This window comes from Arthrobacter sp. Y3222053, from assembly GCF_059092805.1.
This window is the reverse complement of the sequence record NZ_JBNHIA010000005.1, coordinates 113,106-169,609: the sequence shown is the minus strand read 5'-3', so window position 1 is coordinate 169,609 and position 56,504 is coordinate 113,106. Positions and strand designations below refer to the sequence as shown.

Sequence of the window (56,504 nt, the reverse complement as noted above, 5' to 3'; positions counted from 1 at the left end):
GTACGTGCTGCAGGTGGCTGGCGAAGAGCCGCACAAGGGCCAGCACTCGGTACGGATCAGCGTGGAAAGCGAGGACCTGGCCCGCAACCGGCGCCCCGCCGTCGTCATCGCCACCGAAAAGATGGACGACAACCCCAACTGGCGGCTGATGGACTCCGGCGAGGTGCTCCGCGTGCACAGCGGCCTGGACATGGAGCGCAGCTTTCCGCTGCCGCCGCAGCCAAGCCATCCGCTGACCCTGGCGGATCTCGATGAACACGCCGCCCAGTCGCAGCAGCCGCTCAAGGCCTCCGGCTGAATCCTCCGCCCGCCGCCCGGGCGGCGGCCTCAAACACCAGCCAGGCCTGCAGCTGCGTGGAGAGCCCGACGGCGGTGCCCGGCGGTTGCGCCGCGTCGGTGTCCCGGCCGGCGTGCCGGGCGAACACCGGCCGCCCGTCGAGGCTGCCCCGCCCCGCCCACAGGGCGTCCGCGGTAGCGTGGAGCAAATCGGCGGCCGCGGTCCGCGGGCCGTCCGGCAACCGCGGATCCACGGCAGCGGCGGCCAGGTAACGGGCCAGGATGCCGGTGAAGAGGCCCCCGTCGCCGCCGTCATGGCTGCGCAGCACGCCCTCCGGCCCGGCCAGGTGCACGGCCACCGCCTCCACCAGCCCGGCGGCCGCGGCGAGGTTCGCGGATCCGCCAAGCTCCAGCAGCGCCCCGAGCACCGGCCCCTGGTTGTAGCTGTAGACCGCGCGGTCCAGCGTGGGCTTTGAGCCGCGCATCCGGATCCCGTCCAGGAACAGGCCGGACTCCGGGTCCTGCAGCGTGCCCTGCAGCCAGTCCACCAGCTCCTGCGCCCGGCCGCGCTCGCCGAGGCGGGCGAAGTGCAGGGCGGCGGGACCGGTGGCCGCGGTGTTCTTGTAGTTGCGGTCCCGGTTCCACCAGAGCCCGCCGCCGAGCTCCGGCGTATGCGCCGACACCAGTGCGGCGGTCAGCTGCCGAGGCGTTCCGGCGCCCCCGCCGAGCGCGCCCATCCGGTGGGTGGCCAGGGCCAGCCAGGCCATGTCGTCATAAAAGCTGTTGGTCCAGCGCAGGCCGTTGCGGACGGCGATGCCGCGCGCCAGCCGCCGGGACATCCGCAGCGCGGCGGCCGCTTCACGGGCCCGCCCCGCGGCCTGCAGCCGCTCGGACCGGTCCAGCAGCGCCTCCAGATAGTGGGCCTGCCACCAGTAGTGCCAGGGCCCGGCCGGAACCAGGCGCCGGAGCCCGGCCGCCGGCGGCGCGGGAGCCTGCACCCGGGCCAGGTGGGTGCCCGGCAGGCCGAGCGCCCGGCCGCCGAAGGTACGCACGACGGCGTCGGCCGCCGCCTCCGCCCGGGCGGCGGGAGCGGCATCGGGTACGGCTGCGGGATCCACCATGGCCCCAGCCTAACCAGCCGCCGCAGGACAGGCCGCGGAACGTCATGGAAGAGCAGGCACGGCCGGCGCTGCTGCATCTGTGGTGCAGACCACAGTAGGCTCGGAGTCCAGGCACCCATCTGCAGGAGGAATCAGTGGACATTTCCGGTACATCGGCCCTCGTCACCGGCGGCGCGTCAGGACTGGGCCGGGCCACGGCCCGCAGGCTCTACGACGCCGGCGCGACCGTCATCCTGGTGGACCTGCCCTCCTCCGGAGGGCTGGCCTACGCCGCGGAGCTGGGCGACAACGCGCACTTCGTGCCCGGGGACGTGACCGATCCGGAGCAGGTGCAGTCGGCGGTGGAGGCAGCCATGGCGGCCGGGCCGCTGCGGATCGCCGTGAACTGCGCAGGCATCGCCACCCCGGGCAAGGTGCTCGGCAAGGACGGAGTGCTGCCCCTGGCGGACTTCGCCCGGGTCATCAACGTAAACCTGATCGGCACGTTCAACGTCATCCGGCTGGCCGCGGCCGCCATGGCGGAGACCGAACCGGTCGAAGCCCAGGGCACCGCGGAGCGCGGCGTCATCATCAACACCGCATCGGTGGCGGCGTTCGACGGGCAGATCGGCCAGCCCGCCTATGCGGCGTCCAAGGGCGGGGTGGCGGCCATGACGCTGCCGATCGCCCGCGAACTGGCCCGGCACCTGATCCGCGTGGTGACCATCGCCCCCGGCATCTTCGAGACGCCGATGATGGCCGGGCTGCCGCAGGCCGCCCAGGACTCGCTTGCCGCCCAGGTTCCGCACCCCTCGCGGCTCGGGCGGCCCGGGGAGTACGCGCAGCTGGTGGAGCACATCGTGGCAAACCAGATGCTCAACGGCGAAACCATCCGCCTGGACGGGGCCATCCGGATGGGCCCGCGCTGACCTGACGGCGCGCCGGCGAACCGCCGCCGGAGCCGACGGCGGCTCCGGCGGCCTCGGCCGGCGTCAGGCGGCGGCGGGCCGGTACCGGGCGAGCGGGTTGGCCAGCCGGCCGGAGAACTGCAGGCCGCCGGAGGGATCGGAGATGTCCAGCATCTGCTGGTTGTCCCGCAGCTGCAGCCGGTTCAGGCAGGAGCGCGCGAAATCGGCGGCAAACAGGTCATGCGCGGCGAACCGCTCCGCCAGCTCCGGGTGCTCGCGCTGGTACTCCAGGACGACGTCGGCGACCGCACTCCAGAACCCATCCGCGTCCAGCAGCCCTTCCTCGGCCAGGATCGCGGCGAGGAAGCGCAGGAAGCAGTCGAACACGTCCGTGAAGAGGGAAAGCACCTTCTCCTCCTCCGGAATCTCGATCCGGATCCGGCGGGCCGCCTCGGGCAGGGGCACCGCATCGCCCATCACGATGACCTCCTCGCCGATGTCCTTCATGAACACCCGCTCCGGGACGCCGTTCCGCAGGGCGAGGATCACGTTCTCGCCGTGCGGCATGAAGGCGAGGTCGTAGGCGTAGAAGCAGTGCAGCAGCGGCACGAGGTAGGCCCGCAGAAAGCTGCCCAGCCAGCGCCGGGCGGGCAGCCCGGAGCGGCGGATGAGGGCGGCGGCCAGTGGCTGCCCGTTCCGGTCCACGTGCAGCAGCGACGCCATGGTAGCCAGCTGCTCGCCGTCGCGCAGCCGCGGCAGCGGGCTCTCCCGCCACAGCGCGGCGAGCATCTTGCGGTATGCCGAGCCCTTCGGGGCCGCGGCCTGCAGGTGCCGGTTCGTGTACCCGACGGCGGCCACCTCGCGCAGCACCTCGAAGCCGGTTTCGCGCAGCACCGCGTCCCCTGCGGCGAGGTCGGCCACCCACTGGTTGATGGCAGGCGTCGAGCGCATGTACTCGGAGGACAGCCCGCGCATGAAGCCCATGTTCACCACGGACAGGGCGGTCTTCACGTAGCAGGCGGCGGGGCGGTCCCGGTTGAAGAAGGTGCGGATGGACTGCTGCGCCTGGTAGCTGTCCGGGCCGGTGCCCAGCGGCACGATGTGGCCCTCGGCAATGTCGGCCGCGAACGTGACCGTGAGCTTGTGCTCCCACTGCCACGGGTGCACCGGGATCAGCACATATGCCTGCGGGTCCAGGCCCCGGGCCGCCAGCCGTGACTCGAAGTGCGCCAGCAGCTCCGGGCCGAGCTCCGCGGCCAGGTGGCGGCGGTAGGTCAGCGTGTCCACCGCGTTGAACTCGGTGCGGTCCGCCCGCCCGGCGATCCAGGCCAGGTGCACCGGGGCGCCGGCTTCGGGTGCGTAGGCGAGGAAGTCGCCGCGGCCGAAGCCGTGCCGGCCGTTGTTCGCGACGAAGCAGGGGTGGCCTTCGCTCATGGCCTGCTCCACGGCCTGGAAATCGGCGGCCGGGTCCGTGCCGCCGGTGACGCCGGCGGCCAGCTCGGCGCTGCCGGGCCGGTCCGGGGACTGCTTGAAGGCGTGCGAAGCGAGGGTGGCGCTAAGCTCCTCGAGGTACACCGGCAGCATCTTGTCCCGGATGCCCAGCGTGGCGGCGAACTCCGTGATGAAGTCCAGCGCGTCCGGCGGCAGGTCCTGCCCGCCGCGGATCCGCCGGATGCTGCCGGCGTCGACGCTCCAGTGCTCCAGGTCCAGGATCCGGGCCCGGAAGTGGTACTCGACCGCGCCGTCGTCGGACACCAGCCGGTAGCCGCGCAGGCCGCCGGCGCCGCCCAACGCCGGTGCGGTGCCCTCGCCGTCGGGAACCGGGGCGAGGATCCGCTCGTGCGAGAACTCGGCGATCGCCTTGCGCACCAGGTGCCGGTTCGCGGACGCCCAGCGCGGGGCGTCCAGATGGTCAGGGGAGGGCAGCGGTCCGGGCGTGCCGGCGGGTCCGGCGGCGGCAGCCGACGGCGCGGCGGGAACGTCGGCGGGCGCGGCGGCGGGAGCGGCCGGGGCCGGGCCGGGTGCGCTGGTGTGGGTCAGGCTCATGCGGAAACTCCTTGGAGCGCGGCGGTGAACTGCGCGCGGGTGCAGAAACTCAGCCGGGCGGTCTTCTCCGGCAGCCGGATGTCGCCGGCCGGGCGGAAACCGTACCGCTCGTTGAGGGTGTGGATTTTGGTGTTGCGGACGTCCGGCTCCACCACGATGCGTTCCACCGCGGGGTCCGCGAAGAGGAACTGCATCACTGCGGCGAACACGGCGGAGGTGTAGCCGGGGCGCGGGGTGTCCGGCGGCCCGACCAGCAGGTGCATGCCGCGGTCTCCGGGGGCGACGTCGTAGTGGGCGGCGAGCGGCGAGGCGGCGGGCGCGTAGCTTTCCATCAGGAAGGCCGGTTCCCCGTCCTCCAGGCCCAGGAACGCGTCATGGTCCGGGTTGGCGGCGATGCCCGCATATTCGGCTTCGACGTCGGCCGGCGAGGCCTCCTGCATCATCCAGTAGCGGGCGTAGGGCCGGGTGACCCAGGAATGCAGCAGCGCGGCGTCGGCGGGCGGGTCCACCGGCCGGAACTCGAACCTCATGCGCCCGCTCCGATCCGTGCCGCCGGCGTGCCTGCCGCTGGGCCGGTGCGGGGCCTCCCGGGCCCGTCAGCACCGGGGGCCGGGGCGCCGAATTCCTGGAACGTGGTGGCAGCCTCCACCGGGTAGTACTCGAAGCCGAGGATCTCGCGCAGGATGGTCGAGTTCCGGTACGCGGCCATGCCCAGGTCGGGGGTGACGAAGCCGTGGGTGTGCAGCTCGGCGTTCTGCACGAACAGTTCGCCCGGCTCCACGCCGATCCCGTAGCTGCGCGAGACGTCGAACCGTCCGGCGGCGTCGCGCCGGATCCGGTGGCTGATGCCGGCCAGGAACTCCGGTTCCCGGTAGGCGTAGCCGGTGGCCAGCACCACGGCCTCGCTGTCCAGGGCGAAGCCGCTGCCCTGCTCGCCGTGCCGCAGCCGCAGCCGGTGGGTGCCGGCGTCGGGGTCCCAGGCGGCTGATTCCAGTTCGACGCCGGTCAGCAGCCGGGTGCGCGGCGAACCGGTGACGCTCAGTTCGTAGAGCGTGTCGTAGATCTGGTTGATCAGGTCGGAGTCGATGCCCTTGTAGAGGTTCTTCTGCTCGGCGACCAGGGCGTCCCGGGTGGCCGCCGGCAGGGCGTGGAAGTAGTCCACGTAGTCCGGGCTGGTCATCTCCAGGGTCAGCTTGGTGTACTCCAGGGGGAAGAACCGGCCGGAGCGGGTCACCCAGTTCAGCTCGGCGTCCGGGGCGCGGTTCTGCAGTAGGTCCAGGTACACCTCGGCGGCGCTCTGCCCGCTGCCGACGACGGTCACCGACCCGGCGGTGAGCAGTTCCGGACGGTGGGCCAGGTAGTCGGCGTTGTGCAGGGCGGTGCCGCCGGCCTGCGGAAGGTGCCGGGCGCCGTCGGGCAGCCAGGGAGCGGTGCCGGTGCCGAGCACCAGCCGGCGGGCCCGGTAGGTTTCGGTGCCCCGCGGTCCTTCGGCGGTGACCGTGTAGAGGCCTCCGCCGTGGGTGACGGCGGTGACGCGGGTGCCGAACCGGACGCCGGGCAGCTGCTCGGCGACCCAGCGGCAGTAGGCGTTGAATTCGGCGCGCAGCGGATAGAAGTTCTCACGGATGTAGAACCGGTAGATCCGCCCGGTCTCCTTGAGGAAGTTCAGGAAGGAATAGCGGGAGGTGGGGTCGGCGAGGGTGACCAGGTCGGCGAGGAACGGCACCTGCAGGTGGGCCGAGGGGAGCATCATGCCCGGATGCCAGTCGAAGCCGGGCCGCTCGTCCAGGAACACGGCGTCCAGGGCGGCGATCGGTTCGCTCAGCGCGGCCAGGCCCAGGTTGAAGGGTCCGACGCCGATGCCGAGCAGGTCGTGGACCCGCTCCGGTTCCGCGCCGCGGTGCCGTGCGGAGGCGGTGTCCGGTGTGGAGGCTGCGGGGGGAAGCGAGGAGTTCATGCGGCCGCTCCGTTCGGGAGGGTGCCGAGGGCACGGATGCGGTCCAGGATGGCCCGGACGTCGGCCGCCGTGGCTTCGGCGTTGAGCAGGGTGAGCTTGAGCCAGTGCCGGCCGTCCACCCGGGTGCCGGCCACCACGGCCGAGCCCTCGGCGGCCAGCGCGCGACGGATCCGCAGCGCGGCGGCGTCGGCGGCGTCCTCGCTGCCGCCGGGCGGCCGGAAGCGGAACACCACGGTGCTCAGCTGCACGGGGGCGGCCAGCTCGAAGTCCGGATCGGCCTCGATCAGCGCGCCTGCGGTCTCGGCGAGGTCGACGGCGGCGTCCAGCAGCTCCCCGACGCCGTCCGGGCCCAGCGTGCGCAGGGTGAGCCAGAGTTTCAGTGCGTCGAAGCGGCGGGTGGTCTGGATGCTCTTGTCGACCTGGTTGGGAATCTCCTCGGCGGCGGCGCTCGCGGGGTTGAGGTAGTCGGCGTAATAGGTGACGTGCCCCAGGGACGCGGCGCTGCGCACCAGCAGGGCGCTGGAGGAGACGGGCTGGAAGAAGGTCTTGTGGTAGTCGACGGTCACCGAGTCCGCCGCTTCGATGCCGGCCAGCCGGCTGCGGTGGCGGCGGCTGGTCATCAGCCCGCCGCCGTAGGCCGCGTCCACGTGCAGCCAGGCTCCGTGGCGCGCGGCGGCGTCGGCGCAGGCGGCCAGCGGATCGATACTGCCGAAATCGGTGGTGCCGGCCGTGGCGACCACGGCCATCGGGATCTCGCCGCGCGCCGCGCTCGCGGCCAGGGCCTGCTCCAGTGCGGCCGGGTCCATCCGGCGGTGCCGGTCGGTGGGAACGGTGATGACGGCGTCGTACCCCAGGCCGAGCAGGGCGGCGGACTTCTGGACGCTGAAGTGGCTGGCTTCGGAGGCGAAGATCCGCAGCTGGCCCAGCAGCGCCGGCAGCCGGTCCCGGTCCCGGCCCGGCTCGCGGCGCAGGCCGGCGACGGCGTGGTTGCGGGCAATGAGCAGGCCCTGCAGGTTGGAGGTGCTGCCGCCGCTGGTGAAGACGCCGTCGGCATCGGGACCCAGGCCCAGCCGGTCCGCGGTCCACCGGATCAGCCGCCGCTCCATCAGGGTGGCGCCCGCGGACTGGTCCCAGGTGTCCAGCGAGGAGTTCACGGCGGAGAGCACGGCCTCGCCGACCAGCGCCGGAATCACCACCGGGCAGTTCAGGTGCGCGGCGTAGCGGGGATGGTGGAACCAGACGGCGTCGCGCAGGTACAGCTCATCCATTTCCTCCAGCACCGCTTCGGTGTCCGGCAGCGGCGTGTCCAGGTCCACGGCCTCCACCGCCGGGGCCAGCTCGGCAGGGCGGACGCCGGTGAAGGGGTGTTCCACGGCGGCGACCCGGGCAGCGGTGTGCGTGACGGCGGCGGTGACCTCGCTGCGGTAGCGCTCCGCCGTGCGGCCGGTGAGCAGCTGGTCGACGGCGCCGGGCGTGCGGTCTGCGGCGGCGGGCGCGGCGGCAGCCGCATCGCGGGAAAGGACCGGATGCGCCGTGGGCGTCGGGCGTCGGTCCGCCTCGAGGGCCGGTTCGGGTTTCTGCAACAGCGTCACGAGGGACCCCTGTTCTGTGTGTTGCGTTGTCATAACGAAGGCAACCCTTACTTAGGACATCCTTTACGGCAAACTTTTGTGACGTAATCCCGCTGACGTGGGGAAATATTCAGCGGATTCGACTGGCAGGTCTTCCGCTGCGCAGCCGCCCGGGCATAATGACGCGCGAGCGGGGCAGGCATTCCGGGGCCCGTTCCGCCCGCTGCAGCGGCTTCCGCCCGGCTGATCCAACTGGTGCCGGGCGTCAAGGATCAGTAGGCTTACTATTAGGTCGCCGGTTCACCGGCGGCAGTCTTCGACGGAAAGGCAGAGCATGAGCGAGCAGAGCATTCCCGATCCCGAGCTGGGCGACAACCCGGTCCTGGCCAACGACGTCGCCGATGTTGCGACTCCGGACGAGCTGACCGTGGTCTCCGAAGAGGACCTGCTGGAGGAAAGCGAACTGACCGACGCCGAGGACCTCAGCTACCCCGGAGCGGCCGAGGACAACCCGGAGAACTGGCAGGACGACCCGCTGATCAAGGAGGAGCCGCTGCTGAACGAGCCCGGCGTCGAATCCGACCAGACCCTCCGCGACGACACCGCCGAGGAGCGCTTCTACGAGGGAGACAGCCAGATCCCGCCCGGCACGCCCACCATCGGCGAAGCCGCGGATGACGTCGACTTCGACGATCCAACGGTGGCGGACGAGGACGACGCCAGCGATGATCCCCTCAACCGCGGCGGCGACTCCCTGGCGGAGTTCGACGCCGAGGACACCGAACGCGGCATCTGAGCCCAGCCTGCTCCGGAGGCAGCCGTGAAAGCAGTGTCCTGCTCCGCCTACGGCGGCCCCCGAGCAGCTGACCTACGGTGACCGGCCCGAGCGCAAGCTCGGGCCGGCAAGCGTTCCCTGAACGCCCGTGTCCTAGGGTTGTCGGGTGCCTTCCTTCCGTGCCCAGCTTGAAATCCTTGCCCTGCATCCGGGACAGCGGCCCGAAGCGGTGATGGACACCGCCGTCGCCGTCCTGGGCAGCCTGCACCTGGTCGAGGCGAACCAGCTGGACATCGCGGCCGGCATCCCCCGGATCACCCTGCGCTTCCTCGTGGACCCGGCCGACTGGGAGGCGGAGAGCCGGCAGGCCACCCGTGCGGCGCTGTCGATGCGGCACGCGGTGGCGGAGGTGGCCGACGTCGGCCGGCTGCGGATCCTGCGCCGCCGGCGCGGGCGGTGGGAGCCGGTCTAGGCGTGCCGCCGGCGCGGCAGATCAGACCTCGAAACGGCCGCCGGACTGTCCGGCGGAAACGCCGAGAGGTTCAGCCCGCTGCGGTACTCCACCTCGCGCCGGGTCAGCGGATCGGTGAAGCGGATGGAGCGGGCCAGCAGCTGCAGCGGATTCGCGTAGTCGTCCGGAGCCTCATCCAGCAGGTCCGGATAGAACCGGTCATTCAGGATGCCGATGCCCAGAGAGGCCATGTGCACCCGCAGCTGGTGCGTCTTGCCGGTGTGCGGCAGCAGCCGGTACCGGCCCAGCCCCGCCCGCTGCTCCAGCAGCTCGATCCGGGTCTCGGCGTTCGGCTCGCCCTCGACCTCCCGGGCCAGCAGATACGTGCGCGACTTCTCCATCCGCGAGCGCAGTGTCAGCGGCAGCTCCAGATCGCCGCGGACGGGAGCGATGGCTTCGTATTCCTTCTCCACGCGCCGCTTCTCGAACAGGACCTGGTACTTCCCGCGGGTGGCCGGATTCACGGCGAAGAGCAGGACGCCGGCGGTCATCCGGTCCAGCCGGTGGATCGGCACCAGGTCCGGCAGGTCCAGCTGCACCCGCAGCCGAACCAGGGCGGACTCCGCCACGTACATGCCGCCGGGGGTGGTCGGCAGGAAGTGCGGCTTGTCCACCACCAGCAGGTCCTCGTCACGGTGCAGGATGTTCAGCTCCACCGGCAGCCGGGTTTCGGCGGGCAGTTCCCGGTAGTACCAGATGAACGTGTGCTCGCTCAGGGGAGTGGTGCGGTCCAGCGGAACGCCGCCCAGCCCGACGACCTCCCCGCGGTCGAAGCGGTCGACGATGCCGTCCGGATCTACGTGGCCGAAGCGGTCCAGGACGTACTCCATGGCGGTGGCCCAGGGGCCCTCGGCGGGCAGCCGCAGGCGGGTGGCGTTGACCCCGTTGCGGACGGGCAGCGGGGATTGCATCACGGTTCAAGGATAGCCGCGGGCGGACCGACGGTCGGCGCGGAGGCGGCTCCTGCAGCAGGCCGGAAGCGGGCGGGGCGGCGGCGGTACTCTGGAACCGGTGTTCGACGCACGGCCCCGGCGCAGCTGCCCCGGCCCGCGGCACCTGAACCAGACGTGAACGGAACCGCCTTGCCCTCTCCTGCCCCGAACCCGGCACCTGCCCTGCAGCCTGCCCCGGCCCGCCAGACCGTCCTCGGTACCCTGCGCTCACCGCGGCTGCTGAAGACGGAGGTCCTGGCCGGGCTCGTGGTGGCGCTGGCGCTGATCCCGGAGGCCATCGCCTTCTCGGTGATCGCCGGCGTCGACCCGCGGATGGGCCTGTTCGCCTCCTTCACGATGGCGGTGACCATCGCCATCGTGGGTGGGCGTCCGGCCATGATCTCCGCCGCCACCGGCGCCGTCGCCCTGGTCATTGCCCCGGTGGTCGCCCAAAACGGCGTCGAGTACCTCATTCCCACCGTCATCCTGGCCGGGATCATCCAGATCCTGCTGGCCGCCGTCGGCGTCGCGAAGCTGATGCGCTTCATTCCCCGCTCGGTGATGGTCGGCTTCGTCAACGCCCTGGCCATCCTGGTGTTCTCCTCGCAGCTGCCCGAACTGATCGGCGTGCCCTGGCTGGTCTACCCGGTGGTGGCCGTCGGGCTGCTGATCGTGTTCCTGCTGCCGCGGTTGACGACGGCGGTGCCCGCCCCGCTGGTCGCGATCGTGGTGCTGACCGTCGCCGCCGTCCTGGCCGGCTGGAACCTGCCGACCGTGGGGGACAAGGGTGAGCTGCCGGACTCGCTGCCGGCCCTGCTGTTCCCGGACGTGCCGCTGACGCTCGAGACGCTGCAGATCATCGCCCCCTACGCGCTGGCCATGGCGTTCGTGGGCCTGCTCGAATCGCTGCTGACCGCCAAGCTGGTGGACGACATCACCGATACCCGCTCCTCCAAGCCTCGTGAGGCTGCCGGGCAGGGCATCGCCAACATCGTCACCGGGTTCTTTGGCGGCATGGGCGGCTGCGCCGTCGTCGGGCAGACCATGATGAACGTCAAGGCCTCCGGTGCCCGCACCCGCATCTCCACCTTCCTCGCCGGCGTGTTCCTGCTGATCCTGGTGGTGGTGCTGGGGGACATCGTGGCGCTGATTCCGATGGCCGCGCTGGTGGCCGTGATGATCTTCGTCGCGTACGCCGCGTTCGACTGGCACAGCATCCGCCCCGACACCCTGAAGCGGATGCCAAAGTCGGAGACCGCTGTCATGGTGACCACCGTGATCGTCACCGTGGTCAGCCACAACCTGGCGATCGGCGTCGGGGTGGGCGTGCTGGCCGCCATGGTGCTGTTTGCCCGCCGGGTGGCGCATTTCGTCACCGTGCAGCGCGCGGTGGCCGACGACGGTGCGTCGGTCACCTACGCGGTCACCGGCGAGCTGTTCTTCGCTTCCTCGAACGACCTCTACACGCAGTTCGAGTACGCGGCGGATCCGGCGCAGGTGCGGATCGACCTGAGCGGCGCGCATGTCTGGGACGCCTCCACCGTGGCGGCGCTGGACTCAATCACCGAGAAGTATCGGACCCGCGGCAAGACCGTGACGATCACCGGCCTGAACGCCGCGAGCGCCAGCATGCAGGAACGCATGGGCGGCCGGCTGCCCTAGCCGCAGGAGCGCGGCGGCCGCGGCGCCTGCATGACACAGTGTGACGGAAACCATCCGTCAATTAGGGCATAAAAATATGCGCTAATCGGTTCGGGTGTGCTCTGATGATTAGGTCATCCTTCCTTAGGGAAGCCTAACTCCGTGCCCGATAGGATTTCCGTTGCCTGTCTCCCGACCCCCACAGCGCATCTCCCGCCGCAGCCTCCTCGGCGGCGCCGGTCTCGGCCTGGCCGCCCTGGCCCTGGGCGCCTGCTCATCCCGCGAGACTGTCGGCACCGGAGCCGCCGCGGCCGGTTCCGGCGGCTTCACCGTCACCGACATGCGCGGCGTGCAGGTTCACTTCGACGCCCCGGTGCAGCGGATCGCCACCACGGTCATTCCCTCGCCGTCCATGCTGGCCGCCGTCGACGGCGGCTACGACAAGATCGTCGGCATCAACGAATCCACCCTGCAGGCCAACCAGCAGGGCCTGTTCGGCGAGATGTTCCCCGAGTCGAAGACGACCACCACCATCTCCCCGTCCAGCTTCACCCCCAACATCGAGACCATCACCACGCTGGAGCCCGACGTCGTGTTCCAGTGGGCGGACCAGGGCGACGGGCTGGTCGAGCCGCTGGAGAACGCCGGCTTCAAGACCGTCTGCCTGCTCTACGGCACGCAGGAATACCTCGAGACCTGGGTGTCCCTGTTCTCCACCATCCTCGGCAAGCCCGAGCGCGGCACCGAGATCGTGGACTGGATGCACGCCGACATCGCCCGGCTGCAGGAGGAGCTCGACGGCGTCGCTCCCGTCCGCGTGGTCCACCTGGGCCAGTCCGGGGACGGCTACTCCGCGTCCAACAAGACCTCCTACATGCACTACTGGATGGAGCTGGCCGGCGGGCGGAACATGGCCGCAGACAACCTCTCCGCCGAGAACGTGGTCAGCGCGGAACAGCTCATCGAGTGGGATCCCGAAATCATCACCCTCGGCGGCTTCGACGCCCGCACACCCGCAGAGGTGTACGCCGACGCTGCCCTGGCCTCCGTCTCCGCGGTGAGGAACCGCCGGGTCTACAAGGCGCCGTTGGGCGGCTACCGCTGGGAGGTGCCCTGCGCCGAGTCGCCGCTGATGTGGCAGTGGGCCGCCGAGCTGTACCACCCCGAGCGCACCGGGCACACGCTGCGCGCGGCCATGAAGGAGAAGATCCGCTACCTCTACGGCTACGACGTCTCCGAGAAGCAGATCGACGCCGCGCTGCGCCTGGACATGAACGGCGACGGCGTTGGCTACGACGTCTTCCGCGGCTGAGGTGGGCGTGCTGAAAACCGGGCAGGACACCGGTCCGGTGCCCGACACCACGGCCGGCCGGCAGCGCAGCCACCGGCTGCCGATCCTGCTCTGCGTGCTCATCCTGCTCGCGGTGGCGCTGGTATCCATGGCGGCCGGGCGGTACTGGGTGCCGCCCAACGAGATCCTGCGCATCCTGGCGAACGAGGCCACCGCCCTGTTCGGCGGCGAGGGCCTGATCCGCCGCACCTGGACCGACCAGGAAGCCACCGTGGTGCTGGATGTCCGGCTGCCGCGGGTGCTGCTGGCCTTCCTGGTCGGCGGGGCGCTGTCCCTCGGCGGTGCCTGCCTGCAGGCCCTGTTCCGCAACCCGCTGGTCAGCCCGGACATCATCGGCGTCACCGCCGGCGCCTCGTTCGGAGGGGTGCTGGTGCTGACCCTGGGCCTGTCCGGCGGCTGGATGGTCGGCGGGGCGTTCGGCTTCGGCCTCGCCGCGCTCGCCGTGGTGCTGGCTTTGGGATGCATGGGCGGACGCAGCAACCCGATGCTCATGATCGTCCTCGGCGGCATCGTGGTGGCCGCGTTCTTCAACGCCCTGGTCTCCTTCATGACCTACCTGGCCGACCCCTACTCCGAGCTGCCCTCGATCGTGCACTGGCTGCTCGGCTCCATCGCCGCCGCCGGCTACGACAAGGTCCTCACCGCCCTGGTGCCGGTTGCCGTCGGCGCGGCCGTCGTGCTCGCCCTGCGCTGGCGGCTGAACGTCCTCTCGCTGGGCGACGACGACGCCGCGGCTCTGGGCGTGAACCCGCACCGTTCCCGGGTGGTGCTGCTGTGCGCGGTGGCGCTGATGACCGCCGGCACCGTGGCCGTGGCCGGCGCCGTCGGCTGGGTGGGCCTGGTGGTGCCGCACCTGGCCCGGCTCTGGGTGGGTCCGGACCACCGGGTGCTGCTGCCGGCGTCCGCGCTGCTCGGCGGCGCGTACCTGATGCTGATCGACACGCTCAGCCGCTCCCTGTCCAGCAGCGAACTGCCGCTGGGCATCCTTACCGCCATCATCGGCGCCCCGGTCTTCGTGGCCCTGCTGGCGCGTTCCCAGAAGAAAGGCGAGATGTCATGACCGCACTCTCCGCAACGGATCCGGCCGCCGTCGACGGCGCTGAGGCCCCCGCTTCGGGCGCGGACCGGCGCCGCCTCCCCAAGCCGGGAACGGCACCGCACCCGCTCGGCGCACCCGCCCGGCCGGCGGCGTCGTCCGCCGGTGAGCCGCTGATGCGGGTCACCGGCCTGGGGCACCGCTACTCGCGGCTGCGGCCCTGGCTGTTCCGCGACCTCGCATTCGAGCTGCACCGCGGCGAGATCCTCTCCATCCTCGGACCCAACGCCCGCGGCAAGACCACGCTGCTCAAGTGCCTGGCCGGGCTGCTGGCTCCGCGCGAGGGCAGCATCGACTGCGCCCCGGGCATCGGCTACGTGCCGCAGGACCACGGCGCCGGCCCGGCCTTCACCGTCGCCGAGATGGTGCTGATGGGCCGCACCCGGCACCTGCGCGCCTATCAGAGCCCGCGCCGCGAGGACCACGACGCCGCCGACGCCGCCATGCAGCGGGTGGGCGTGGCCGATTGGGCGCACCGCGACTACTCCGAGCTTTCCGGCGGGCAGCGCCAGCTGGTGCTGATCGCCCGGGCGGTGGCCTCCGGCTGTGAGCTGCTCATCCTGGACGAGCCGGCCTCGGCCCTGGACCTGCACAACCAGTCCCGGGTGCTCGGCGTCCTCGCCGGCCTGGCCGCGGACGGCATGGGCATCATCATGACCACCCACCATCCCGACCACGCGCTGCACGTGAGCCGCAACGCGCTGCTGTTCGTGGGCAGCGACGACACCCGCTGGGGCCCCACCGAGGACCTGCTCACCGGACCGGCCCTGTCCGAGGTGTACGGGCTGCCGATCTGCACCCCGACCGTCGGCACCGTCTCCGGGGACCGCGTCATCGCGGTGCCGGACTTCGGCCCGTCCTGCCGGGCCTGCCCCGTGCCCGAGGCGGTCGGCGCCCCGGGTGCGGAACTGCCCCTGCACATCTCTTCCCGAAAGGACCACCCGTGATTATCCGCCTGATCGGCGGCACGCCGATGCGCGGCCAGAACGACCCCACCTGGCGCGGCGCCATCGAAGACGTCGACGCGTACGACCTGGACAATGACGCCGCCCGCGCCCGCATCCTCTCGGCCTCCGGGCTGATCATCGGCGGCGGCGTCGACCACCTGCTGCTGGGCCGGTACCAGGCCGAGCTGACGGACTTCGTGCGCCGCGGCGGCCGGGTCCTGGTCAACGGCCAGGTGGTGCGGCCGTTTATCGACGGGCTGGCCGCCTGGCGGAAGCTGGAGTTCCGCGGCGCGCAGGACGTGCGCCCGCATGCCGTGACCCCGCATCCGGTGTGGGACGGCGTGGACTACAAGGACCTGCACTACCGCACCGGCGTGCCGGGGGTGCACAGCTACGAGCGGCTGGAGGAGATCGGCGTCGCCGGCTTCTACGGCCGCGGCTACCATCTGGACCTTCCCGACGGCGCTTCCGTGATCACCGGCATCGGCCAGTACCGGCTGCCGCTGGACTACGCGTATCCGCTGGGCGCCGGTGAGGTGCTGGTGCACGGCGGCAACGACCTGGAGAGCTTCAGCGACGAGAAGTACACGATCGGACGGATCGGCCCGAACCTGGTGGCCTGGCTGGCAGGCGGCACCGGCGGCCGGGCTGCGGCAGCGCCGGCGTCGGACACCGACGTCCCGTCCGACGCAGCTCCGGTCGACGCCGCGGGCCGGACGGCCGCCGCCGTGCCCGGGACCAGCGGGGACGCGCCGCGGATCGGGCTGCTGCACTGCGGCACCTTCACCGCGCTGCGTACCCTGGCCGATCCCGCCCTGGCGCCGTACCGGATCGAATCGGTGTACCTGCCCGAGGCGGACCCGGCTGCGCTGGCCGATCTGGACGCGGTCATCGTGGGGGACCGGCTGCACCAGGGGCAGCTGGCCCGCTTTGCCCCCGCCCTCCGGGAGACGCTGCAGGACCCGGCGAAGACCGTCGTCGTGCTCGGTGAGAACAAGGTCGAGGACTGGCTGCCCGGGGTGGGCTACACCTTCCGGCCGACCGTGTTCTGGACCTGGCGCACCGGGGAGGACAACGGCACCCGGCTGCGGCTGCCCGAGGACCCGATGTGGCAGTTCCTCACCCCGCGGGCGGTGGCCTGGCACCATCACGGCGTGCTGCACCCGCGCCCGGGCGCCCGGCAGCTGGTGGTCATGGAGGAGGACGGCGCCGAGCTCGGCGCGCTGCTGTACGTGGACGAGGTGAACCAGCCCGCCCGCCTGCTGGTGACCACCATGGACCCGGTCTACCACCACGGGTCGGGCTTCATGCCCGGCGCCTCCCAGCTGCTCTACTCGCTGCTGCGCTGGGTCACGGCCACGCACCGGACGGCGCGGGTTACGGCTCCGGCGTAACGCCGGCGCCGCTGCCGGTTCGGGACGCCGCTGCCGCCGCGCAGTGGCAGCGGATTCCCCAGCCGGCAGCGGAAGCGGCAGGGGCCCGACGGCGCGGGGCAGCTAGAGGGTCAGCCCCATGCCGAGGGACTCCGGCGCCGTTTCAGTGAAGCCGTGGCGGGCATAGAGGCGGCGGCCCGGGGCGTCGGCCATCAGGGTCACCCAGGCTCCGGCGGGTGCTTCCCGGCGGATGGTGTCCAGCAGATGGGTCAGCACGCGGTCGCCGAGGCCCCGGCGCTGGTGGCCGGGCAGCACGGCCATGTCCACCACGTGGAAGTACCAGCCGCCGTCGCCGATCACCCGGCCCATCGCCACCGGTTCGCCGGTCGCCTCGTCCACGACGTGGCAGGCGGCCCATCCGCCGGGCAGGCCGGCTTCGGCCTGTTCGCGCTTCTTCGGGGACAGGCCCGACTCGGCGCGCAGACGCAGATAGGCATCCACGGGCGGAGGACCGGGAACCAGGCGGTAGGAATTCGGGGCGGAGGTGCTCACGCCTCCGATTCTTTCACCACCGGCGGTTCCTCCCGCAGTCCGCGGCGAGCCGCCCGCCGTACGTAGAGGGCCACGCCCCAGTCCAGGACGTTGACCGCCAGGATTACCGGGGCGCCGTAGATGAGAGCGATAAAGGACACCACGGCGATGGTGCCCAGCAGCCCGAACATGGCGGTCTCGTCGGGGCCCAGCGGGATGTCCGGCATGCCCAGCAGCAGCGCGACGTAGATCAGCACCATGGCCAGGACCAGCAGGCACACGATGGCGTTGAGCACCAGCCGCACCCGGTGAATGCCGCGCACCAGCACATCGGCGCGCAGGCTGGACCCGGCGGGAGCCGGGGCGGGAACGGGGGTCATAGAGACATTGTGCCGTGTTCCCGGCCCCGCCCGGTCACCCGAACAGCAGCTTGGCCGCCAGGGCGAGCATCACGACGCCGATCAGCAGGTCCAGCACCTGCCAGGTGCGCGGGCGGCTCAGCGCCCCGGACAGGGCCCGGGCTCCGTAGCCGAGCCCGGAAAACCACAGGATGCTGCCCGCCACCGCCCCGGCGGCGAAGATCCACCGCGCGTCCGGACCGTACTGATTGGCGATGCTGCCCAGCAGGACCACCGTGTCCAGATACACGTGCGGATTCAGGAAGGTCAGGGCCAGGGTGGTCGCGATGACCGAGCCGCGGGAGCGCGGCTCCTGCGCCGTGAGCGCGGCGGGCTTCAGCGCGGAGATCAGCGACCGGAGCCCGAACCAGGCCAGGTAGGCCGCACCGCCCCAGCGCAGGAGGTCGAGAGCCAGCGGGAACGCGGAGACCAGCGCGCCGATGCCGGCGGTGCCGCCCAGGATCAGCACCGCGTCGCTCACCGCGCAGAGCACGACGACGGCGCCGACGTGCTCACGGCGGATGCCCTGGCGCAGCACGAAGGCGTTCTGCGCGCCGATGGCCACGATCAGTCCCAGACCGGTCAGCAGGCCCGTGCTCCAGATGCTCCACATGCCTTCGACGCTAGGCCCGGAACGGGCCGCAGACAAACGAATGAATCTCAGGATGCATTAGATTTCCTTCATGAACTTCGAGCACCTGCGCGCCCTGGCCGCCGTCGTCGACGAGGGCACCTTCGAAGCCGCCGCCGATCTGCTGCATATCAGTCCGTCCGCGGTCAGCCAGCGCATCAAGGCGTTGGAGAAGTCGACGGGGCAGGTGGTGGTGCGACGGACGGTGCCCTGCACACCCACCGGGGCGGGCGGGGCGCTGCTGCGCCTGGCACGGCAGGTGCAGCTGCTGGAAGCCGAAGCCCGGGATGCCCTGGGCGCGGGCTTTGCCCGGACCGCCACCCCGGTCGCGGTCAACGCCGATTCGCTGGCCACCTGGTTCCTCCCGGTGCTGCAGGAAGCCGCCGGGTGGGCCGGCACCACGCTGGACCTGCATGTGGAGGACCAGGATCACAGCGCCCGGCTGCTGCGGCAGGGCGACGTCCTCGGCGCGGTCACTGCGGACCCCAGACCGGTCAACGGCTGCCATGCCGTCCGGCTGGGGGCGATGCGCTATGTCCCCGCCGCCGCACCGGCTCTCCGCGACCGGTACGCTGCGGGCGGCGTCGTGGACTGGGACGCCATGCCGATGGTGCAGTTCAACACCAAGGACGACCTGCAGCGGCGGTTCCTTGCCTCACGCGATGCGGGCAGGCGTCCTCCGACGCACATGGTGCCGTCCTCCGAGGCGTTTGTCGCCGCGGTGCGCGCGGGGCTGGGCTGGGGCATGGTGCCGGAACTGCAGGTCGGCTCCGACTTCGACGACGGCCGCCTGGTGCTGCTGGATGATCAGGCCCAATCCGACGTCGTCCTGTACTGGCAGTCCTGGGCCCTGCAATCCGAGCGGCTGGACCGGCTGACGGCGGCGGTGCGGCGGGCGGCCCGGGCGCTGCGGGGCAACGCGCCTGAGGCCTCCTGATGAACGAGGCGGTGCGGAACGCCTACGCTGTACGGGCGGTTGAGTACACCGAGGTCCTTGGGAGCATGGACGCGGTCCATGCCGAGGACCGCCGGCTGGTGGCGGACTGGGCGGGAAGGGTCAGCGGGCCGCTCGTGGATGCGGGCTGCGGTCCCGGCCACTGGACACGTTTCCTGGTGGACCTGGGCGCCGACGTCGCAGGCGTGGACCAGGTGCCCGAGTTCATCGAGCAGGCCCGGACGCGGTTCCCCGGCGTCCGGTTCCACGAAGGCAGCCTCGAGGCGCTTCCCGTGGAGGACGCCTCCCTGGGCGGCATCCTCGCCTGGTACTCGCTCATTCACTTCCGCCCCGACACTCTCCACGTACCGCTGAGGGAATGTGCCCGGGTGCTCAAACCCGGCGGGACGCTCCTCACGGGGTTTTTCGACGGCCCGACTGTGGAACCGTTCGACCATGCCGTCTTCACCGCCTTCCGTTGGCCAGTCCAGGAGCTGGCGGCGGAGCTGAGCCGCGCCGGGTTCGAGGTGGTCGAGACTCACCGGCGCACCGACGTCGGGCAGCGCCCGCACGCCGCGATTCTCGCCCGGCGGAAGGGTTCGGAAAGACCGCGCACCGCGCCGCCGCTACGCTGAGCGGATGACGGTGCTCGCAGGCCGTCACCTTGGACTGGGAACCGGCTGTGCAGGACGGCTTTGCGTTCCGTGCGGTGCGGGCACGGCCAGCCACCAGGCCAGCACCGCCACCGGCAGGAGAACCCCAAGCCCGGTGAACAGCTCCAGCGCGGCAGGGCCCTGCTCCAGGACCACGCCGGTGAACGTCAGCGTGATGGTTACCGACGAGAACAGGAACACCGGCACCATCACGGCGGCCAGGCCGTAGCCGACGGCGCGCGCCCTGCCGGTCCGCCGTCGGGCCGAGACATAGACCACCGGCAGCAGCAGCGCCGCCCACACCCAGTGGTGGAACCAGGAGATCGGCGAGATCGCCAGCATCACGACGGCGTTCGCGCAAATTGCCGCGAGCCTGTCACCGGCCTCGTCCGCGCGCCGGATCGCCAGGTAGCCCAGCACGATGACGGCCAGCGACGCCGCCAGCCACAACGGCCGCTGCAGCGCCTCCCCGGCGCCCAGATGCGCGACCAGCGAATTCAGCGACACGTTGTACATGTTCGTGGTGTCGCCGACCCGCTCCGCGTCGAACAGTGCACTGGTCCAGAACGCGGCGGCCTGCTGCGGGGCGGCGGCGAAACCGGCGGCGACCGTGGCGGCGAAGGTGAGCCCCATGACCACGATGGGCCGCCAGTCCCGGCGCGCCAGGAAAATCAGCCCGAACGCCAGCGGCGTGAGCTTCAGCCCGGCCGCCAGGCCGATCAGCACCCCGCGCGGCACCCGGGTGGCCGGGCGCAGCAGGTCGGCGAGCACCAGCAGCATCAGCGTGGGATTGACCTGCCCGAAGCCGAGCCCTTCCCGCCACGGACCGAGCACACCGATCAGGAGCACGGCGACGACGACGGCGCCCGCGCGCCCGGCGGGCCTGTCCAGGACGCCGGCCAGCCGGGCCGGCAGAAGCCCGGCGTTTCGGCGCAGGTATCCCACCACCACGGCGGCCACCGCAACCAGGCAGATGAGTGACGTTGCGGTGACCAGGGCCAGCCCGGAGGCCTCGGGCAGAAAGGCGAACGGCACGAAGATCAGCGCGGCGAAGGGCGGATAGGTGAACGGCAGGCCGCGGGTGTCGGTTTCGATCAGGCTCGGGTCATACAGCTGGTGGCCGTTCAGCCCGAGCAGGGCGAGCACGCCCTCGCGGTAGACGCGGAAGTCCAGTCCGTGGATCTGCGCCGCGACGACGACCAGCGCGAGGGCCGCCGGGAGCCCCACGGCCAGCCAGATCAGGGCGGCACGGGGCAGGGTGGAGATCCGGGGCAGGTTCCTGGGCATGGCCTCCAGTCTACGGAGCGGGGCGGTGGTTGCTGACCGGCTCGTCAGGCGCGCAGCGGCTGGCAGTGCGGGCAGTAGTAGAGATCGCGCAGGGACAGCTCGTCGTCACCGAGCAGTTCGTGGGCGACCTTGGTGCCGCAGCGCAGGCAGCCGCGCTTTTCCCGGTTGTACACCCACAGCTGGTCCCGGCCCATCGCCCCGGTGGTGATCCGGCGGGACCGGTTCTTGTTCGCCTCCAGCAGCCGCTTGGACAGCTCCACGATCCGCGGCAGGTCCGGCACCTGCCCGACCGGGGTGAGCGGATGCACGCCGGCCAGGAAACACAGCTCGCACCGGTAGACGTTGCCCAGCCCGGCCATGATCCGCTGATCCAGCAGGGCCAGCCCGATCGGCCGCTCCGGTTCAGCCCGCAGCCGGCGCAGCGCCTCCGCGGCGTCCCAGTCCGCGCCCAGCAGGTCCGGGCCGAGATAGCCGACGGCGTCGGCCTCCTCCCGGCGCGGCAGCACCCGCAGGAACCCGAGCTCGAAGCCGACCGCCTGCACGTCGCCGGCCTCCAGCACGCAGCGGGCCTTGAATGCCGGACGCCGCCACTTTTCGCCCGTCCGGTAGAGGTGCCAGAGGCCCTCCATCTTCAGATGGGAGTGCAGGATCCAGCCGTCCTCACCGCCGACGCGGATCAGCAGGTGCTTGCCGCGGGACACCACGTCGTCGACCGTCTGCCCGGTGAAGTCGGTGGTGGCGAACTTCGGCACCCTGATATCGCAGCGGGTCAGGGCGCGCCCGGCCAGGGCGGCGTTCAAATCCTTGGCCGCCCGCCAGACGGTATCTCCCTCAGGCACGGTACCGCAGCCCCCTCGGCGTGGTGTAGAAGCCGGCCGCGGTCAGCGCCTGCGCCACCGGGGTGTCGAGGATGTCGGCACCGTTGACCTTTTCCACCGCCATCTTCTCCGCGGCTCCGCGGCGGATGATGCCGACCAGCGCCTGCGCGCAGAGCTCCAGCTCCGCCGGATCCTCGGTGAAGGTCAGCAGCGTCTTGCCGCCGCGCTCCACGTACAGGGCCAGCGCGCCGTCGAGCAGCACCACCAGCGCCCCGGCCTTGCGGCCGGGCCGGTGCCCGGAATCGGTCGCCGGCCAGGGCAGCGCCGCACCGTAGGGGTTCGCCGGGTCGGTGGCGGCCAAGGCGACGGCCTTCGGCTCGGTGCGGTGCAGGTCGGCGTCGTGGGAGAAGGACCGCAGCCGGTCCACCGTCGCCGGGACGGCGAACTGGGCGGCGCCCAGCTGCTCGATGAAGTAGCCGCGCCGGCACCGGCCCTGTTCCTCCAGCCGGGCGAGGACCTTGTACAGCAGCGCGAACCCGCCGGGGGTGCCCTCGCTGGCCACGGACCCGCGGGTGACCACCCCGTACCGGTCCAGCAGCAGTTCCGCGGTGGCATGCGCGTGCAGGGTGGTGTCGGTTTCCGGGGCAGGCAGCACGCTCCAGCGGCCCGCGGCCAGGGCAGGGGAGGTACGGGCCGCCGGGCCCTGGCCGTTCATGGCCAGGCGCATGGAGCTGCCGGTCAGGGACTTTCCGGGGGCGCGGCCCAGCCGGTTCAGCCGGGCCGTACGGGCGCGCGGCGGCCCTGAACGCTGCTTGTGGGCGGTCTTGCCGCCGGCGAGCAGCGACCGGACCGGGGTGAACGTGTCGTTGCTGATCCGCCCGGCCCAGGTCAGTTCCCAGAGCGCGGTGACGACGTCGGCGTCGGGCACATTCTGCCCCGCCGCGGCGAGGGCCTCGCCGAGCTGGCGGAAGAAGTACGCCCCGCCGCCGTCGAGCACTTCGAGCAGCTGCTGCTGCAGGTCCGACGGCGTGAACTCCGGATCGGAGGACAGCGTCAGCGGCGCGTTTTCGGCCAGGTGCAGGCTGATCCAGCCGTCGTTGCCCGGAAGGGAGCCGCTGCCGGACCACAGGATCTCGCCGGTGGCGGTCAGCTCGTCGAGCATGGCCGGCGCGTAGTCGCGGATCCGGGTGCCCAGGATCAGCGGCTCCCAGGCGGAGGCCGGAATCGGCACGCCGGAGAGCTGGTCCACCACCGTCACCACGCCGTCCAGGCCGCGCAGGTTGGAGCCCACGTTCTGCCAGGCGGGCAGGAACCGGCCGTAGGTGGCCGGGTCCACCGGCTCCACCTCGCTGCGCAGCGCCGCCAGGGAACGCCGCCGCAGCCGGCGCAGCACTTCAACGTCGCACCATTCGGTGCCCTGCGCCGGGATGGTGACGACGGCGCTGCCGCCGTCGGTGCCCTCGGCCGGGGACAGCAGCTGCGCCTCGGCGGGCCGGAACTCGCCTTCCACCACGCGGCCCTCGTCGGCCAGCCGCTGCAGGGTGGCGGTGACGACGGCGACGCCGAGTCCCAGCCGTGCGGCGGCCTCCGCTGCCGTGAAAGGGCCGTGGGTGCGGGCGTAGCGGCCGATCAGGTCTCCCAGCGGATCCGCGACCGGTTCGATGAAGGCCAGCGGCACGCCCATCGGCAGCGGCACGCCGAGTGCGTCGCGGAGCCGGGCGGCGTCTTCGATGGCCGCGTACCGGGTCTTGCCGGCCACGCCGACCTTCAGCGCCCGGTTGGCGCGGACCAGCTGCTCGAGCAGCTCCTCGGCGTAACCGGCGTCGGCCTGCGCGCTGTCCGCAGCCTCTTCCGCCGCCTCCGCCGGCGGCTGCAGCCGGGCGGCGGTCTCGGCCACGGACAGCGGGCCGAGCAGCCGGAGCAGGTCCGCCACGCCCTCCAGGCCGCGGGCCCGCCGGTCCGTGGCCAGGCGCTGCAGCTCGCGCTCGGTCTGCGCGATGATGCCGGCGTCGAGCAGTTCGCGCAGCTCGGCCCGGCCCAGCAGTTCGTTCAGCAGGGTCGGGTCCAGCGACAGGGCCGCAGCCCGGCGCTCGGCCAGCGGGGAATCGCCTTCGTACAGGAACGCGCCGACGTAGCCGAAGAGCAGGGAGCGGGCGAACGGGGAGGGCTGCTGGGTGGTGGTCTCCACCAGGCGCAGCTCGCGGCGTTCAATCGCGGCGGCGAGGCCCTTCAGCGCGGGCAGGTCGTAGACGTCCTGCAGGCACTCCCGCACGGTCTCCAGAATGATGGGGAAGGTCGGGTACTTGCGTGCCACGTCCAGCAGCTGGGCCGAACGCTGCCGCTGCTGCCACAGCGGGGTGCGCTTGCCCGGGTTCTGCCGCGGCAGCAGCAGGGCACGGGCGGCGCACTCCCGGAACCGGGAGGCGAACAGCGCGGAGCCGCCCACCTCGGCGGTGACAATGCCCTCCAGCTCCTCCGGATCGAACAGGAACAGCTCGGCGCCGGGCGGTTCGTCCTCCATGAGCGGCACCCGCAGCACGATCCCGTCGTCGGAGGCCATGGCCGAGCCGTCGAGGCCGTACCGCTGGTGCAGCCGGGCACCCACCGCCAGCGCCCAGGGCGCGTGCACGGGCATGCCGAACGGGCTGTGCAGCACGATCCGCCAGTCGCCCAGCTCGTCGTGGAAACGCTCCACCACCAGGGTCCGGTCGGTGGGCACCACGCCGGTGGCCTGCTCCTGCTCGCGCAGATAGGTCAGCAGGTTGCCGATCGCCCACTCGTCCAGCCCGACGGCGGCGAGCCGCTCCCGGGCGGAATCCTTTGCGGCCCCGGCCAGCTCACGGACGAAGCCGCCCAGGGCCCGGCCCAGTTCCACCGGACGGCCCTGCGAATCGCCGCGCCAGAACGGCAGCTTGCCGGGCTGGCCGAAGGCGGGGGAGACCAGCACCCGGTCATGGGTGATGTCCTCGATCCGCCAGCTGGTCGCCCCGAGCGCGAACACGTCGCCCACCCGGGACTCGTAGACCATCTCCTCGTCGAGCTCGCCGACCCGGCGGCTGTTCTTGCCCTCCGATTCGCCGACCAGATAGACGCCGAACAGTCCGCGGTCCGGGATGGTGCCGCCGCTGGTGACCGCCAGCCGCTGGGCACCGGGCCGGCCGGTGATGGTGCCGGCCTCGCGGTCCCAGATGATCCGCGGGCGCAGCTCGGCGAACTCATCGGAGGGGTAGCGGCCGGCCAGCAGATCCAGCACCGCGTCGTAGGCCGAGCGCGGCAGGGCGGCGAACGGCGCCGCCCGGCGCACGACGTCGAACCATTCCTCCACATCAATCGCGCCCAGGGCGGTGGCGGCGACGGTCTGCTGGGCAAGGATGTCCAGCGGATTCGCCGGAATGGCCAGCGGCTCGATCTGCCCGGCGAGCATCCGTTCCGTGGTGACGGCGGTGTTCAGCAGGTCGCCGCGATGCTTGGGAAACAGCACGCCCTGCGAGGTCTCGCCGACCTGGTGCCCGGCCCGGCCCACCCGCTGCAGGCCGCTGGCCACCGAGGGCGGGGACTCGACCTGGATGACCAGGTCCACCGCGCCCATGTCGATGCCCAGCTCCAGGGAACTGGTGGCCACCACGCAGCGCAGCCGGCCGGACTTCAGGTCGTCTTCGATCATGGCCCGCTGGTCCTTGGACACCGAACCGTGATGGGCGCGGGCCAGCAACGGGCCCTCATCGTCCGCGGCGGCGGCGACGTCGGCCGGCGGCCGGGCACGGACGCTGACGCCGGCCTGCGCCATCAGCTGCGCCGGGGGCCGGGCGGTCGGCGGCGCAGCGCGCCCCGGACCGGCGTCGGACCCGGCGGCCCCGTTCCCGCCGTCGCCGTCTGCGCTGTCCAGTCCGGCGGCCAGCTGCTCGGCGGTCAGCTGCGCCATCTCCAGCCGCAGCGCGTGGATTTCGTTCAGCCGCGCGGTGAGCCGCTCGGCCAGCCGCCGGGAGTTGGCGAACACGATGGTGGAGCGGTTGGCCTCGATCAGGTCAACGATCCGCTCCTCGACGTGCGGCCAGATGCTCGCCTGCGGCGCGTAGCCGCCGTCGAGCGTGTCGTCGGTGGCCGGCGCCCCGGCCAGGTCGGACATGTCCTCCACCGGCACGGTGACGGTGATGTCCCAGGACTTGGCCGACGCCGGAGCCACCACCTGCACGGGCGCGTTGCCGCCCAGGAACCGGGCCACGGTCTCGTGCGGTTCCACGGTGGCGGAGAGCCCGATGCGCTGCACCGGCTTCTCCAGCATCGCGTCGAGCCGGGCCAGGGTCAGCGCCAGGTGCGCGCCGCGCTTGGTGCCGGCGACGGCGTGCACCTCGTCCACGATGACGGTGTCGACGTCGGCGAGGGTTTCCCGTGCCCGGGAGGTGAGCATCAGGAACAGCGACTCGGGCGTGGTAATCAGGATGTCCGGCGGCCTGGTCAGCAGGGCCCGCCGCTCCGCCTGCGGGGTATCGCCGGACCGCACGCCCACCGTGATGGACGGGGCGGGCAGGCCCAGGCGCTTGGCGGTCTGGGTGATGCCGATCAGCGGGGAGCGCAGGTTCCGCTCCACATCCACGCCGAGGGCCTTCAGCGGGGAAATGTAGAGCACCTTGGTGCCGCGCTTCGGCTCGGCGGCCTTTCCACGCCGGGCACTGCCCTTGCCGCCTGCCGTGCCGGCGGCCGCCGGGAGGTCGACGTCGAGCTCACCCTGCCCGGGAGCGGCGGGGGAGGCACCGCTGCCGCCGGCCGCGGCGTCCTTGATGAAACTGTCCAGGGCCCACAGGAACGCGGCGAGGGTCTTGCCGGACCCCGTGGGGGCAATGACCAGGGCGTTGGAGCCGTTGGAGATGGCGTCCCAGGCGCCCTCCTGTGCGGCCGTCGGCGCGGTGAAGGCACCCTCGAACCACTCCCGCGTGGCGGGGGTGAACTTCTGCAGGACCGAGGCAGCCGGACTCATGCCCCCATTGTTCCGCACCCCGGTGACAATTCCGGCTCCTTCCGCCGCCTTCGGCTCAGGGCGTACGACGCCGGCGGGCCGAACCCGCCGGCGTCCTACGGACACCTGCCGGCGCAGGTCAGCGCTGCTGCAGCACCCCGACGGAGAGCAGCTCGATCTCCTCGTTGCCGCAGCCAAGGGAGGGATGCTCCACCCGCAGCGAGGCGGTGTCATCCGGCGGGTACACCAGCAGGGCGGCCGTGCCTGCGGCGGCGCACTCATCGCCGTAGTTCTGTGCCCGGGTCTCGCGCAGCTCCGCCGCCGCCTGTTGGCCCGGTTCGAGGACCAGGGGCACGGCCTCGGCGTCCGCGCGGGCCGCCGGTGCGCCGACCTGGCTGCCCGCCGCGTCCACATAGGAGACGCCGGGGTAGCCGCCGGTGGCGCAGGCGGTGGAGGAGTCGTTGGTCAGCACCAGGGTGCGGTACACGCTGCCTGCTGCGCCGCCGCCGGGCTCGGTTTCCACCGTGGCCGAGAGCAGGTCCGCGGTGCAGCGGGGCATGGCGGCGGTGGTGTCGCCGCCCGGGGAGGCCGCGGAGGCTGCGGGTGCGGAGGCGGCGGCCGAGTCTTCAGCGGAGGGGGAGGCCGTGCCCGAGGCAGCGGTCGAGGCCCCTGCGTTCGGGCTGTCGCCTCCGTTGCCGCCGCAGGAGGACAGCGCCAGCAGGGCGGTCAGGGCCAGGAGTGGAACGGCTGTGGAGCGAGTGGTGCGCGATGTCATACCTGTCACAGTCGTCCGTTGCGTGCTCCGCGTCAATTCGCGTCGGAGCCTGGCCCGGGGCGCGGCCCCGGGCCGGGCCCCAGGCGGCCCGCCGCCGGTTCCGACCCGCCGTCGGCGGGCCGGAACGTTGGCAGCGGGGCGGCGCTTCAGCAGCAGGTGGCCGAACCCCGGCAAGGCACAGGGCTCAGCGGGCCGCCCGGCGGCGGTTGGCCAGGCTGAGCGCCAGCCCTGCGAGGCCCGCTACGAGGCCGGCGGCCCCGGCGCCCAGGCCGATCCAGCCGGCGGTCTCCGCCCGCTCAATCTCGTCGTCGTCATCATCCTGCGCGGCGGCGGCGGAGGAGCCGTGTCCGTGGTCGTCGTCGTCATCATCCGCTTCGGAGACCACCAGCGACGGCGCCGGGTAGTCCAGCTCGGAGGCGTCGCGGCCCTCGCCCGGGACCTCGGCCCAGTCGCTCTCACCCTCGGCGCAGCTCTGCAGCACGGGGAACGCGAGCGTGGAGCCCTCCGCGTCCGGCAGGGTGACGTCCAGCATGAGGACGTCGCGCACGCCGTCGGCCACCGGTTCCTTGGCGGTGAAGACCACCTGCGCGGTGCGCTCGGTGACCGAGGAACCGTTGGGCAGGGTGCGCGGCTCGGCCAGCTCCTCGGTGACCTTTTCGATGTCCCAGCCGGGGTGGGCGGTGGGCACCGCGTCGGTCAGCTCATCGGGCAGCGTGACCGTGACCGTGGTCGTCGGCGAACCGGAGCAGCCGTGCGAAAAGTCGAACGCCAGCCGGGACGAGGAGCCGGCGGCGGTGGAGTCGGGGGAGACATGGACGTGCGCCGACGCCGGGCCCAGGCCCAGGGCCAGGAGCCCGGCGGTGCCGGCGGCGGCGAGCAGGGGGGGGTGCGGAACTTGTGCATGGTTTCGACTCTACCGGCGGGCACGGACCCGCCCCGAACCTACTCGTGGTGGTACGGCCGCCCGGCCGCGATCTCCTGCGCCCGGTACACCTGCTCAGCCAGGATCAGCCGCACCAGCTGATGCGGGAACACCAGCGGGGACAGCGACCAGACGAAGTCCGCGCGGTCATGGACGGACTGGTCCACGCCGTAGGCACCGCCGATCACCAGGGTGACGTTCCGGGAGTTGTCCAGCGGCCGGCGCAGGGTCTGCGCGAGCTGGGGGGAGGTGATCGCCTTGCCCCGCTCGTCGAGCAGGACCACGTAGTCGGAGCCCGTCTTGGCGAGCAGCCGCTCCGATTCCTCCCTGCGGGCGGCGTCGCCCTCGCGGGCGGAATGGGGGATCGGCACCCAGGTGAGGTCGAAGGGCTTCTTCAGCCGCTTTTCGTAGCGGCGGATCCCGTCCACCACCCAGTCCTCGTGCTTGCGGCCGACCATCAATACGCGCAGTGCCATGCCCTTATTCAATACCGCCGGGCGGTCCGGCCGGAAACGCGCCCGCAGCGGCTAGACTCCACGCCCATACGCTGTTCGAACCCGGGAGGAAGCATGGCCGAGCACAAACGAGCACTGGTCCTGGGCGGAGGCGGGGTGGCCGGCATTGCCTGGGAGCTGGGCGTCCTGCATGGACTGGCAGACGCCGGGGTCGACCTGGGCGCCGCGGACCTGGTGGTGGGCACCTCCGCCGGTTCCGTCGTCGGCGCCGCACTGCGCTTTGGCCAGGCCGAGGCCGCCTACCAGGCGCAGATCGCCGAGGACACTCCGCCGGCGCAGTACCGGGAGCCCACGGCGTTCAGCGGAGAGGCCTTCCTGAACGCCCTCGCCGCAGCCGGAGCCCAGGGCGGGGGGGAGCAGGCGGCCCGGGCCAGGATCGGCCAGCTGGCACTGGGCGCCTCGACGCAGCTGTCCGAAGAGCAGTGGGTGGGGCAGATCTCCGCGCTCGTGCCGGCTGCCGCGTGGCCGGAGCGCCCGTTGGCGGTCACCACGGTGGACGCCGGAACCGGGGAGTTCCGGGTCTTCGGGGCCGACGACGGCGTGTCCCTGCAGCGCGCCGTCGCCGCCAGCTGCGCGGTGCCCACGGTCTGGCCGCCGGTGGACGTGGACGGGAACCGGTACATGGACGGCGGCATCCGTTCCGCCACCAATGCCGACGTCGCCGAGGGCTATGACTCGGTGCTGGTGCTCTCCTGCGGGCTGGAGGCGCCGAGCAGTCCCTTCGGGCCCTCGCTGCCGCAGGCGCTGGAGAAACTGGGCCGGCACAGCCGCGTCGTGCTCATCGAGGCGGATGCCGCAGCGCTTCAGGCCTTCGGCAGCAATATGCTGCTGCAGTCCACGCGCCGTCCCTCAGCCGAGGCGGGCCGGCGGCAGGCGGAGCAGCGGCTGGCCGAGGTGCGGGAGCTGTGGGGCAGCTGACGGCGGCCCGGGAGGCGGAAGGTCAGCGCCCGTCGTCGCCGACCTTGCCCTGCAGGTCCCGGTCCAGGTCCGCCCCGGGTTCGACCACGATGCCGTCTTCGCGCTGGGGCACCTGGGATCCCTGTTCCTCCGCTTCGCGTTTCTGGATCACGTTGAGAAGTTCCTCCAGCTCATCGCTCATGGCCGCAAGGCGGGCACTGCTGGTCTCCTGAGCCAGCCCCAGCACGAGCTGGGTCTGCCGGGCGCGAAGCTGGTCGAGGGTCGGGGGCGTTTCGTTGGTGGCCATGGTTCATCTTACAAAGCCTGCTGACGACGCCGGTGCTGCGGGTGTCCGGGCCCGCCGGGAGCGATTACTAAGTTTGCTTATATACAAAGTCATCAGCTAGCTTCATATTCAATCCCGGCGTCGTCCAGCAGTGGGCGGCAGGGGCCGGGCTGTCCCAAGCGGAGGTGAATGTATGTTCTTCCACAAGCAGGAACTCCAGTTCAAAGCGACTCCTGACAAGCCGGATGCTGTCTACGCCCGCAAGCTCCAGGAGGTCCTCGGCGGCCAGTACGGTGAAATCACCGTAGCGATGCAGTACGGCTTCCAGTCCTGGAATTCGCATCTTCCCGGCAAGTACCGGGACCTGCTCTACGGCATCGCGGCAGAGGAAATGGGCCACGTGGAAATGCTGGCCATCATGATCGCCCAGCTGCTGGAGAAGGCGCCCCTGGGGATCACCGAAGACGCCGTCCAGTCCGATCCGACCATCGCGGCCGTCGTGGGCGGGATGGATGTTCAGCACGCCATCGTGGCCGGCGCCGGCGCCCGCCCGGTGGACTCCAACGGCAACCCCTGGACCGCAGCGTACGTGACTGCCAGCGGCAACCTGCTGGCCGACTTCACCTCGAACGCGAATGCGGAAATGCAGGGCCGGCTCGCCGTCGCCCGGCTGTACCACATGACCGACGACAAGGGCGTGCGCGATATGCTCTCGTTCCTGCTGGCACGCGACACCATGCACCAGAACCAGTGGACCGCCGCGGCCCGCGAGCTGCAGGAAGAGGGCTACGAGCTGCTGCCGGTGCCGAGCAACTTCCCGATCAAGAAGGAAGAGCGCGAAGTGTCCTACCAGTACCTGAACTTCTCCAACGGTCCGGCTGCGGCCGAGGGCAGCTGGGCTTCCGGCCCCACCCCGGACGGCAAGGGCGAGTTCAGTTACCACGACGGGCCGACCACCACGGCGCCGATGCCGGACGTTACCCGTCCTGACGCCCGCTACTACGGCACCACGGATATCCCCAACACCGTGGAAAAGATCGCCGGTACGGTTCAGGACAAGCTGAACAAGGAGTAACACGGTTACTGAGCTGCCCGGACGTTTCCCCCAGCGTCCGGGCAGCTCCCTGTTAACCCGGCTGATCGCCCCGGCCGGCCCTGGCTGATTCCGCTGCGGTTTCCTGCGCCAAACCCCCGACGCCGCCCTTTTCGCTTCCCGCCCGGGCCGCTAGGCTGTGCCGAACCGGGTGAAGGGGGATCACGTGATCGGCAGGGCGAAGCAGGGCCGGACGCCGCCCGGCGGCACGGAGGACATGGCCGTCCGCCTCCGGCTGGCCCAGGGCTCGCTGCGCCTGGCCCGCGAGGAGCTGAGCGGCCGGATCGAGGCCGCCGCCGCGATGGTGGAGCACTGCCGGGCCACCGCGGAGGCCTACGGCCACCGGAGCCGGGCACTGCAGGAAGCCATGCGGAACGGGCCGCCGTCGGACAACGCCCAGGCCCTGCAGGAGACGGCGGAGCGGATGAGCCGTCAGGCCGGGGCGGTGCAGACGGAGGCGGACCGGCGGCTGCAGGCCCTGCTCGAGCACCGGCGCCGCCTGGACGAGGCCCTGGACAAGCTGGGACACTCCGCCGCACGCCTGGAGCTGGCCGAGCGTGAAGCTGCCGGGCGGGACAAGCTTCGCGGGCTGGGCCGGGGCGGGGCCGGGCTGGGCACCATGTCCGGCGGCGGCGCCGGCGCCGTCCTGGACGAGGAGCTGCGCGAGGCCCAGCGGCTGGCCCACCAGGCGAAGGCCCTGGCCGAACTGAGGCAGGACCGCCTGTGAGCGCCGTCGACCCCCGCACCCCGGCGTTCACCCCGGTTTCCTTCCGTGCCCCCTTCGACCCGCCGCGCCGGTTCCCCCGCAGGATCGGCCGGAAACCGTTCTGGGCGTTGATCATCGCCGTGCTGATCCTGCTGGGCACCGGGCGGCCCGGCATTGTGCTGCTGGTGATCGCGGCGGCGGCCACGGCAGCGTTCTGGTGGTGGCTGCGCCGGCAGGCGGAGGCGGCTGCCGCGGGCCTGACCGGGTATCTGCGCAGCTTCTATCCGGACGCGCCCGGCGTGGACCGGGCGGGGCTGCTGGAACTGCTGGACCGCGGCCGCCTCATCCGTTCCGCGGACGACGGCACCGAGATCGCCCTGCGCCTCGCCCGCCCCGCGGCCTCCGGCGGGCGGCGCCCCGTCATCATGGCCAGGTACCGTCCTGCCGGGTTCGGGCTGCCCGAGTTCGACGACGCGCTGCGCACCCTGGGCAGCGACCCGCAGGTGGCACGGGCCATCGAGCTGCTGCGGAAGCAGCCCCGGGCCTGACCCGGAAACGCAGCGGCGGGATTGCTCCGAGCTGAGCGGGGGCTGCCCCGGTGCTGTCTGCCTCAGCGCTGCCCGGCCAGACGGTAGCCTCGGATGCATGGCCGAAATCCCGCTCCCCGCCGTTGAACCGGAGCTGCGCACTGCAACGGTTCGCGGCCCGGAGGTGCGGCGGCTGAAGCGGGCCGGCACCGGCCTTCGCCGCATCCGGTGGGCGATGCTGCTGCTCTGGGGCATGTTGCTGCCCCTGCTGCCCATGCTGCTGCTCGAGCCGCTGCTTCCAGGGGCGGTGATGGAGGTGATCGGGTACCTGCTGGTGATCTGCCTGCTGGGGCCGTTCGGGCTGTGGCCTCTGGAACACGCCCTGGAACGGCGCGCGTTCCGGGCCCGCATGAAGGTCTTCCCGCAGGTGGAAAAGGCCCTGACCGCCCTCCGGGCCGGATGGGGCATCGAATGGGTGGTGGGCGGCGGGCGCGGCTCCCGGGAGCGGCTGATCTCCCGGGGGACCTGGAAACAGAAATACGAATGGGCCCTCGACTACAGCGGCGACCAGCTGACCATCACCGAGCTGGCTCCGCACGAGCATGAAAACGACGACGACGATGAGAGCGGGCAGCAGGACTGACGATGGATGCGAACCACCAACCGATCCTCCGGTCCACGGTCGTGACCGATCCGGCGGCCGGGCAGCTGTGGCGGGCCCGCCGGGTCGGCGGGGTGATACGGGCAGCGGAACCCGTGCTGTTCGGGCTGCCGGTGCTCGGCCTGGCCCTGAGCGTCTACGGCCATCGGCTCGGCTTTCCCGGGCACCTCACGGGCCCGCTCTGGGCCGGCATCGCCGCGGTGATCGCCGTCGCCATGGCGGTCTCGCACTGGGGGGACAAGCGGGAACAGAAGGCGCGGACCCAGCTCTACCTTCGGCTGCGGAGCGCAGTGGCGGATTTCGGCGACGAGCTGATCGAATGGCAGCTGAGCCGGCGGGGACCGGAGTGGCTCATCTCCACCGCGCGCCGCAGCACCGGGCGCTGGGCCCTGACCTACGGGCCGGCGGAGCTGACGCTGGCGGAGGTCCCGGACCCGGACGACGCGTCCGGGACGGGCCGCTGAGCCCCGGCGCGCTACTCGCCTGCGGCCTCGCGGGACGTGATGCCGAAGCGGGTGGACTGCAGCTCCGTGAAGTTGCCGACGCTCGCCCGCACGGTGCATTCCGGGGAGATCTGGAGCGCGGTGACCGTCAGGCCGGTGCCGTCCACCGCCAGCGCCCCACCGCAGCCGTCGGCGAAGCGCACGCCCTGCTCGCCGCCGGCAACCGCGGTCAGGGTTCCTGACGGCGTCCCCGTTGCGGGGCTGATGTAGAGCGGGTTCAGTTCATCCGCTCCGCCGGCCCACACCGGTACCAGGGTGATCTTCAGCGGGCTCGGCGTCACCACCCGGGCCGGGGTGCGCACCTCCACGTCCATCAGGCGCTGGACGGGGTAGGCGGTGCCGACCACCGCGGGATCCTGCACGGCGGCCGTCGTCGCCTCGTCGCCGGCGCGCAGCCAGGCGTCGAGGGCCTGCTGATCGCCGGGGGCGGCGGTGACCGCGGCGGTCACCTGGGCGGAGCCGCCGGCCGGGATCTGCAGGCCGGACACGCTCCAGCCGCACTCGACGTCGACGCCGGTGAGGGAACCCTGGTTGCGCTTCACCGAGGCGCCCTCCCAGGTGACGGCGGGGCAGGCATCGCCCTCGGCCAGCCCCGGGACCACCTCCAGGAAGTCACCGGACAGCGGCGCCTTCTGGGCGGAGTACGCCACCGTCAGGCGGATCTGTCCGGACTCCGGTTCAAAGGACGCGCTGCGGGAGATCGTCAGCCCGGTGGGAAGGGCCTGGCCCTGCAGCTGGGAGGACAGCTGCTGGTCGGCAGCCGCGCTGTCCTCCCGGGGATCGGCGGGGGAGAGCACCATGAACCCCACGACCATCGCCACGAGAAGGGCGACGGCGGTCCCGGCCAGGAGCAGGGCCTTGCGGGTGCGCCAAAACGGGACCGCCTCCTGCTCCGCGGCCGCGGAGCGGGCCTCGGGGCGGGGCCGTTCCTCCCGGCGCGGCATCGGCCGGGCGATCGTGGCGCTTCCCGCCTCGCCGAGCGAGGGCAGCTCGGCCGGCTCTCCGGTCGGGGCGGGGGCGGCGAAGGCCGTCAGGTCGTCATCGGTGTACGCGCCGCGCACCACCGTGGCCGGGCGTTCAACCTCGTCGAATTCCTCGGGGGCGTCCCCGCGCTCCAGCGGGGCGTGGTCAGCGAGGCGGGCCGCCAGGCGGCGGAGCTTCGCCCCGGCCTCGGCGGCCGCAGGCCTGCCCGCGGGATCCTTGGACAGCAGCCGGTCAAGGGTCTCCCACAGCTCATCGTCCACCGGAAGCCGGGGCGGGCGGGAGGAAACGTGGCGGTACGCGATGGTGAAGTCGGTTCCAGGCCCGGCGAAGGGCGTCCGCCCGGCCAGCAGCTCGTACAGCAGCACCCCGGTGGAGTAGACATCGCCGGCGGGCCCGGACCGGCCCTGGGTGATGAGTTCGGGCGGCATGTACTGGGGCGTACCGATGAGTCCGGTGGTCTGGCGGATCCGTTCCCCCACCACGTCCGCGATGCCGAAGTCGGAGACCCGCACATCCTCCGGGCCGCAGTCGGGCCAGCGGCGGGCCAGGAGCACGTTGTCGGGTTTGATGTCGCGGTGGGTCACGCCGCGGGAGTGGGCGAAGGCCAGCGCATCGAAGATCTCGGCCGCCATGGCCAGGGCGGCGGCGGGGCGCAGCGGCCCGGCCTCCTTCAGCGCGTCGCGCAGCGAGCCGCCCTCGATGTAGTCCATGACGATCGCCAGCCGGGAGCCCTCGACCACCATGTCGCGCACCGGAACGATGCGCGGGTCCTGCAGGCCCAGCAGCACCGACCGCTCGCGCACGAAGCGTTCCACCAGCGAGGGGTCGTCGGCGTGTTCGGGGCGCAGCACCTTGGCGGCCAGCGTGCCGCCGTCGGCGGTGGTGATGGTCCAGACCTCGCCGACGGCGCCGGAGCCCACCCGCTCACCGAACCGGTAGGACGCGCCGAGCGCCTGGCCCGTCTGTGCGAACTGCATACCGTCTTCTCCAACGCTGTCGAGTGAAACTTCCGTGGCCGGCCGGCCGGTTCCCATTCTTCCCTGCCGCTGCGATTATGCCCCGCAGATTACCGCCGGGCGCGGATCACCCGGCCGGGCTGATCGATTGGATGAGGGCCAGCTGGCCGCCCACGCTGATGTAGCCGCGCCCCGTGGTCAGGGCCACCGGTGCCCTGCGGGGGAGCATGGCGCCGAGCAGTTCTCCGTCGTAGTCCACGTCCGGCTGCAGCAGCACGCCCAAGCGGGACTTGCGCAGCGTCTTGGTCCAGTGGCTGTAGAGCCCGCGCAGGTCGGCCGCCCGGCCGGCGGCGATGACGCACAGCCCCGGCTGGCCGGAGGCGACGACGCCGGCGATGGACTGGTCGGAGTCCTCGAACCGCTCGGCGTCGTCGATCAGCAGGAAGACGGGTCCGCGTTCGAGCCGCAGCGAGGCGAGCAGGGCGGGGACTTCATCGGTTCCCACCGCCACCCGGTCCAGCGCGGCGAGGGCCAGGGGCGAGCGGCGGTCGCAGATGCCCCAGACCTGGGCGGGCCCCTGCTCCGTGGGGGCCCCGTGCAGGGCGGCCGCCAGGGCCAGCAGCAGGGTCGACTTTCCGGAGCGGGCCGGGCCGGCGATGAGGGCGTGTTCGCCCTCGTAGATCTCCAGGAACGCGGGGGCGAAGTCGGCCTCCCGCAGCCCGACCGGGACCAGCCACGGTTCGCCGGCCAGCTGCGGTTCCGCGCCGAGCTCCGGCAGCGTGAGCTGGGCGGGCAGCAGCCGGATCGCCGGGGCCTTGCCGGGCACCTCGGCCCAGCCCTGCCGGATCTGGTCCACGGCGGCGGCCAGCCCGACGGCGGGGGTGGCCACGTGCATCTGCAGCGCGTTGCGCGGATCGACGCAGCGGCCTGGCAGGGCCGCCGGGATCTGCTTGCCGCGGATGCCCAGGGAGGAATAGTCGTAGGCGTCGGCCAGCCGGAAGAGCCAGCGCTGCAGGGTCACTTCGTTCATCGCCGTGGGGATCGCCTTGGCGCGGGTGGTGGACACCGCGAAGGACAGGCCCAGCGCCGGGCCGTCGGCGTAGGCCCGGAACAGCAGGTCCATCAGCTGCTGCCCCTCGAAGTCCTGGAACTCGTCCCGCAGCGACGCGAGCCCGTCCAGCAGCACGACGGCGCGGCGGTGGTTTCCGGGCTGGGCCCTGCGGCTTTCCAGCTCCGTGTGCAGGTAGCGCAGGAAGCGGGCCTGCTGCTCCTTCGCCCCGGCGCCGGTGCCCACGTAGGCCACGGTGTGCGGCAGCCGTTCCAACGGTTCGAGGCCGCGGGAGCCCATGTCCAGGATCAGCAGGTCCAGGTCCGCCGGGTCGTACTCGCGGGCGAGGGTCAGCGCGATGGAGGCCAGCGTCGTCGTCGTGCCGGAGCCGGCGACGCCCATCAGCATCAGGTTGCCCTCGGCCATATCCCAGCCGGCGGGGGACTGGCGCTGCAGCTCCGGTTCGTCGCGCAGGGTGACCAGGACGGTGGAGTCCGCGACGCCGCCCACCACGGGCAGCGGCGACGCTGGCTCGACGGCGGACTCGGCGGCGCCGGTGGAATCGGTGTCCTCGGGAGCGGCGTCGAAACCCTCCAGCTCAACGCGTTCGCCCAGCGCCTCCGGCCAGACCTGCCGCGGCGGCGCGTAGCCGGCGTCGGCGTTGGCGGCCACCACGGCGTCGATCAGCAGGTCCAGGTCGTTCTCGTCCGACGCCGCGGAGGACGGGGGCGCGGCGGCCGGCGCGGGAACGCCGAACTGCTGGATCTCCCGGACCTCGACGGCGGGTCCGCTGCCCTGCTGGGCCTGCCCGGTGACGAGGGCGGTCTGCACGGGGGTGATGTCGTCCTGGCCGAGCTTCACGTAGGCCCGGCCCATCTGCGCGCGGCCGATCGCCGAGGCCGCCGGCACGCCGATGACGTTGTTGGAGTCCTCGCGGCTCTGCACGCGCAGTGCAACCCGCAGGTTGGTGTTGGCCAGGATGTCGTCGTTCACCACGCCGGCCGGGCGCTGGGTGGCGAGGATCATGTGCACGCCCAGGGTACGGCCGACGGCACCCACGCTGACCAGCGCGGTCAGCACGTCCGGGAAGTCCTTGGCCAGCATGGCGAACTCGTCGATCACCAGCAGCAGCCGGGGCATGGGCTCGGCCGGGTTGGTGGCGAGGTAGGCGTTCAGGTTGTCGATGCCCTCGCCGGCTTCGGCGAAGACCCGCTGGCGGCGCTCCATCTCCGCCTCCAGCGCCTGCAGCGCCCGGTCCGCCAGCTGCTCGTCCAGGTTGGAGATGGTGCCGATGGTGTGGGGGAGGCGCTCGCAGGCCTTGAACGCGGCGCCGCCCTTGAAGTCGATGAGGATGAAGTTCAGCCGGGTCGGGTCGTTGCGGGCCGCCAGGCCGGCCACCAGGGAACGGAGGAACTCGGACTTGCCGGAGCCGGTGGTGCCGCCGACCAGCCCGTGCGGGCCGTCCTTGACCAGGTCCAGGGTCAGGTCCCCGTTCTCTCCGGTGCCGATCGGGGTGGAGATGCCGGTGGGTGCCTGCCACAGCCGGCGGATGGCCGCGGCGTCGGGCCGGTCGTAGCCGAGCAGGGTGGGCAGCCGCACGAGCGAGGGAAGCGAGGCTCCGGGCACGCTCAGCTCCGGGTCGTCGAAGTGGGCCAGATGCATCGCGCAGCGCAGGGCGTCTTCCCGGGCCAGCCCGGCCAGGATGACGTCGTCCACGCGGGTGAGGTCTTCAGGCTGCTCCACCGTGGCAGCGGCATCCTCGCCCACCCGGATGATTGTGGTGCAGGAGGCGGGCAGCTGTTCCTCCGAGGTGGCGATGACGATGCCCGCCACCCGGGATTCCTGCCGCTGCCGGGCACTCGAGCCGGCGTCGGTGCGGCCCATGCCGAGCAGGGCACGGGCCGGTGCGTCCCGGCCTTCGGTGAGCACCTCGGAGTCCAGCACCACGAGCAGGGCCGGGGTGGGCAGTTCCTGCACCGTGTCCTTCAGCGCCCGCAGCATGGACAGGCTCGTTTCCCGATGCGCGGACATCCACCGCTGCCCGGTGCTGCTGCCGGCCTGGCGGGTATGCGGGAGCCAGGACGCCCACTCCCATTCGTCGGCGCGCCCGGGGTCGCAGAACACGCCGACCGTCAGGTCCGCCGGGCCGACGTGGACGGCGGCCTGGGCGAGCAGCGACCGGGCGAGGGCCAGGGCGCCTTCGCGCGGCCCCACCATGCCCACCACCCCGGCGTTGGTGAGGTCCACGAGGACCGGTGCGGCGAGCAGCCGGGCGGCGGCGAGGGTGTCCTTCACTTCCTGGTCCAGCCGCGGGCCGGCCGCCCGGTCCACCTCGGGTCTCCAGGGGACGTCGCCGGTGCCGGCATGCAGGGCCAGGAAGTCGTCGGAGTCCGCGCGGCGCTGCCAGAGCGACGTCGCGGGCAGCGCCGCCCGGCGGACGACGGTGGCCGGATCGGGGATCATCTGGTGGCGGCGCGCCGTCTCGGTTTCGGCTGCGGCTCGGATCTGCTGCTCAAACTCGTCGAGCGCACCGGAGAAGCGCTCGTCCTCCTCCTGCAGTCCCTTGGTGTGGCGGCGCTTCTGTTCGAACCACATGCCCACCGCCATGACCGGGCTGAGCATCGCGAACATGGCGAAGCGGAGGTCCCGCAGGATCATCACCATCGCCACCGCCATCACCAGGGGTGCCAGCACGGTGATGTAGCTGAACTTGTTGGCCGGCGGCACGTCCTTGCGGCTGGGCGGAACCAGGGGCTCTCCGGCGGGGGCCTTGCCGGGGCGGGGCGGGCGGTTGAACGGGGCCGTCGCCGCGGGGGTGAGGTTGTGCAGGCTGCCCGGCGCCGGGGCCGGTGACTCGTCGAGAGACCGGCGGACCAGGAGTACGGTCCCGCCGGCGGTGATGGTGGCAGTGTCGGTGATCAGCACGCCGTCGTCCCCTGCCGGGGCGCCGTTGACCAGGGTGCCGTTGGTGGAGCCGCTGTCCAGCACCCGCAGCCCGTCCTCCTCCCGGCGCAGCCGGCAGTGCTCCCAGGAGGCGCTCTCCGTGGGAAGGGTGAGGTCGGCGTGGGGGGAGCGGCCAATGAGCATTTCCCGTCCGCGCGGAACCTCCGCCACGGCCCCGGTCTGCTGGCCGCCGGCGAGCGTGACGCTCCAGTCGCGGATCCGCTTCGGCGCGGGCCAGGGCGAGCGGGCGATCCTGCTGCCTTCCAGCAGGACCAGCTCGGAGACCGGGGTGGACCCGCGCACTTCGGCTTCGTCCACGAACACGGCCTCGTCCGCCGCCAGGCGCGGCCCGCCGGCCGCTTCCACCAGATCCGAGAGCGTGGTGGCTTCGGCGGCCCGGGCCACCTCGCACTCGAAGCGGGCCTCGTCGAGCTCGATCAGCAGGCGCACCGGGTTGTCCTTCCGTGTTGAAGCAGGAAACCGGCCCGCCAGGGGCGGGCCGGTCAACGGGTCAGGGAGCGTCCGTCGCCGCTATCCAGACCAGCCGCGGTGCGGCCGCATCTGCCGGACGAAGGCCGAGATCCTGGGCTGAAGCATAAACCGGGACGGCGGCCGCGGTGAGCGCGTCGGGCCGGGTGAAGTCCAGGGCGGGCCCGGCCAGGCCTTCGCCGGGACCGAGCGCCAGGGTGCGCAGGGCCTCGCCGACCTCGGCCGGATCGCCGCTGCCGGCCAGGGCCGCAGCCCGCACCAGGGCGACGACGGCGTCGTGGCTGGCGGCGTCCGCGGCCCAGGCTTCCGCCGAGAACGGGCCGTCACCGGCGAGGTTCCGGACCTCCTGGTTGCCGGCGGCCAGCCGGACGGCTGAGAGGAAGGCGGACATGCCGCGTCCCTGGGCATCCTGCTGGAGGGCGACGGCGTCCCCGCCCGCGGGAGCCAGTGTCACCAACTGTCCGGAGACGGTGCCGTCCAGCTCCGCCAGGGCGGCGGTGAAGGCCGGGGTGGCGGCGCCTTCGGGAAGGATCATCGGTGCGGAGACGTCGCGGGCCTGCAGCGCCTGGACCAGGCGGGCCAGCCGCTGCGGCGTCGCGGCGGAGACCACCACGGCGTCCGCGGGGTCGGCCACCATCATGACGGCGGCGTCGGCCGGGGCATCCGGTGCCGCGGGCAGCGGCTGGTTGCCGGTGCGCACGGCGGCCTCCTGGGCGAGGGCGGTCACGTCCTCGAACTCGGCGAGGTTCAGTGTCTGCGCGAACTGGACCGACGGCGGGACCTGGCCCTCGTCGCCGACGAACAGGATCCGCTCCTTGCCTGCGAGGGCGGTGAGCAGGGCCTGCTCGGTGGAGGCGGCGGAAGCGCGCGTGCTCCACGTGGCGGGGCCGGGCTCTGCCGCGGAGGCGTACGGCAGGATGGCCGGCAGGCCGAGTTCCTCGGCGGTCTTGGCCGCCGCCTGGGCCTGGGGCCCGGTGCCGGCCACGATGATGCCGGAGACGCCCTGGTTGGCCAGGTCGCGGACGGCTTCGCGTGCGCCGTCCTCCGTGCCGCGGTCGTTGCGGGTTTCGAGGGTGACGGGGGCGCCGCCCTGGGTGAAGCGCTGGGCGGCCACCACGGCCCCCTGCGCCGCCCGGTTGTACTCCGAGCCGGGTTCCCCGGACTGCCCGAATGTCAGGACGACGCCGAGCGAGAGGTCCTCGGGAGCGCCGTCGGCCTGGAGCGATACGGGAACCGTTGCCGCCACGGGGTCCGGCCGCGGGGCCTCCTCGGGACGGTTCAGGAAGACCAGGGCGGCGACGGCGGCGACGATGACGGCCGCCGCGACTGCGACCAGGGTGGTGATGCGTGCCCGGGAGCTCATTCGCCGCCGCCGATCGTCAGGGTGTACAGCGTCTGCGACGTCGCACCGGCCGGTATCTCAAAGGCGAACGCCGGCAGCTCGTCGACGGCCGTGAGCGAGGCCTTGAACTGTGCCTGCCGCAGCAGCAGGCCGTTGACGTTCTGGGACCGGATGTTGGCGTACCCTTCGGCGTTCTGCGAAGCCAGGGCCAGCTGGTAGTCAGCGGTTTCGGCCTTCGCGGCGTTGGTGGTCATGGAGCCGAGCAGGCCGGATCCGTTCACGGAGCGGTCGCCCAGGTCCAGCATCACCTTGTTGAGGCTGGAGGACAGCAGGGCGCTGGCGCCTTCGACGTCGCGGGTGGAGCCGGAGGTGCCGGCCGCGATCCGCTCCAGGGAGCGTTGCGTGCTTTCCGCCAGCGCGCCGGCGAGGGCGCCGCTCTGCTCCTCAAGGTCCTTCCGCTGCTCGTCGACCGTGCCCTTGGCGTCGGTGACGACGCCGTCGGAGGTGGTCTTCAGGCCCGAGATGGACCGGTTGAAGGCGCTGACGACCTGGTCGGTGCTGTTGTCGCCGATCTCCGAAACCTGGCGGATCTGCTGGTTGACGACCACGGACACCGCTTCCTTCGCCTGTTCGGACGTTTCCGCGATCTCCTTGTCGAGCGTCTCCACCAGCTCCGTCTGGTCCTTCTGCAGCTGGGCCAGGGTGGCGGTCACGGTGTTGGAGGAGGCGACCGCCTCCTCGAGCGCCGTCTTCAGCTCGTCCAGGGCGGTCCGGCTGCCCTGGACGTCATCCTTCGCGGCTGCGTCCAGCAGCGCCACCGCGCCCCGGACGTCGTCCAGAGTGATGTTCTCAATGCCGCTGATCTCGGTCTCGAGGTCCTCGAACGCCTGGGCGATCGCCGCATCCGGGTTGGTGGTGTCCATGGCCGCGAGAACGGCGTCCCAGCTGGCAGCCTGGGCCTCAAGGCGCACATCCAGAGGCTCGTCGAACCCCCACGGCGGGGCCAGCGGCGCGGTCGGGTTGCCGTCCTCGTCCATGGGCTCGCAGGGATCGGCGGTCAGGTAGGAGCGGAGCTCTTCGGCGTCCTCGGCGGAAAGCCGCCCGTCACGGGGATCCTCGCCGTCGGCCACGTCGCAAAGCTCAGCAGCCAGCTCGCTGATCTGTTCGGTCATGGAACGGTCCCACAACGGACCGTCCACGATTTCCTGCCGCGCAGCCCCGGCCACTTCCTCAACGCCGAGCAGCTGCTGGCGCAGGCCGTCAATGCTGTCCCGGGCATCCTGGGCGGCAGTACGGGTGCTGGCTACCGAAGCTTCAAGCGACTCGGTGACAGTCGTGATGGAGTCTTCAACGCCGTCGAGCGCCGTTTCGTACTCCAGATCGGGGTCGGCGTCGAGGATGGCCGTGACCTCTGCCAGGAGATCGTTCAGCGCGTCATTGGTCACCTGGTGCCCGGCTGCGGCACGCTCAAGCTGCAGCCCTTCCAGGCCGTCCACGAGAACCTGGCCCTGGGCCAGCAGATCCAGCATGGTGCCGGTCAGGATGACTCCCGAGGCGGAGATGGAACAGGCCAGGGAGGGCGTGGGCTTCTTGACGCCCTGCTCCACCTGATCCACCAGTTCCTGGGCGCAGGCCTCTAGGGTGGGCTTCTCCGGGCCGATTGCCGCCTGGAGTTCGGCGGCCACCAGGTCGCGGCAGCCCGCGCTGACCTTCGCGTACGCGTCCAGCTGGGAGGCCATGGTGAGGACGCTGCCGTAGACGGTGCCTGCCTGTTCGGGCTTGGCCACTTCGGCGGCGCAGCCGCTGCCGTCAATCTGCGCGGTGGGAATCGTGGCCGAGGTGTCGCCCAGCATGGAGTCGACGGCGGCCACCGTCTGCTGCAGCTGGGACAGGGCGGTGGATTCGGTCGCCTCCGTGGCGGCCTGCAGATCCGTGCCGAGGACCTGCAGCTGCTCCTTCAGGGCGGACATGGTCGTCGCCAGCGACTCGGAGTTGTCGCGCAGCTCGGCGGCGGTCTGGACGCCCAGGGTCTGGGAGGTGACCTCCAGGTTGCGCCGCACCTCGGTGATCATGGACCCGGCGCGGGTGAGCACGGTGTTGACGTCGGAGACCAGCGAGATGGTGCGCTGCTGCAGCTCCATTTCGGAGCCCGCGCCGGTGGAGAAGGCGCTGGAGACCACGCCCTCCGCGCTCAGGTCCGTGGTGAGGCCCGGCTGGACCGCGAGGTCAAAGGCCGGGACCTGGAAGTCCTCGACGTCGGCCACAAGGCGCAGGGTGGTGCTGGCGCCGGTGCGTGGCGGAGCGAGCACTGCGGCCCACTGCACGACGGCGGCGCCTTCCTCCGTGCGGCTCAGGACGCCGTTGGTGCCGGCCGCGCCGTCGGCGGATCCGGGGGTGATGTCATCGGCCTGGACGCCCTCGAGCCTGGTCGACGCGGCCACCGTCAGCGGCGCGCCGACAAGGGCGGTTTCGGAGCGGGCCTGCCCGGCGGCGTCGTACTGGATGACCTGCGGCTTGACCGTCAGGTTCTCCAGGGTCACGTTGATTTCCACCGGGCCGGTGTGGCCGGCAAGGTCGTTGAGGTCGGTGCCGGATTTCTCGCCGGCGCGGTACTGCAGGCTCACCCGCACGGGCAGTTCACCCACGACGTCCGCGGTGTCGTACACCGTGTCCTCGGCGGAGGAGGCGCCGTCGGCCGCCACCGAGATGGTGGTTCCCTCGATGGTTTCGACGCCGGCCGCGGGGGAGAGGTCCACCCTGACGTTCTGGAAGACCTTGACGGGATTGGATACCGGTTCCGGCTCCGGGTCCTGGGTGCACGACGTCGTCGCGATCAGTCCCGCGGCGACGAGCACGGCGGCCAGCCGCCGCCCCCATGGCGTGCCCCGTTCCGGATTTTTGCAGCGGCTGGTAAGTGTTCCTGGCATGAGCGTCCCCCTCGCGTCCGATGCCCTGAGCATCATAGGGATCATAGGGGGTGGGTGGGCGAATGGACGAATCTTTCCCGATCGGTTTTTGTGCCGCAGATGACGGCCGCACCTATCCACAGTTGCTTTTTGTGACTGTTGGCTTTAGCGACGGCAGTTGGTAAGGTGCCTTTCGTTCGGTCGCCGACCGTCCGTGTTCGGCGGATTAGTCGTAACCAATAGATGGGGGATTCTTATGTCGCGCGTGTTGTCTACTGAGCAGGCCAAGACTGCAATTAACCAGGTGCAGTCGATCATCAACGGCGGTTTCACGGATCAGATCTCGGCGCTGGACGCGCAGGGCAAGATCCTTTCGGATCCGAACGTGTGGGACGGCCCGCTGGCGGCACAGTTCCGCGGCTCGACCTGGCCCGAGACCAAGGCGGCGCTGGACAAGGCCCGTGAAGAGCTGGAGCAGCTGCGCGGCCAGCTGCAGCAGATCTCGCAGAACATCTTCTCCGCGGGCGGCGGCGCCTAGGCCTGCGATTTCCCGGTGCAGGGGCCGGGCTGCCGCGCCGTCTCGGCGTCTGCGGCCGCCCGGCCGCCTGCATCTTCCTGTACCGGCTGCTCTGTCCGCCGGACATACTGACCAACGGCCCGCAGCCGCAGGTCCTTTCACACCGCGCCCGTTTAACGCTTTTCGTTGAGCGGGCCCGGTGCTGTTCATCTTCTTTCCGGACGGCCGTCCAGCAGCCGCCCGTTTCCTGTCTGCAGTTCTTAGATCAGTTTTCAGTGGGGGGCACTGATTATGAGCGAAGCCATTGGCGATTATGTTGTGACACCGTTGCTGCCGGAGGATCCGGATGGCCGGTATACCTACGGTGTGGCTGCGGATATGAAGTCCGCTTTCGAGTCGGCGGCCGCCCGGGTCGAAGAAGCTGCCAGGACGCGGCAGGGGTACGTGTCAGCGGCACGGGAGGACTTCACCGGCGCATTTTCCGAGATCTTCCAGGCCAACGGAACCACGGCGGCACAGGATGCGACGGCGCTCGCCGATGCGCTGCGCCTGGTCGGCGAGTATGTCCGGAGGATGAGCGAGGCCGGCCGCGAGGAGGACGAGCGGCGCGAGAAGGCCAACGAGTGGGTTCGGTGGCGGGACAGCCGCAACGCGTTTCAGGAACATGTGCTCGACCCCCTGCTTAACAATGATCGTCCCCGGCCGAATATGAGTCCGGGGCAGGCACCGAACTTTGACGCCATCGCCGCGGCCCTAGGGTCCCGGCGCACACCTGAGCCCGGCACCGGCGGTGGCGGCGGTGGCGGCGGTACGTCGTCGGCGCGGCCGTCAAACCTTCGGACCTTCGCGGCCAACTCGCGGGCATTGGATTCCAGCCTGGCAACGACGCCGGGGACCCTCCGAAGCCATCTGCAGTCTTTTGCAGCGCAGTGCTACTGGGGTCACATCAACGCCTCAGGGGTGGTCCGGGCGTATGACGACTATCTGCAGGCGAATGAGGATGACGCGCTGTGGGCGGTGACGGTGGCGGATGCCTTCGCTGCTGCCGGTGGTGAGGGGAATGTGTCGACGGTGTCCGATGCGGCGTTGGCTGAGGCGCTGGCTGCGGCGGGGGTGAGCGCGACCCGGGCTGCGCTGGAGATTGATCCGCCGACGGCGTGGGGCGCGAAGCCGACGACGGGGTATGCGAATGATCCGGTGAACACGGCCACGGGCAACTTCATTGAGCCGGAAACCGATCTGGGGTTTGCCGGGGTCGCGTCGAACCTGGTGCTGTCGCGGATGTATAACTCGCTGGCGGTGACGGGCCAGGACGCGGATGAAGTTTCGGCGGCGCCGGGGGTGTTTGGTCCGGGTTGGTCCTCGGTGCTGGATCAGCGCCTGGTGTTCAGTGATGGAGGTTGCCGGTGGGTGATGGCCGACGGTCGGGCGGTGGACTTCCCGCGCGAGGGTGAGGGCTGGGGCCGGGCGGTGGAGGAGAACTACTGGCTCTCCCGCGAGCCGGCCGGCACGCCCTCCCTGACGGAGCTGGCGTCGGTTCCTGCCGGGACCAGCCACCTCATGGTGGTCCGGGACAACAAGGGTTCCTGGTGGGCCTACAGCCTCACCGGGGCCTGGCTGGGCGCCGGTTCCGGGCCCGGCCGCACCGTCTCCGTCGACCGTCCTGCTTCCACTACGGCGGATCAGGATGCCGCCGACGCCGGTCACATGGTGTCGCGGTTGTGGCATGTGCGGGGCCGGTTCCTGGAGGTGGAGTACGTGGGCGGCCGGGTGGCCGTGGTGCGGGCTTCGGATGGGCGCCGGGTGGAGTACGGGTATGACGACGCCGGCCGCCTGACCGAGGTGTCCACGGCGGCGGGGACCCGCCGGTACCGGATCAACGGGGACGGGCTGGTCGACGCCGTGTTCTCCGCGGCCGGGGTGCTGGAGGCGGAGAACACGTATGACGCGCAGGGCCGGGTGGTGCTGCAGGTGACCCAGCATGGGCGGCGGACCCGGTTCGCCTACCTGCCCGGCCGGGTGACCGTGGTTTCGGACGAGGACGGCACCCGCTCGAATTCCTGGATCGCGGACGCCCGCGGCCGGCTGGTCGGGGTCCGGGACTCGCATGATGAGCGGCAGTCCATGGCCTATGACCGGCACGGGAACCTGGTCTCCTTCACCGAACGCGACGGGTCGGTCACCGTCCACGCCTATGACGAGCGGGGCCGCCGGATTCGGACGGTGACGCCGGAGGGCGCGGACTTCACCTACGGGTGGGACGATCACGACCGGATCACCACCCTGGTCACCGACACCGGGTCGGTCATCACCTACGAGTACGCGGACGAGGTCACCCGCGACCCGTCCGTCGTCACCGACGCCCTGGGTGGGCGGACCGAACTGGTGTGGGAGCAGGGCCTGCTGGTGCAGGTCACCGACCCTGCCGGGGTCACCATCGGCTTCACGTACGACCAGTTTGGTGATCTGATCGCGACCACCAGCGCGGCCGGGGACACCGCGGTCATCGTCCGCGATGCGGCGGGCCGGCCGGTGGAAGCGACCACCCCCTCGGGAGCTCTGACCCGGTACGGGTACAACCCGGCCGGGCTGCTGTCCCGGCGGGAGGACCCGGACGGGGCGGTCTGGGCCTTCGAGCACGACGACGCCGGCCGGCTCACCGCCGTCACCGCACCGGACGGGGGCCGCACCGCACTCGAGTACGCGGCTAACGGGGAACTGGTGCGCACCATCGACCCGCTCGGCCGGTCCGTGGAACGGGTCTTTGACGACCTGGGCAACGTGGCCGCGGCGGTCCTGCCCGACGGCACCCGCTGGGGCTTCACCCACGACTCCCTGTCCCGGCTGACCCGGATCACCGACCCGGCCGGGAACGACTGGATCCGCGAGTACGACACGGTCGGGAACCTGACCGCCGTCATCGACCCGACCGGGGTCCGCGCCGATGCCGCCACGGACCGGAAGACCGGCACCGCGACCCTGCGGGACGCGTTCGCGTCCACCACCTACACCTTCGACGAGTACGGGCGCCCCACCCGGGTCCAGTCCGAAGACGGCACCGCCGAACTGATCACCTACGATGCCGCCGGCAACCCGGTCGAACTGCTCGACGGGGAAGGCGGGCTCACCGTCCTGGCCCGCGATGTTGCCGGCAGGATCACCTCCATCACCTCCCCCACCGGGGCGCTCACCCGCTACGAATACGACAACTGCGGCCGGCCCTTCCGGACCATCGACCCGTTGGGGGCGGTCACCGAACTGGCCTACGACGCCGACCAGCGCGTCATCGCCCGGACACTGCCCACCGGGGAAACCGAGACGTTCACCTACGACGGGGCCGGCCGGCTGACCGGTCGCCGCACCCCCGGCCAGGGCGTGGCCCGGTACGGGTATGACAAGGTCGGGCGGCTGACCTTCGCCCAGGACACCTGGTACGGCACCCGCCGCTTCAAATACAACACCGCCGGGGAACTCATCGAAACCGTCAACGGCGTCGGCGGGCGGACCCGGTTCGAGTACGACCCCCGCGGCCGGCTGGTGAAGATCACCGACCCGTTGGGCGGGGTCACCACCCGCACCTACACCGACACCGATCAGGTCTCCTCGGTCACCGACCCGCTGGGCCGGGTCACCACCGCGACCTATGATCCGGCCGGCCGGCAGCTGTCCCAGACCGACCCGGACGGGAACACCACCACCTGGACCTACGACACCGCCGGCCAGGAAACCGCCACCGCCTACAACGGGCGGGTGCTGGCGGAGATCCGCCGCGACAAGCTCAACCGGCGCATCGTGATCGCGGACTCCACCGGCACCGACGGACTGGTGGTCGAGCACGAACTCGGATTCAACCGGCGCGGCCAGCTCACCTCCCGCACCCGCGGCAGCCGGGGCATGTCTTGGGCGTACGACGCGGACGGACACCGGACCGCCTACACCGACCCGACCGGAACCACCACCACCTACACCCGCGACGCCGCAGGGCGCGTGGTCACGGTCAGCAACCCCCGCCTCGGTGAGGCCGCCTTCTCCTACGACGCCTCCGGTCGGCTCACCACCGCCACCGCCGGCAGCCTGGTTCAGGCCTGGGCCTACCGGCACGGGTACCTGGCCGAACACACCCGCACCACCACCGGCACCGGCACGGACATCACCCTCATCGGCCGGGACGACGACGGACGGATCACCGGCCTCACCCGAGGCGGAACAACGACCCGCTACGCCTACGACGGCGCCGGACAACTCGTCGCCGCCGCCACCACCGACGACGGGGAACCCGATGCTGCGGCAGCGGTGCGGGCGGCGGTCACCGAGTGGGAGTACGACGCCGGCGGACGCCTGACCCGCGAGTACACACCCGCCGGAACCCGCGCGTATGAGTACGATGAGGCGGGCCAGCTGACCGCCGTTGTTGAACCGGACGGGGCGCGCGCCGAGTACGTGCATGACGGTCTGGGCCGGCGGACCCGGCTCATCCGCGCCGACGGGTCTTGGACTGAATACGCGTGGGGTCCCACAGGTCACCTGCAGGAAACCGTCGACCGCACCCCGGACGGGGCCGACACCGCCAGGCACCGGCTGCGGGTCGATGCCCTGGGCGAGTTGGCCAGCGTGGACGGCTGCGACCTGTGGTGGGACACCGCGAACCCTGTTCCCACCCTCGCCGGGATCGCCGACCAGCAGGTGAGGCACCTGCCCGGCGGCATCACCGGGGTCGGCGATATCTGGACAGCTCCGGGCTGGCGGGCCGCCCGCCCCACCGATTCCGCCGATCCCTGGGTTGTCCTCGGTACGCCCGTGGTCCCTGCCCCCGGCGGAGCGCTGGCTGGCGGGGCGCCGGGCACCGGAGACCGTACCGGCTCCGGACCCGGGTCCATCGCGGAGCTCCTGCCCGCCGGTATCCGTATGACCGCCGGCGGCGGGCTCGACGTCGCCGGCCTGGAATGGCTCGGCAAGCGGGCCTATGACCCCGCCGTCCGTGGCTTCCTTTCCACAGACCCTCTCGCACCGGTCCTCGGAGCGGGCTGGGACGCCAACCCCTACTCCTACGCCGGCAACAACCCCCTCAACAGCACCGACCCCACCGGCCTCAAGCCCCTCACCGACGCGGAACTCCGAGTCCTCGATGAGCAGGACCGGGGATTCCTTCACGGCGTGGGGGACTGGCTCAGTGAATACGGCGAATACGTGGCTGCTGCTGCAATCGCGGCGGCCGGGGTCGGGTTGATGTTCGTTCCCGGCGCTCAGGGTGCCGGCTTGGCCTTGGTGTTCGCGGGCGCGGATGCGGCAATTCAGAAAGCGACGACGGGCTCCGTGGACTGGAGGCAGGTCGCTGTCACCGGCGCAGTGGGGGTGATAGCCGGGCCGGTGGCGGGCAAGGTCAGCGGCTTGGCGACGAAGGCACTTGGTTCCGCTGCTGCTGCGCCGGTTCGTGCCGCCGCGTCCCAGGTCGCTTCGCGCGCTGGATCCGCAGTGACCTCCACAGTCGCTCGCGTCAGCCCGGGTGCCGCAGCCCGTTTGGGCCAACTGCCCGCCCGTGAGATTGCCTCGGCCGCGGTAGTGGACGGCACGGTCGGGGCTGGAGCCAGCACCACTGTCTATCTCGTAGGGGAAGATAAGCCCACGGCTCGAGGGGTGATCGGCGCGGCGGTCAATGGCGGAGTGAGCAGCGTAATCAGTGCACCCACCCCTCACCTGTTTGGTCCGTCGGCCACGAATCCGTTCGAGCGAATTGGTCGGAGCGGCATATCCGCAGCGGGGTCGATAACCGGCGGTATGGCTGAAGCGGGGATCTCAGGCGAGGACTACGGACTTACTGACGTCCTCTTCGACGGGGGAAGTGGCGCCGCAGTGGCAGAGCTCGGGACTCCTCGGGGCAGGCATGCCGCGCCGACATTCACGGAGATACATGCCGATACCATTGTCGAGTCCGGGGGGTCGATAATTGAGGGGAACTTCCTAAGTGATGACTGAGCAGCCCGAGCCTGGCAGCCGCAGTAAGCCGAATCTCAGCGAGCGGGATCTGGTATTGGGGAAGCGCGTTATTAGGTTCATGACCGTCGGGTGCCTCGCCGCCCTTGTGGTAAGCCTTGCGATAGCGGTTTACGTGTTTCAAAGCGTTCCACTGGATACAAGGCTGCCTTACAGTGGACGGTTCGGGCGGAACGGGATTCCGATGCCGATTGCCATGGGTGTCGTCGTGGTTTTTCTCGCCCTCTTTGCTCGACCCTACGGCTCGAAGGCGCACCATATGGGCAAGCGGGCCCGCGTGATTCTCTATATCCTGGCCGTGGCCATAATGGTGGTGGCTGTGTGGGCTCAGTGGGAGCTGGCGAAAGCGATCCTCGTCGAAGGCGGGGCCAGGGGGTAAGTTTGCCGGCTTTCGGCATGGCAGATGAGGAAGGGCGTTTTGGACGGTGGGAAGAGAATTATGAGGAAGCAGCGCGTGCAGGGTGATGACGCTGGAGTGTATGCCGAGCACCGGGAGGCGTTGGAGCGTGGTGAGACCCGGCACCTATTCAGGACCGCGGCGGGGGACCTGCACAGCTATGCCAGGGAGGAACTCGGATTCCCGCCCGAGGGAGCGCCGCACCGTAACCGCCCCACAACGTGGCGTATGGGTCTTTTGATTCTTTCGGTCCATGTGGCCTTTATCGTTTTCGGCCTGCTGGTGTTTCTGCTCCCCATGCAAGACGGAGAGATGCCCAATTGGTGGCTGCTGACGTTCGTTGTGGTCGCCTTTGCCAGCACCGGCTATACCACCTTCCGTTATACGCGTGAGCATTATCGAGCGGAGAAGCTGCGCAAGGAGCGGGGGGTTCCGACTCCCGGGCGTGGCGCTGAACTGACACTGCCTGGTTCCTGATCGAAGAGGCTGAGCATCCGCCTCACTCGCAGCTACCGAAACTGGTTCCGGTGATGGACTCGGGGATCGCTGCTGACGCAGGAGCGCGCATACACGCGGCGTGTCTCCTGGTACATCGGGTCCTGGTGCGAACGGACGAGTAGAAGGTGGAGCAGCATGGTCGAACCACCCAATGGAGGAGCTCCCGCTGGTTCCGTGAGGACCTCAGCGAGCAAGAAACGCAGAGACCGCTGGTTCTTTTGGGGAGCCATCGCAGTTGCTCTGGCAGTGCCGATTGGGGCTGCGTGATCGAGGGGAACTTTCTGAATGACTAGACACCAAGTTGTTTCCGACAGCGGGGCCGGAGCATCGAGTGGTTCTCTCACAGAGCTTGACCTTATGCTCGGCAAAAGAGCGATAAGGATCATGACGATCCTGGGGGCCGCTGCGTTGGTGGTGTGCATCGGGATTGCCGTCTATATCTTTCAGAACGTGCCGATGGACACTCGACTGCCGTATTCCGGCAGGTTTGGCCGCAATGGTACCCCATGCCACTGGCCATAACCGGCATACCTTTCCTGCTGGTCCTTATGCTTCGTCCCAGCAGGAGCGGCAGGGCACATCATATGAGCAAAAAGAAACGCATCGCATATTATCTTCTGCAGTCGGCAGTCTTTATTGCCACGGTTTGGGGACAATGGGTGATGGCCGAACTGCTGATGGTTGAGGCCGGACTCCTTCCCGAATAATTCCTCTGACGAGAGGTGGATTCAGTAGTTTCTACCGCAACCGTCGGTTGGTCGGTGGCAAAGAAGAACGTAATTCTTGGCGGGAAGGGAACCATGAGCAACCAGCGGGTGCATGGCGATGACGCAGGCGTACGTGCAGAGCATCGGGCGGCCGTGGAGCGGGGTGAGGTCCGGCATCTGTTCAGGACGGTAGATGGTGCGCTGCACAGCTATGCGCCGGAAGAACTCGGGTTTCCGCCCGAGGGGGCCCCGCATAGGAACCGGCCAGCGTCTTGGCGCATGGGCTTAATGATCCTCTCGGTCCATGTGGGCTTTATCGTTCTTGGTTTGACGGCTTTCCTCCTGCCGATGAGAGATGGAGTGATGCCCAACTGGTGGCTTTTGGCCTTCGTCGTTATGGCTTTCGGGAGCACCGGCTACACCACGTTCCGGTATACACGTGAGCATTATCGAGCAGAGAAGCTGCGCAAGGAGCGGGGAGTCCCGACACCTGCCCGCAGCGCCGAAGTGATGGTGCACGAATCATGACGCCGTTGCGATAACGGTGGCGAAGAGTTGAGGAATGGTGAACCCCCGCTGAAGCTGTCCAAACAAGACCTCGAGCTGGGGGCCAAGGCAAATAGGGTCCTCCAGATGATGTGTGTGGTGGTTTTCATCGCCTGCCTGGGGATCGCTGTTTTTGTGTTCTCGACAGTTCCCCTGGACGCGAGGCTTTCCTACAGCGGCAGGTTCGGCCGGAACGGGATTCCGATGCCTTTTGCCATGGCGGTGGTTCCGCTGGCCGTGTTCTTCACCTGGCGGGCCACGCGGAAGCCGGATGCACATCACATGGGTAAGGGCGACCGGATGGTCGCCTATTGGATCGGTGTCCCCATGGTTCTCGCGTTCTTGTACGGTCACTGGATATTGGCTGAATCCATGCTCGTAGATGCCGGAGTGCTGGCGGGTTAGTTTCGATCATGCGTGGAGGGTGGTTTCGCCCTCCTCGCGAACCGCGAATTTTTGTATCGTTCTGTCTGGGCACTGGATCGGGCCGTCGTGAAGGGGTGGGACATGGCAGCTGCCGTGGTGGTCATGAGTTTTGTTGCTTTGGTTGCGTTCGGCATAGCGATGGCGGTGATTTACCTGCTGAAGGTCCGCCAGCTGCGAAGAGACCGGATACCAGGCGCCAAGATCCAGATGAGCGGCAGGGGCATCCTGTCGCTTGTGCTGCTGGTTTCCATCATCTGGGCGTGCACGTGCGGGGCCCTGGCCCTTGGCGTGTATGCGGATGTGCGCAGTTACTGGGCCGGGCTGGCCATTGTTTTAGTGGTGGCGGTGCTCCGCCCGATTTACCTGGCCAAAGGCGGTTCCCCTTTCGTTATCACCCCGCCTGAGCGGGTCCCCGAGCCCCTGGAACCGCCGGCGAGCTGACCCCAACAGCAGGGCGCATCACATGCTAAAACGGCTTCCCAGTGAGCTGAGGCAGGTCACCGGAGTCGGGCAGGAGAGAGAATGGGTGTTTCTTCCGGAGGTTTAGACCGGCCCGGCAAGTCCACACGGCAGGTGATCAAGAACAGATTGGTGGCCTTCGGGATTATGGCGGCCGTTCTCCTGCTGGGAGTGCCCGCGGTGCTGCTTCCTGGCCGCGGGACGCCCAGGGTGTATTCCTATGAGCGGGTGGGCTGAAGGAGCCATCGCAGCGGCAAAACATTCAGAGTGTGCGGGCTTGCGGGCAAAGCAGAAGGCTCCGGCCCCGTGGAGGGGGCCGGAGCCTTTCAGTTGGCGGTGACGGTGGGATTTGAACCCACGTTGGCTTTTACACCAAACAACATTTCGAGTGTTGCACCTTCGGCCGCTCGGACACGTCACCAACGCGTCAACCTTACCGGTCAGGTGCCCCAGACCCAAAACTCGGCCGCCGGGGAGGCCTACATCTCGACGACGTCGTTCCTGCCGACGTCGGGCTGACCGCCGGTGACGGCGCTCTTGGCGAGCTTGAACACCGAGGCGACCTTGGGCTCGTCGTTGGCCCAGTACTCGGCGGTGTGAGAATCCACCTTGAGCAGGGCCACCGTCGGATCCTCCCGGCCCTTCTCGAACCAGGCCGCCGCGGACGCCTTCCACAGTTCATCGATCCGGCCCTGGTCCTTGGTGAGCGACGCCGCGCCGCTGATCGAGAGGAACCCCTTCGAATCCTGGATCGCCACGTTCACGTTGGGATTCGCGCGGATCTCATCCGCCTTGTGGGACGGGTCCTGGGTGAAGAACCACAGGTTGCCGTCGGAATCCGCCTCCTGCAGCTCCAGCGGCCGGCTGACCAGATGCCCCTCCAGATCCATGGTGGTCAGGTGGGCGATCTTCGCCTTCTCCAGGATCTCGACCACAAAGTCCATGCCGGTCTTGTCCGATGCCATGCGTTGTCCTCCTTCTGGTGGGAACCACGAATAACATCAGCCTACTGATTGTTAGCCGTTCGAGGAAACCCCGCCGCGCCGCTCGGCGAAAAACCGGGTCAGCAGGGCAGCCGCCTCGTCCCTGCGCACTTCGGGAAAGACCTCCACCCAGTGATTCAGCCGCGGCTCGCGCAGGATGTCGAACACCGAGCCCGAGGCGCCGGCCTTCTCATCCCATGCCCCGAACACCACGCGCGGCACCCGCGCCAGGACAATGGCACCGGCGCACATCGCACACGGCTCCAGCGTCACGACGAGGGTGCAGTCATCCAGCCGCCACCGGCCCAGCCTGGCCGCGGCGTCGCGAATCGCCACCACTTCCGCGTGGGCGGTCGGATCACCGCTGGCCTCGCGCTCGTTCCGCCCGGTGCCCAGCACCTCCCCATCAGGCCCGACGACGACGGCGCCGATGGGTACGTCACCGGTGGCCAAGGCCCCGCGGGCCTCGGCCAGGGCGAGATCCATCCACTGTCGGTGGCGGTGCGGCAGCTGGTCCATGTGTCCATCGTCTCGCAGTTCCGGCGTCCTGCCTTCAACCGCGCCGCGGGACCGGCCTGCCCGCCCGGGGGCCCGCGCAGGCGATGGTAGTTTGGACGTATGCGCGTACTCGTAGTGGACCACCCCCTGGTCGCCCACAAGCTGACCGTCCTGCGGGATAAGGACACCTCCTCGCCGGTCTTCCGGCAGCTGACCGAGGAGCTGGTGACCCTGCTGGCCTACGAGGCGACGCGGCACGTCCGGACCGAGCCGATGCAGATCGAAACGCCGGTCACCCCGGCCGTCGGCACCGGCCTGATGAAGCCCACCCCGCTGGTGGTGCCGATCCTGCGCGCCGGCCTTGGCATGCTCGAGGGCATGGTCCGCCTGGTCCCCACCGCCGAGGTGGGTTTCCTGGGCATGGCCCGCAATGAGGAGACCCTCGAGGCGATCACCTATGCCGAGCGCCTTCCGGACGACCTCACCGGCCGTCAGGTCTTCGTGCTCGATCCGATGCTCGCCACCGGAGGCACGCTGCGCGAGGCCATCAAGTTCCTCTTCAAGCGCGGTGCCGCCGACGTCACCTGCATCTGCCTCCTGGCGGCCCCGGAGGGCCTGAAGGTCCTCGAAGAGGAGCTCGCGGACGCCGACGTCACCATCGTGCTCGCCTCCATCGATGAGCGGCTGAACGAAAAGGCCTACATCGTCCCCGGGCTGGGCGACGCCGGCGACCGGCTCTACGGCGTCGCGCACTAGGCGCGGCTCCCGGGCGCAGGGTAACCCCCGGCGTCTCAGTGTGCTGCTTGGCGCCCACCTACGTGTCCAGCATGTGGACGCGCCTATTCGGCTTGACGAACCGCCTGAGCTAAGCATCCTTATCAAAAACCGCTGACCGGCGCTGCCCTCAGGCCGCCGTTCGGCGGCCTCTTTTTGCCGGCCCACGCCCGGAGGCCGCTGGATAGCGGGACCTGGAGTATCGAGTACACGGGTTCAAGCCGGTCGGCGGCCCCGCCCCGCGATTACGGGGTTCCCTCAGTGAGATGGCTCACAAACGCGCCTTTTGTGTCCACTATGTGAGACTGCGACCATATTGTTACTTGCGCTCCAGGCTTTGTTACATGCAATAATCCGTAAAGTGAACAACACCACGACAGCATGTGTTCCGGCTTTCCGTCCCGGCCTATCCGCCGAGCTGGGCGCCTGCTGTTGTCGAATGCACGCCTAGGACCCACCCCCCTC

Annotated in this window: 48 protein-coding genes and 1 tRNA gene (1 of these 49 only partly in view); 26 read left to right on the top strand and 23 right to left on the bottom strand. The window is 70.7% G+C overall.

The window, feature by feature from the left end; all coding sequences use genetic code 11:
* Window positions 1–298 carry the 3' end of a class II glutamine amidotransferase gene (locus tag AC5RUW_RS13670; protein ID WP_494161181.1) on the top strand. 575 nt of this gene lie to the left of the window's left edge, so 298 of the gene's 873 nt are visible here — the last part of the coding sequence; its start codon lies off the left edge, out of view; it ends in the stop codon at window positions 296–298.
* Here the strand turns inward: AC5RUW_RS13670 and AC5RUW_RS13665 are convergent.
* Entirely contained in the window at window positions 282–1,397 is a 1,116-nt protein-coding gene (locus AC5RUW_RS13665) for a glycoside hydrolase family 76 protein (protein ID WP_494161180.1), read from the bottom strand. The genes AC5RUW_RS13670 and AC5RUW_RS13665 overlap by 17 nt on opposite strands.
* 134 nt (window positions 1,398–1,531) lie before the next feature.
* Between AC5RUW_RS13665 and AC5RUW_RS13660 the strand changes: the two genes are divergently transcribed.
* Complete coding sequence (locus AC5RUW_RS13660) at window positions 1,532–2,305, top strand: 3-hydroxyacyl-CoA dehydrogenase (RefSeq protein ID WP_494161179.1); 774 nt, start codon at window positions 1,532–1,534, stop codon at window positions 2,303–2,305.
* Window positions 2,306–2,368: 63 nt separating this feature from the next.
* Here AC5RUW_RS13660 and AC5RUW_RS13655 read toward each other — a convergent pair whose 3' ends face one another.
* Genes AC5RUW_RS13655 through AC5RUW_RS13640 form a run of 4 tightly spaced genes read right to left on the bottom strand, consistent with a single transcriptional unit; the run spans window position 2,369 to window position 7,879 of the window.
* Window positions 2,369–4,330: an IucA/IucC family protein gene (locus AC5RUW_RS13655; protein WP_494161178.1), complete on the bottom strand. Its 1,962-nt coding sequence runs from the start codon at window positions 4,328–4,330 to the stop codon at window positions 2,369–2,371.
* Window positions 4,327–4,860, bottom strand: a complete 534-nt coding sequence (locus AC5RUW_RS13650; protein ID WP_494161177.1) for a GNAT family N-acetyltransferase — start codon at window positions 4,858–4,860, stop codon at window positions 4,327–4,329. The genes AC5RUW_RS13655 and AC5RUW_RS13650 overlap by 4 nt, the downstream gene beginning before the upstream one ends.
* Window positions 4,857–6,287, bottom strand: coding sequence for a lysine N(6)-hydroxylase/L-ornithine N(5)-oxygenase family protein (locus AC5RUW_RS13645; RefSeq protein WP_494161176.1), 1,431 nt, complete (start codon window positions 6,285–6,287; stop codon window positions 4,857–4,859). Before AC5RUW_RS13645 ends, AC5RUW_RS13650 begins: the two co-directional genes overlap by 4 nt.
* Window positions 6,284–7,879 carry a pyridoxal phosphate-dependent decarboxylase family protein gene (locus AC5RUW_RS13640; RefSeq protein WP_494161175.1) on the bottom strand — a complete coding sequence of 532 codons (1,596 nt, stop codon included), beginning with the start codon at window positions 7,877–7,879 and terminating at the stop codon, window positions 6,284–6,286. Before AC5RUW_RS13640 ends, AC5RUW_RS13645 begins: the two co-directional genes overlap by 4 nt.
* A 313-nt stretch (window positions 7,880–8,192) precedes the next feature.
* Between AC5RUW_RS13640 and AC5RUW_RS13635 the strand changes: the two genes are divergently transcribed.
* On the top strand, window positions 8,193–8,654 hold the full coding sequence (locus tag AC5RUW_RS13635) for a hypothetical protein (protein WP_494008215.1): 462 nt from the start codon (window positions 8,193–8,195) through the stop codon (window positions 8,652–8,654).
* Between the two features lie 145 nt (window positions 8,655–8,799).
* The gene (locus tag AC5RUW_RS13630) at window positions 8,800–9,105 is read left to right on the top strand and encodes a hypothetical protein (protein WP_494008216.1); all 306 of its coding nucleotides are present in this window, start codon (window positions 8,800–8,802) and stop codon (window positions 9,103–9,105) included.
* Here the strand turns inward: AC5RUW_RS13630 and AC5RUW_RS13625 are convergent.
* Window positions 9,102–10,055 carry an RluA family pseudouridine synthase gene (locus AC5RUW_RS13625; protein WP_494161297.1) on the bottom strand — a complete coding sequence of 318 codons (954 nt, stop codon included), beginning with the start codon at window positions 10,053–10,055 and terminating at the stop codon, window positions 9,102–9,104. The genes AC5RUW_RS13630 and AC5RUW_RS13625 overlap by 4 nt on opposite strands.
* Window positions 10,056–10,226: 171 nt before the next feature.
* Here AC5RUW_RS13625 and AC5RUW_RS13620 point away from each other — a divergent pair, with 171 nt between their 5' ends.
* The 5 genes from AC5RUW_RS13620 (at window position 10,227) to AC5RUW_RS13600 (ending at window position 16,505) form a co-directional block, all read left to right on the top strand.
* Entirely contained in the window at window positions 10,227–11,738 is a 1,512-nt protein-coding gene (locus AC5RUW_RS13620) for a SulP family inorganic anion transporter (protein WP_494161174.1), read from the top strand.
* A 160-nt stretch (window positions 11,739–11,898) separates the two neighbouring features.
* Window positions 11,899–13,029: an ABC transporter substrate-binding protein gene (locus AC5RUW_RS13615; protein WP_494161173.1), complete on the top strand. Its 1,131-nt coding sequence runs from the start codon at window positions 11,899–11,901 to the stop codon at window positions 13,027–13,029.
* Entirely contained in the window at window positions 13,004–14,128 is a 1,125-nt protein-coding gene (locus tag AC5RUW_RS13610; RefSeq protein WP_494161172.1) for a FecCD family ABC transporter permease, read from the top strand. Before AC5RUW_RS13615 ends, AC5RUW_RS13610 begins: the two co-directional genes overlap by 26 nt.
* A complete protein-coding gene (locus AC5RUW_RS13605; protein WP_494161171.1) occupies window positions 14,125–15,111 on the top strand; it encodes an ABC transporter ATP-binding protein in 987 nt (328 codons plus the stop codon). Before AC5RUW_RS13610 ends, AC5RUW_RS13605 begins: the two co-directional genes overlap by 4 nt.
* Window positions 15,108–16,505: a hypothetical protein gene (locus AC5RUW_RS13600; RefSeq protein ID WP_494161170.1), complete on the top strand. Its 1,398-nt coding sequence runs from the start codon at window positions 15,108–15,110 to the stop codon at window positions 16,503–16,505. The genes AC5RUW_RS13605 and AC5RUW_RS13600 overlap by 4 nt, the downstream gene beginning before the upstream one ends.
* A 102-nt stretch (window positions 16,506–16,607) precedes the next feature.
* Here the strand turns inward: AC5RUW_RS13600 and AC5RUW_RS13595 are convergent, their stop codons facing one another.
* Genes AC5RUW_RS13595 through AC5RUW_RS13585 form a run of 3 tightly spaced genes read right to left on the bottom strand, consistent with a single transcriptional unit; the run spans window position 16,608 to window position 18,026 of the window.
* Window positions 16,608–17,036, bottom strand: a complete 429-nt coding sequence (locus tag AC5RUW_RS13595; protein WP_494161169.1) for a GNAT family N-acetyltransferase — start codon at window positions 17,034–17,036, stop codon at window positions 16,608–16,610.
* Entirely contained in the window at window positions 17,033–17,395 is a 363-nt protein-coding gene (locus AC5RUW_RS13590) for a hypothetical protein (protein ID WP_494008227.1), read from the bottom strand. The genes AC5RUW_RS13595 and AC5RUW_RS13590 overlap by 4 nt, the downstream gene beginning before the upstream one ends.
* Before the next feature lie 34 nt (window positions 17,396–17,429).
* Complete coding sequence (locus AC5RUW_RS13585) at window positions 17,430–18,026, bottom strand: LysE/ArgO family amino acid transporter (protein ID WP_494161168.1); 597 nt, start codon at window positions 18,024–18,026, stop codon at window positions 17,430–17,432.
* Between the two features lie 70 nt (window positions 18,027–18,096).
* Here AC5RUW_RS13585 and AC5RUW_RS13580 point away from each other — a divergent pair, with 70 nt between their 5' ends.
* Entirely contained in the window at window positions 18,097–18,981 is an 885-nt protein-coding gene (locus tag AC5RUW_RS13580) for a LysR family transcriptional regulator ArgP (protein ID WP_494161167.1), read from the top strand.
* Window positions 18,981–19,613: a class I SAM-dependent methyltransferase gene (locus AC5RUW_RS13575; RefSeq protein WP_494161166.1), complete on the top strand. Its 633-nt coding sequence runs from the start codon at window positions 18,981–18,983 to the stop codon at window positions 19,611–19,613. Before AC5RUW_RS13580 ends, AC5RUW_RS13575 begins: the two co-directional genes overlap by 1 nt.
* 24 nt (window positions 19,614–19,637) lie before the next feature.
* On the opposite strand, the gene AC5RUW_RS13570 is transcribed toward AC5RUW_RS13575, so the two are convergent.
* The 6 genes from AC5RUW_RS13570 to AC5RUW_RS13545 form a co-directional block, all read right to left on the bottom strand.
* Window positions 19,638–20,918, bottom strand: a complete 1,281-nt coding sequence (locus tag AC5RUW_RS13570; RefSeq protein WP_494161165.1) for a glycosyltransferase 87 family protein — start codon at window positions 20,916–20,918, stop codon at window positions 19,638–19,640.
* A 44-nt stretch (window positions 20,919–20,962) separates the two neighbouring features.
* The gene (locus AC5RUW_RS13565) at window positions 20,963–21,757 is read right to left on the bottom strand and encodes a DNA-formamidopyrimidine glycosylase family protein (RefSeq protein WP_494008234.1); all 795 of its coding nucleotides are present in this window, start codon (window positions 21,755–21,757) and stop codon (window positions 20,963–20,965) included.
* A complete protein-coding gene (locus AC5RUW_RS13560; protein WP_494161164.1) occupies window positions 21,750–26,711 on the bottom strand; it encodes a DNA glycosylase AlkZ-like family protein in 4,962 nt (1,653 codons plus the stop codon). Before AC5RUW_RS13560 ends, AC5RUW_RS13565 begins: the two co-directional genes overlap by 8 nt.
* 118 nt (window positions 26,712–26,829) lie before the next feature.
* Window positions 26,830–27,465: a DUF4232 domain-containing protein gene (locus tag AC5RUW_RS13555; RefSeq protein WP_494161163.1), complete on the bottom strand. Its 636-nt coding sequence runs from the start codon at window positions 27,463–27,465 to the stop codon at window positions 26,830–26,832.
* A 184-nt stretch (window positions 27,466–27,649) separates the two neighbouring features.
* Window positions 27,650–28,303 (bottom strand): YcnI family protein, encoded by a 654-nt coding sequence (locus AC5RUW_RS13550; RefSeq protein ID WP_494161296.1) that lies wholly within the window; start codon window positions 28,301–28,303, stop codon window positions 27,650–27,652.
* Between the two features lie 104 nt (window positions 28,304–28,407).
* Window positions 28,408–28,863, bottom strand: a complete 456-nt coding sequence (locus tag AC5RUW_RS13545; RefSeq protein ID WP_494008238.1) for a 23S rRNA (pseudouridine(1915)-N(3))-methyltransferase RlmH — start codon at window positions 28,861–28,863, stop codon at window positions 28,408–28,410.
* A 93-nt stretch (window positions 28,864–28,956) separates the two neighbouring features.
* On the opposite strand from AC5RUW_RS13545, the gene AC5RUW_RS13540 reads away from it, so the two are divergent.
* Entirely contained in the window at window positions 28,957–29,820 is an 864-nt protein-coding gene (locus tag AC5RUW_RS13540; RefSeq protein ID WP_494161162.1) for a patatin-like phospholipase family protein, read from the top strand.
* Between the two features lie 22 nt (window positions 29,821–29,842).
* Here the strand turns inward: AC5RUW_RS13540 and AC5RUW_RS13535 are convergent, their stop codons facing one another.
* Window positions 29,843–30,106 carry a hypothetical protein gene (locus AC5RUW_RS13535; RefSeq protein ID WP_494008240.1) on the bottom strand — a complete coding sequence of 88 codons (264 nt, stop codon included), beginning with the start codon at window positions 30,104–30,106 and terminating at the stop codon, window positions 29,843–29,845.
* A gap of 172 nt (window positions 30,107–30,278) precedes the next feature.
* Between AC5RUW_RS13535 and AC5RUW_RS13530 the strand changes: the two genes are divergently transcribed.
* From AC5RUW_RS13530 to AC5RUW_RS13510, 5 genes are all read left to right on the top strand, one after another.
* The gene (locus tag AC5RUW_RS13530) at window positions 30,279–31,160 is read left to right on the top strand and encodes a manganese catalase (RefSeq protein WP_494008241.1); all 882 of its coding nucleotides are present in this window, start codon (window positions 30,279–30,281) and stop codon (window positions 31,158–31,160) included.
* A gap of 184 nt (window positions 31,161–31,344) precedes the next feature.
* Window positions 31,345–31,905, top strand: a complete 561-nt coding sequence (locus tag AC5RUW_RS13525) for a hypothetical protein (protein WP_494161161.1) — start codon at window positions 31,345–31,347, stop codon at window positions 31,903–31,905.
* Window positions 31,902–32,432 (top strand): hypothetical protein, encoded by a 531-nt coding sequence (locus AC5RUW_RS13520; RefSeq protein ID WP_494161160.1) that lies wholly within the window; start codon window positions 31,902–31,904, stop codon window positions 32,430–32,432. Before AC5RUW_RS13525 ends, AC5RUW_RS13520 begins: the two co-directional genes overlap by 4 nt.
* A 97-nt stretch (window positions 32,433–32,529) precedes the next feature.
* On the top strand, window positions 32,530–33,054 hold the full coding sequence (locus AC5RUW_RS13515) for a hypothetical protein (protein WP_494008244.1): 525 nt from the start codon (window positions 32,530–32,532) through the stop codon (window positions 33,052–33,054).
* 2 nt (window positions 33,055–33,056) lie between these two features.
* Window positions 33,057–33,536: a hypothetical protein gene (locus tag AC5RUW_RS13510; protein WP_494161159.1), complete on the top strand. Its 480-nt coding sequence runs from the start codon at window positions 33,057–33,059 to the stop codon at window positions 33,534–33,536.
* Window positions 33,537–33,547: 11 nt separating this feature from the next.
* Here the strand turns inward: AC5RUW_RS13510 and AC5RUW_RS13505 are convergent, their stop codons facing one another.
* From AC5RUW_RS13505 to AC5RUW_RS13490, 4 genes are all read right to left on the bottom strand, one after another.
* Window positions 33,548–35,536 carry a serine/threonine-protein kinase gene (locus AC5RUW_RS13505; protein WP_494161158.1) on the bottom strand — a complete coding sequence of 663 codons (1,989 nt, stop codon included), beginning with the start codon at window positions 35,534–35,536 and terminating at the stop codon, window positions 33,548–33,550.
* Between the two features lie 106 nt (window positions 35,537–35,642).
* On the bottom strand, window positions 35,643–39,956 hold the full coding sequence (locus AC5RUW_RS13500) for a type VII secretion EssC family protein (RefSeq protein WP_494161157.1): 4,314 nt from the start codon (window positions 39,954–39,956) through the stop codon (window positions 35,643–35,645).
* Window positions 39,957–40,017: 61 nt separating this feature from the next.
* Complete coding sequence (locus tag AC5RUW_RS13495) at window positions 40,018–41,358, bottom strand: type 1 periplasmic-binding domain-containing protein (RefSeq protein ID WP_494161156.1); 1,341 nt, start codon at window positions 41,356–41,358, stop codon at window positions 40,018–40,020.
* Window positions 41,355–44,264 carry a hypothetical protein gene (locus AC5RUW_RS13490; RefSeq protein WP_494161155.1) on the bottom strand — a complete coding sequence of 970 codons (2,910 nt, stop codon included), beginning with the start codon at window positions 44,262–44,264 and terminating at the stop codon, window positions 41,355–41,357. Before AC5RUW_RS13490 ends, AC5RUW_RS13495 begins: the two co-directional genes overlap by 4 nt.
* Before the next feature lie 244 nt (window positions 44,265–44,508).
* Here AC5RUW_RS13490 and AC5RUW_RS13485 point away from each other — a divergent pair, with 244 nt between their 5' ends.
* The 8 genes from AC5RUW_RS13485 (at window position 44,509) to AC5RUW_RS13450 (ending at window position 53,766) form a co-directional block, all read left to right on the top strand.
* Window positions 44,509–44,781 (top strand): pyrophosphorylase, encoded by a 273-nt coding sequence (locus AC5RUW_RS13485; RefSeq protein WP_494008250.1) that lies wholly within the window; start codon window positions 44,509–44,511, stop codon window positions 44,779–44,781.
* A 345-nt stretch (window positions 44,782–45,126) separates the two neighbouring features.
* Window positions 45,127–50,733 carry a DUF6531 domain-containing protein gene (locus AC5RUW_RS13480; protein WP_494161154.1) on the top strand — a complete coding sequence of 1,869 codons (5,607 nt, stop codon included), beginning with the start codon at window positions 45,127–45,129 and terminating at the stop codon, window positions 50,731–50,733.
* A complete protein-coding gene (locus AC5RUW_RS13475; RefSeq protein ID WP_494008252.1) occupies window positions 50,726–51,130 on the top strand; it encodes a hypothetical protein in 405 nt (134 codons plus the stop codon). Before AC5RUW_RS13480 ends, AC5RUW_RS13475 begins: the two co-directional genes overlap by 8 nt.
* Window positions 51,131–51,190: 60 nt before the next feature.
* Window positions 51,191–51,625: a hypothetical protein gene (locus AC5RUW_RS13470; RefSeq protein ID WP_494161153.1), complete on the top strand. Its 435-nt coding sequence runs from the start codon at window positions 51,191–51,193 to the stop codon at window positions 51,623–51,625.
* Between the two features lie 605 nt (window positions 51,626–52,230).
* Window positions 52,231–52,353 (top strand): hypothetical protein, encoded by a 123-nt coding sequence (locus AC5RUW_RS13465; RefSeq protein WP_494161152.1) that lies wholly within the window; start codon window positions 52,231–52,233, stop codon window positions 52,351–52,353.
* A gap of 93 nt (window positions 52,354–52,446) precedes the next feature.
* Complete coding sequence (locus tag AC5RUW_RS13460; protein WP_494008255.1) at window positions 52,447–52,881, top strand: hypothetical protein; 435 nt, start codon at window positions 52,447–52,449, stop codon at window positions 52,879–52,881.
* A gap of 105 nt (window positions 52,882–52,986) precedes the next feature.
* Window positions 52,987–53,304: a hypothetical protein gene (locus tag AC5RUW_RS13455; RefSeq protein WP_494008256.1), complete on the top strand. Its 318-nt coding sequence runs from the start codon at window positions 52,987–52,989 to the stop codon at window positions 53,302–53,304.
* Between the two features lie 102 nt (window positions 53,305–53,406).
* Window positions 53,407–53,766, top strand: coding sequence for a hypothetical protein (locus AC5RUW_RS13450; protein WP_494008257.1), 360 nt, complete (start codon window positions 53,407–53,409; stop codon window positions 53,764–53,766).
* 349 nt (window positions 53,767–54,115) lie between these two features.
* Here the strand turns inward: AC5RUW_RS13450 and AC5RUW_RS13445 are convergent.
* The 3 genes from AC5RUW_RS13445 to tadA all read right to left on the bottom strand — a co-directional run bounded on the left by AC5RUW_RS13445 (window position 54,116) and on the right by tadA (window position 55,286).
* Window positions 54,116–54,205: transfer RNA gene (locus AC5RUW_RS13445), tRNA-Ser, on the bottom strand.
* Between the two features lie 58 nt (window positions 54,206–54,263).
* Window positions 54,264–54,749 carry a pyridoxamine 5'-phosphate oxidase family protein gene (locus AC5RUW_RS13440; RefSeq protein ID WP_494008258.1) on the bottom strand — a complete coding sequence of 162 codons (486 nt, stop codon included), beginning with the start codon at window positions 54,747–54,749 and terminating at the stop codon, window positions 54,264–54,266.
* Between the two features lie 51 nt (window positions 54,750–54,800).
* On the bottom strand, window positions 54,801–55,286 hold the full coding sequence (tadA, locus tag AC5RUW_RS13435; RefSeq protein WP_494008259.1) for a tRNA adenosine(34) deaminase TadA: 486 nt from the start codon (window positions 55,284–55,286) through the stop codon (window positions 54,801–54,803).
* A gap of 99 nt (window positions 55,287–55,385) precedes the next feature.
* On the opposite strand from tadA, the gene upp reads away from it, so the two are divergent.
* Window positions 55,386–56,021, top strand: coding sequence for a uracil phosphoribosyltransferase (gene upp, locus AC5RUW_RS13430; protein WP_494008260.1), 636 nt, complete (start codon window positions 55,386–55,388; stop codon window positions 56,019–56,021).
* Window positions 56,022–56,504 lie beyond the last annotated feature (483 nt).

What these genes read in the sequence shown, in the direction of transcription:
- AC5RUW_RS13665 (WP_494161180.1), bottom strand. Translation starts at nt 1,397, where the DNA reads ATGGTGGATCCCGCAGCCGTACCCGATGCCGCTCCCGCCGCCCGGGCG.
- AC5RUW_RS13655 (WP_494161178.1), bottom strand. Translation starts at nt 4,330, where the DNA reads ATGAGCCTGACCCACACCAGCGCACCCGGCCCGGCCCCGGCCGCTCCC.
- AC5RUW_RS13650 (WP_494161177.1), bottom strand. Translation starts at nt 4,860, where the DNA reads ATGAGGTTCGAGTTCCGGCCGGTGGACCCGCCCGCCGACGCCGCGCTG.
- AC5RUW_RS13645 (WP_494161176.1), bottom strand. Translation starts at nt 6,287, where the DNA reads ATGAACTCCTCGCTTCCCCCCGCAGCCTCCACACCGGACACCGCCTCC.
- AC5RUW_RS13635 (WP_494008215.1), top strand. Translation starts at nt 8,193, where the DNA reads ATGAGCGAGCAGAGCATTCCCGATCCCGAGCTGGGCGACAACCCGGTC.
- AC5RUW_RS13625 (WP_494161297.1), bottom strand. Translation starts at nt 10,055, where the DNA reads ATGCAATCCCCGCTGCCCGTCCGCAACGGGGTCAACGCCACCCGCCTG.
- AC5RUW_RS13605 (WP_494161171.1), top strand. Translation starts at nt 14,125, where the DNA reads ATGACCGCACTCTCCGCAACGGATCCGGCCGCCGTCGACGGCGCTGAG.
- AC5RUW_RS13590 (WP_494008227.1), bottom strand. Translation starts at nt 17,395, where the DNA reads ATGACCCCCGTTCCCGCCCCGGCTCCCGCCGGGTCCAGCCTGCGCGCC.
- AC5RUW_RS13585 (WP_494161168.1), bottom strand. Translation starts at nt 18,026, where the DNA reads ATGTGGAGCATCTGGAGCACGGGCCTGCTGACCGGTCTGGGACTGATC.
- AC5RUW_RS13580 (WP_494161167.1), top strand. Translation starts at nt 18,097, where the DNA reads ATGAACTTCGAGCACCTGCGCGCCCTGGCCGCCGTCGTCGACGAGGGC.
- AC5RUW_RS13575 (WP_494161166.1), top strand. Translation starts at nt 18,981, where the DNA reads ATGAACGAGGCGGTGCGGAACGCCTACGCTGTACGGGCGGTTGAGTAC.
- AC5RUW_RS13570 (WP_494161165.1), bottom strand. Translation starts at nt 20,918, where the DNA reads ATGCCCAGGAACCTGCCCCGGATCTCCACCCTGCCCCGTGCCGCCCTG.
- AC5RUW_RS13560 (WP_494161164.1), bottom strand. Translation starts at nt 26,711, where the DNA reads ATGAGTCCGGCTGCCTCGGTCCTGCAGAAGTTCACCCCCGCCACGCGG.
- AC5RUW_RS13555 (WP_494161163.1), bottom strand. Translation starts at nt 27,465, where the DNA reads ATGACATCGCGCACCACTCGCTCCACAGCCGTTCCACTCCTGGCCCTG.
- AC5RUW_RS13545 (WP_494008238.1), bottom strand. Translation starts at nt 28,863, where the DNA reads ATGGCACTGCGCGTATTGATGGTCGGCCGCAAGCACGAGGACTGGGTG.
- AC5RUW_RS13540 (WP_494161162.1), top strand. Translation starts at nt 28,957, where the DNA reads ATGGCCGAGCACAAACGAGCACTGGTCCTGGGCGGAGGCGGGGTGGCC.
- AC5RUW_RS13535 (WP_494008240.1), bottom strand. Translation starts at nt 30,106, where the DNA reads ATGGCCACCAACGAAACGCCCCCGACCCTCGACCAGCTTCGCGCCCGG.
- AC5RUW_RS13530 (WP_494008241.1), top strand. Translation starts at nt 30,279, where the DNA reads ATGTTCTTCCACAAGCAGGAACTCCAGTTCAAAGCGACTCCTGACAAG.
- AC5RUW_RS13515 (WP_494008244.1), top strand. Translation starts at nt 32,530, where the DNA reads ATGGCCGAAATCCCGCTCCCCGCCGTTGAACCGGAGCTGCGCACTGCA.
- AC5RUW_RS13510 (WP_494161159.1), top strand. Translation starts at nt 33,057, where the DNA reads ATGGATGCGAACCACCAACCGATCCTCCGGTCCACGGTCGTGACCGAT.
- AC5RUW_RS13505 (WP_494161158.1), bottom strand. Translation starts at nt 35,536, where the DNA reads ATGCAGTTCGCACAGACGGGCCAGGCGCTCGGCGCGTCCTACCGGTTC.
- AC5RUW_RS13495 (WP_494161156.1), bottom strand. Translation starts at nt 41,358, where the DNA reads ATGAGCTCCCGGGCACGCATCACCACCCTGGTCGCAGTCGCGGCGGCC.
- AC5RUW_RS13490 (WP_494161155.1), bottom strand. Translation starts at nt 44,264, where the DNA reads ATGCCAGGAACACTTACCAGCCGCTGCAAAAATCCGGAACGGGGCACG.
- AC5RUW_RS13475 (WP_494008252.1), top strand. Translation starts at nt 50,726, where the DNA reads ATGACTGAGCAGCCCGAGCCTGGCAGCCGCAGTAAGCCGAATCTCAGC.
- AC5RUW_RS13470 (WP_494161153.1), top strand. Translation starts at nt 51,191, where the DNA reads ATGAGGAAGCAGCGCGTGCAGGGTGATGACGCTGGAGTGTATGCCGAG.
- AC5RUW_RS13465 (WP_494161152.1), top strand. Translation starts at nt 52,231, where the DNA reads ATGAGCAAAAAGAAACGCATCGCATATTATCTTCTGCAGTCGGCAGTC.
- AC5RUW_RS13460 (WP_494008255.1), top strand. Translation starts at nt 52,447, where the DNA reads ATGAGCAACCAGCGGGTGCATGGCGATGACGCAGGCGTACGTGCAGAG.
- AC5RUW_RS13455 (WP_494008256.1), top strand. Translation starts at nt 52,987, where the DNA reads ATGATGTGTGTGGTGGTTTTCATCGCCTGCCTGGGGATCGCTGTTTTT.
- AC5RUW_RS13450 (WP_494008257.1), top strand. Translation starts at nt 53,407, where the DNA reads ATGGCAGCTGCCGTGGTGGTCATGAGTTTTGTTGCTTTGGTTGCGTTC.
- AC5RUW_RS13440 (WP_494008258.1), bottom strand. Translation starts at nt 54,749, where the DNA reads ATGGCATCGGACAAGACCGGCATGGACTTTGTGGTCGAGATCCTGGAG.
- tadA (WP_494008259.1), bottom strand. Translation starts at nt 55,286, where the DNA reads ATGGACCAGCTGCCGCACCGCCACCGACAGTGGATGGATCTCGCCCTG.
- upp (WP_494008260.1), top strand. Translation starts at nt 55,386, where the DNA reads ATGCGCGTACTCGTAGTGGACCACCCCCTGGTCGCCCACAAGCTGACC.